This window comes from Pseudomonas sp. ACN5, from assembly GCF_002303975.1.
Lineage (GTDB): Bacteria > Pseudomonadota > Gammaproteobacteria > Pseudomonadales > Pseudomonadaceae > Aquipseudomonas > Aquipseudomonas laurylsulfatiphila.
Genome location: NZ_MRCP01000010.1, coordinates 168577 through 225256, shown reverse-complemented (window position 1 = coordinate 225256; position 56680 = coordinate 168577). Strand labels below are relative to the sequence as shown.

Annotated in this window: 57 protein-coding genes (2 of these 57 running past the window's edge); 16 read left to right on the top strand and 41 right to left on the bottom strand. The window is 57.2% G+C overall.

Features of this window, described 5'->3' with window-relative positions; genetic code table 11:
- The 4 genes from BSF40_RS19890 to BSF40_RS19875 form a co-directional block, all read right to left on the bottom strand.
- On the bottom strand, nt 1-335 hold the 5' portion of the coding sequence (locus tag BSF40_RS19890) for a universal stress protein (protein ID WP_007973551.1). 169 nt of this gene lie to the left of the window's left edge; the window shows 335 of its 504 coding nt (coding positions 1-335); it begins with the start codon at nt 333-335; its stop codon lies off the left edge, out of view.
- Between the two features lie 95 nt (nt 336-430).
- Nucleotides 431-1336, bottom strand: a complete 906-nt coding sequence (locus BSF40_RS19885) for a 5'-nucleotidase (protein WP_095966398.1) — start codon at nt 1334-1336, stop codon at nt 431-433.
- 25 nt (nt 1337-1361) lie between these two features.
- Nucleotides 1362-2315 carry a putative 2-dehydropantoate 2-reductase gene (locus tag BSF40_RS19880; RefSeq protein ID WP_095966397.1) on the bottom strand — a complete coding sequence of 318 codons (954 nt, stop codon included), beginning with the start codon at nt 2313-2315 and terminating at the stop codon, nt 1362-1364.
- Nucleotides 2312-2698, bottom strand: coding sequence for a co-chaperone YbbN (locus BSF40_RS19875; RefSeq protein ID WP_095966396.1), 387 nt, complete (start codon nt 2696-2698; stop codon nt 2312-2314). Before BSF40_RS19875 ends, BSF40_RS19880 begins: the two co-directional genes overlap by 4 nt.
- Between BSF40_RS19875 and BSF40_RS19870 the strand changes: the two genes are divergently transcribed.
- Both BSF40_RS19870 and BSF40_RS19865 read left to right on the top strand, forming a co-directional pair.
- Complete coding sequence (locus tag BSF40_RS19870) at nt 2697-3140, top strand: PilZ domain-containing protein (RefSeq protein WP_007973560.1); 444 nt, start codon at nt 2697-2699, stop codon at nt 3138-3140. The two genes, BSF40_RS19875 and BSF40_RS19870, sit on opposite strands and share 2 nt — an antisense overlap.
- Nucleotides 3141-3327: 187 nt before the next feature.
- Entirely contained in the window at nt 3328-4404 is a 1077-nt protein-coding gene (locus tag BSF40_RS19865) for a 3-deoxy-7-phosphoheptulonate synthase (protein WP_007973561.1), read from the top strand.
- An 85-nt stretch (nt 4405-4489) separates the two neighbouring features.
- Here BSF40_RS19865 and BSF40_RS19860 read toward each other — a convergent pair whose 3' ends face one another.
- Complete coding sequence (locus BSF40_RS19860; protein ID WP_007973562.1) at nt 4490-4777, bottom strand: GNAT family N-acetyltransferase; 288 nt, start codon at nt 4775-4777, stop codon at nt 4490-4492.
- A 641-nt stretch (nt 4778-5418) separates the two neighbouring features.
- Here BSF40_RS19860 and oprI point away from each other — a divergent pair.
- Complete coding sequence (oprI, locus tag BSF40_RS19855) at nt 5419-5670, top strand: outer membrane lipoprotei OprI (protein ID WP_003199355.1); 252 nt, start codon at nt 5419-5421, stop codon at nt 5668-5670.
- 123 nt (nt 5671-5793) lie between these two features.
- Here the strand turns inward: oprI and BSF40_RS19850 are convergent, their stop codons facing one another.
- From BSF40_RS19850 to BSF40_RS19830, 3 genes are all read right to left on the bottom strand, one after another.
- Entirely contained in the window at nt 5794-6768 is a 975-nt protein-coding gene (locus BSF40_RS19850) for a L,D-transpeptidase family protein (RefSeq protein WP_095966395.1), read from the bottom strand.
- 1070 nt (nt 6769-7838) lie between these two features.
- Nucleotides 7839-8132, bottom strand: a complete 294-nt coding sequence (locus tag BSF40_RS19835) for a hypothetical protein (RefSeq protein WP_003226812.1) — start codon at nt 8130-8132, stop codon at nt 7839-7841.
- A 56-nt stretch (nt 8133-8188) separates the two neighbouring features.
- Nucleotides 8189-8794, bottom strand: coding sequence for an arylesterase (locus BSF40_RS19830; protein WP_095966393.1), 606 nt, complete (start codon nt 8792-8794; stop codon nt 8189-8191).
- Between the two features lie 10 nt (nt 8795-8804).
- Between BSF40_RS19830 and BSF40_RS19825 the strand changes: the two genes are divergently transcribed.
- The 3 genes from BSF40_RS19825 to greB are packed head-to-tail and all read left to right on the top strand — an operon-like array spanning nt 8805 to nt 12524.
- On the top strand, nt 8805-9488 hold the full coding sequence (locus BSF40_RS19825) for an ABC transporter ATP-binding protein (RefSeq protein ID WP_095966392.1): 684 nt from the start codon (nt 8805-8807) through the stop codon (nt 9486-9488).
- A complete protein-coding gene (locus tag BSF40_RS19820; RefSeq protein WP_095966391.1) occupies nt 9488-11992 on the top strand; it encodes an ABC transporter permease in 2505 nt (834 codons plus the stop codon). The genes BSF40_RS19825 and BSF40_RS19820 overlap by 1 nt, the downstream gene beginning before the upstream one ends.
- 34 nt (nt 11993-12026) lie before the next feature.
- Entirely contained in the window at nt 12027-12524 is a 498-nt protein-coding gene (gene greB, locus BSF40_RS19815; RefSeq protein ID WP_095966390.1) for a transcription elongation factor GreB, read from the top strand.
- A gap of 3 nt (nt 12525-12527) precedes the next feature.
- Here greB and BSF40_RS19810 read toward each other — a convergent pair whose 3' ends face one another.
- The 3 genes from BSF40_RS19810 to BSF40_RS19800 all read right to left on the bottom strand — a co-directional run bounded on the left by BSF40_RS19810 (nt 12528) and on the right by BSF40_RS19800 (nt 15044).
- Nucleotides 12528-12836 (bottom strand): hypothetical protein, encoded by a 309-nt coding sequence (locus BSF40_RS19810; protein ID WP_007973571.1) that lies wholly within the window; start codon nt 12834-12836, stop codon nt 12528-12530.
- A gap of 248 nt (nt 12837-13084) precedes the next feature.
- Entirely contained in the window at nt 13085-13519 is a 435-nt protein-coding gene (locus BSF40_RS19805; protein WP_095966389.1) for a DoxX family protein, read from the bottom strand.
- 103 nt (nt 13520-13622) lie between these two features.
- A complete protein-coding gene (locus BSF40_RS19800; RefSeq protein ID WP_095966388.1) occupies nt 13623-15044 on the bottom strand; it encodes a transglycosylase SLT domain-containing protein in 1422 nt (473 codons plus the stop codon).
- A gap of 224 nt (nt 15045-15268) precedes the next feature.
- Here BSF40_RS19800 and BSF40_RS19795 point away from each other — a divergent pair, with 224 nt between their 5' ends.
- The 3 genes from BSF40_RS19795 to BSF40_RS19785 all read left to right on the top strand — a co-directional run bounded on the left by BSF40_RS19795 (nt 15269) and on the right by BSF40_RS19785 (nt 18343).
- The gene (locus BSF40_RS19795; protein WP_095966387.1) at nt 15269-16084 is read left to right on the top strand and encodes a TatD family hydrolase; all 816 of its coding nucleotides are present in this window, start codon (nt 15269-15271) and stop codon (nt 16082-16084) included.
- A gap of 190 nt (nt 16085-16274) precedes the next feature.
- Nucleotides 16275-17756: a methyl-accepting chemotaxis protein gene (locus BSF40_RS19790; protein ID WP_095966386.1), complete on the top strand. Its 1482-nt coding sequence runs from the start codon at nt 16275-16277 to the stop codon at nt 17754-17756.
- A 221-nt stretch (nt 17757-17977) separates the two neighbouring features.
- Complete coding sequence (locus BSF40_RS19785; RefSeq protein WP_095966385.1) at nt 17978-18343, top strand: Mpo1-like protein; 366 nt, start codon at nt 17978-17980, stop codon at nt 18341-18343.
- Here BSF40_RS19785 and BSF40_RS19780 read toward each other — a convergent pair whose 3' ends face one another.
- From BSF40_RS19780 to BSF40_RS19770, 3 genes are all read right to left on the bottom strand, one after another.
- Nucleotides 18344-19141, bottom strand: coding sequence for an acyl-CoA thioesterase II (locus BSF40_RS19780; protein ID WP_095966384.1), 798 nt, complete (start codon nt 19139-19141; stop codon nt 18344-18346). It abuts the gene before it with no gap.
- 233 nt (nt 19142-19374) lie between these two features.
- A complete protein-coding gene (locus tag BSF40_RS19775) occupies nt 19375-20133 on the bottom strand; it encodes a CHAD domain-containing protein (protein WP_095966383.1) in 759 nt (252 codons plus the stop codon).
- Nucleotides 20134-20233: 100 nt separating this feature from the next.
- Nucleotides 20234-20512, bottom strand: coding sequence for a hypothetical protein (locus tag BSF40_RS19770; protein WP_095966382.1), 279 nt, complete (start codon nt 20510-20512; stop codon nt 20234-20236).
- A gap of 221 nt (nt 20513-20733) precedes the next feature.
- Between BSF40_RS19770 and BSF40_RS19765 the strand changes: the two genes are divergently transcribed.
- Nucleotides 20734-21771, top strand: coding sequence for a patatin-like phospholipase family protein (locus BSF40_RS19765; protein ID WP_095966381.1), 1038 nt, complete (start codon nt 20734-20736; stop codon nt 21769-21771).
- A gap of 143 nt (nt 21772-21914) precedes the next feature.
- On the opposite strand, the gene BSF40_RS19760 is transcribed toward BSF40_RS19765, so the two are convergent.
- The 6 genes from BSF40_RS19760 to kdpF all read right to left on the bottom strand — a co-directional run bounded on the left by BSF40_RS19760 (nt 21915) and on the right by kdpF (nt 29990).
- Entirely contained in the window at nt 21915-22604 is a 690-nt protein-coding gene (locus tag BSF40_RS19760; RefSeq protein WP_095966380.1) for a response regulator, read from the bottom strand.
- A 48-nt stretch (nt 22605-22652) separates the two neighbouring features.
- A complete protein-coding gene (locus tag BSF40_RS19755; RefSeq protein ID WP_095966379.1) occupies nt 22653-25304 on the bottom strand; it encodes a sensor histidine kinase KdpD in 2652 nt (883 codons plus the stop codon).
- A 131-nt stretch (nt 25305-25435) separates the two neighbouring features.
- The gene (gene kdpC / locus BSF40_RS19750; RefSeq protein ID WP_095966426.1) at nt 25436-25981 is read right to left on the bottom strand and encodes a potassium-transporting ATPase subunit KdpC; all 546 of its coding nucleotides are present in this window, start codon (nt 25979-25981) and stop codon (nt 25436-25438) included.
- Between the two features lie 139 nt (nt 25982-26120).
- On the bottom strand, nt 26121-28187 hold the full coding sequence (kdpB, locus tag BSF40_RS19745) for a potassium-transporting ATPase subunit KdpB (RefSeq protein ID WP_095966378.1): 2067 nt from the start codon (nt 28185-28187) through the stop codon (nt 26121-26123).
- Between the two features lie 10 nt (nt 28188-28197).
- The gene (gene kdpA / locus BSF40_RS19740; RefSeq protein WP_095966377.1) at nt 28198-29892 is read right to left on the bottom strand and encodes a potassium-transporting ATPase subunit KdpA; all 1695 of its coding nucleotides are present in this window, start codon (nt 29890-29892) and stop codon (nt 28198-28200) included.
- Between the two features lie 8 nt (nt 29893-29900).
- Entirely contained in the window at nt 29901-29990 is a 90-nt protein-coding gene (gene kdpF / locus BSF40_RS19735) for a K(+)-transporting ATPase subunit F (protein ID WP_007899818.1), read from the bottom strand.
- Nucleotides 29991-30341: 351 nt separating this feature from the next.
- Between kdpF and rfbB the strand changes: the two genes are divergently transcribed.
- From rfbB to BSF40_RS19705, 6 genes are all read left to right on the top strand, one after another.
- Nucleotides 30342-31424 (top strand): dTDP-glucose 4,6-dehydratase, encoded by a 1083-nt coding sequence (rfbB, locus tag BSF40_RS19730; protein WP_095966376.1) that lies wholly within the window; start codon nt 30342-30344, stop codon nt 31422-31424.
- A complete protein-coding gene (gene rfbA / locus BSF40_RS19725; RefSeq protein ID WP_095966375.1) occupies nt 31421-32293 on the top strand; it encodes a glucose-1-phosphate thymidylyltransferase RfbA in 873 nt (290 codons plus the stop codon). The genes rfbB and rfbA overlap by 4 nt, the downstream gene beginning before the upstream one ends.
- Before the next feature lie 49 nt (nt 32294-32342).
- Nucleotides 32343-33212, top strand: a complete 870-nt coding sequence (gene rfbD / locus BSF40_RS19720) for a dTDP-4-dehydrorhamnose reductase (protein ID WP_095966374.1) — start codon at nt 32343-32345, stop codon at nt 33210-33212.
- 260 nt (nt 33213-33472) lie between these two features.
- Nucleotides 33473-34837, top strand: coding sequence for an ethanolamine permease (gene eat, locus BSF40_RS19715; protein WP_095966373.1), 1365 nt, complete (start codon nt 33473-33475; stop codon nt 34835-34837).
- Between the two features lie 142 nt (nt 34838-34979).
- A complete protein-coding gene (locus BSF40_RS19710; RefSeq protein WP_007973599.1) occupies nt 34980-35147 on the top strand; it encodes a DUF2897 family protein in 168 nt (55 codons plus the stop codon).
- 167 nt (nt 35148-35314) lie between these two features.
- Nucleotides 35315-35872 carry a TetR/AcrR family transcriptional regulator gene (locus BSF40_RS19705; protein ID WP_095966372.1) on the top strand — a complete coding sequence of 186 codons (558 nt, stop codon included), beginning with the start codon at nt 35315-35317 and terminating at the stop codon, nt 35870-35872.
- Here the strand turns inward: BSF40_RS19705 and fabF are convergent.
- The 21 genes from fabF to rpsA all read right to left on the bottom strand — a co-directional run.
- A complete protein-coding gene (fabF, locus tag BSF40_RS19700; RefSeq protein WP_095966371.1) occupies nt 35869-37143 on the bottom strand; it encodes a beta-ketoacyl-ACP synthase II in 1275 nt (424 codons plus the stop codon). The genes BSF40_RS19705 and fabF overlap by 4 nt on opposite strands.
- A gap of 31 nt (nt 37144-37174) precedes the next feature.
- Nucleotides 37175-37969, bottom strand: a complete 795-nt coding sequence (locus tag BSF40_RS19695; protein ID WP_095966370.1) for an SDR family oxidoreductase — start codon at nt 37967-37969, stop codon at nt 37175-37177.
- Nucleotides 37970-38449: 480 nt separating this feature from the next.
- Entirely contained in the window at nt 38450-38785 is a 336-nt protein-coding gene (locus tag BSF40_RS19690; RefSeq protein ID WP_095966369.1) for a helix-hairpin-helix domain-containing protein, read from the bottom strand.
- 112 nt (nt 38786-38897) lie between these two features.
- The gene (locus BSF40_RS19685; RefSeq protein WP_095966368.1) at nt 38898-40892 is read right to left on the bottom strand and encodes a nucleoside-diphosphate sugar epimerase/dehydratase; all 1995 of its coding nucleotides are present in this window, start codon (nt 40890-40892) and stop codon (nt 38898-38900) included.
- Between the two features lie 103 nt (nt 40893-40995).
- Nucleotides 40996-42021: a glycosyltransferase family 4 protein gene (locus BSF40_RS19680; protein WP_095966367.1), complete on the bottom strand. Its 1026-nt coding sequence runs from the start codon at nt 42019-42021 to the stop codon at nt 40996-40998.
- A 64-nt stretch (nt 42022-42085) separates the two neighbouring features.
- On the bottom strand, nt 42086-43048 hold the full coding sequence (locus BSF40_RS19675) for an SDR family oxidoreductase (protein WP_015093997.1): 963 nt from the start codon (nt 43046-43048) through the stop codon (nt 42086-42088).
- 20 nt (nt 43049-43068) lie between these two features.
- Nucleotides 43069-44196: a non-hydrolyzing UDP-N-acetylglucosamine 2-epimerase gene (gene wecB / locus BSF40_RS19670; RefSeq protein WP_095966366.1), complete on the bottom strand. Its 1128-nt coding sequence runs from the start codon at nt 44194-44196 to the stop codon at nt 43069-43071.
- Nucleotides 44189-45199, bottom strand: a complete 1011-nt coding sequence (locus BSF40_RS19665; RefSeq protein ID WP_015093995.1) for a polysaccharide biosynthesis protein — start codon at nt 45197-45199, stop codon at nt 44189-44191. Before BSF40_RS19665 ends, wecB begins: the two co-directional genes overlap by 8 nt.
- A gap of 33 nt (nt 45200-45232) precedes the next feature.
- On the bottom strand, nt 45233-46090 hold the full coding sequence (locus BSF40_RS19660) for an SDR family oxidoreductase (protein ID WP_095966365.1): 858 nt from the start codon (nt 46088-46090) through the stop codon (nt 45233-45235).
- A complete protein-coding gene (locus BSF40_RS19655; protein WP_095966364.1) occupies nt 46087-47331 on the bottom strand; it encodes a glycosyltransferase family 4 protein in 1245 nt (414 codons plus the stop codon). The genes BSF40_RS19660 and BSF40_RS19655 overlap by 4 nt, the downstream gene beginning before the upstream one ends.
- Nucleotides 47332-47553: 222 nt before the next feature.
- Complete coding sequence (locus BSF40_RS19650) at nt 47554-47958, bottom strand: hypothetical protein (RefSeq protein ID WP_095966363.1); 405 nt, start codon at nt 47956-47958, stop codon at nt 47554-47556.
- A 78-nt stretch (nt 47959-48036) separates the two neighbouring features.
- Nucleotides 48037-49248: a glycosyltransferase family 4 protein gene (locus BSF40_RS19645; RefSeq protein WP_141249765.1), complete on the bottom strand. Its 1212-nt coding sequence runs from the start codon at nt 49246-49248 to the stop codon at nt 48037-48039.
- A gap of 15 nt (nt 49249-49263) precedes the next feature.
- Nucleotides 49264-50382 (bottom strand): EpsG family protein, encoded by a 1119-nt coding sequence (locus tag BSF40_RS19640; RefSeq protein ID WP_095966361.1) that lies wholly within the window; start codon nt 50380-50382, stop codon nt 49264-49266.
- Entirely contained in the window at nt 50382-51665 is a 1284-nt protein-coding gene (locus BSF40_RS19635) for an O-antigen translocase (protein ID WP_172435726.1), read from the bottom strand. The genes BSF40_RS19640 and BSF40_RS19635 overlap by 1 nt, the downstream gene beginning before the upstream one ends.
- Nucleotides 51655-52797, bottom strand: a complete 1143-nt coding sequence (gene rffA, locus BSF40_RS19630; RefSeq protein ID WP_095966359.1) for a dTDP-4-amino-4,6-dideoxygalactose transaminase — start codon at nt 52795-52797, stop codon at nt 51655-51657. The genes BSF40_RS19635 and rffA overlap by 11 nt, the downstream gene beginning before the upstream one ends.
- Complete coding sequence (locus BSF40_RS19625; RefSeq protein WP_095966358.1) at nt 52784-53356, bottom strand: acyltransferase; 573 nt, start codon at nt 53354-53356, stop codon at nt 52784-52786. The genes rffA and BSF40_RS19625 overlap by 14 nt, the downstream gene beginning before the upstream one ends.
- Nucleotides 53357-53604: 248 nt before the next feature.
- The gene (locus tag BSF40_RS19620; protein ID WP_095966357.1) at nt 53605-54654 is read right to left on the bottom strand and encodes an LPS O-antigen chain length determinant protein WzzB; all 1050 of its coding nucleotides are present in this window, start codon (nt 54652-54654) and stop codon (nt 53605-53607) included.
- Between the two features lie 61 nt (nt 54655-54715).
- Complete coding sequence (locus BSF40_RS19615; protein ID WP_095966356.1) at nt 54716-54952, bottom strand: lipopolysaccharide assembly protein LapA domain-containing protein; 237 nt, start codon at nt 54950-54952, stop codon at nt 54716-54718.
- 24 nt (nt 54953-54976) lie between these two features.
- Nucleotides 54977-55273, bottom strand: coding sequence for an integration host factor subunit beta (gene ihfB, locus BSF40_RS19610; RefSeq protein WP_095966355.1), 297 nt, complete (start codon nt 55271-55273; stop codon nt 54977-54979).
- Between the two features lie 150 nt (nt 55274-55423).
- Nucleotides 55424-55705, bottom strand: a complete 282-nt coding sequence (locus tag BSF40_RS19605) for a hypothetical protein (protein ID WP_095966354.1) — start codon at nt 55703-55705, stop codon at nt 55424-55426.
- A 209-nt stretch (nt 55706-55914) separates the two neighbouring features.
- Nucleotides 55915-56680, bottom strand: the 3' portion of a protein-coding gene (gene rpsA / locus BSF40_RS19600; RefSeq protein ID WP_007973639.1) for a 30S ribosomal protein S1. Its footprint extends 926 nt past the window's final position; 766 of the gene's 1692 nt are visible here — the last part of the coding sequence; its start codon lies off the right edge, out of view; the stop codon is at nt 55915-55917.

The following is a 56680-nucleotide window of genomic DNA, read 5'->3' as shown; positions in this document are numbered from 1 at the left end:
AGAATCACCTGCGATGGGTCGCCCTGCAGCACCCTGACTGCCTGAATCCGCTCCAGGTCGTGCTCCCCTTCATCCCCCAACTCCTCACGAAAACTGTCGAGCACCCGCTGCTCGATACTGGCAATCACCGTATTCAGACCCTGGCTGTGAAACTCGTTCAGCGCCTGTTCATCGAGATAACTTTGCAGCACCGATTCGGCAAACAACCCCATGGGCTCAACCGCATGCACGACGTACAAATTGGCATTGAAGGTCCGGGCCAGCTCCAGGGCATGCTGCATCACCACGGGCGCGTACAGGCCAAGGTCAGTGGCGTACAGCATCGAACGAATCATATGACCTCCTCGACTGCCGACATGGCGGACATTTGATTCAGCTTAGCAGCGCCTTGGCGACTACGACGTCCGGCGCAACACATTGAACGGCGGGCTTAAACCTTTTGCTCGTTGCTTATGCCGTGGGGCACATGACCGGTGGCGACGACCTCACGGGCCAGCTCGCAGTGGCCGGCCTGATCGTCGAAAAACACATCGGCGGCGAAGGCTTCGAGAAAGGCGGACTTGGTCAGGCCGCCGAGGAACAGCGATTCGTCGAGACGGATGTCCCACTCGCGCAATGTGCGAATCACCCGCTCATGGGCGGGCGCCGATCGCGCCGTGACCAGCGCGGTACGGATCGGACAGGCGTCCTCCGGGAACTCACGCTGCAACAGGTTCAGGGCCGCGAGAAAGCCCTTGAACGGCCCACCGCGCAAAGGCTCGCGAGCGGCCTCACGCTCGCTGGCCTGGAACGCCTCCAGACCACCGGCCTGATAAATGCGCTCCGACTCATCGGAAAACAGCACCGCGTCTCCGTCGAAGGCAATGCGCAGCTCGTCGCTGGCCGCACGGCTGGCACCGCCAGACAGAATGGTCGCCGCGGCGAATCCGGCGTCCAGGGCACTGCGTACGTCTTCGGCGTGGGTCGAGAGAAACAGATCGCAGCCAAAGGCCTTGAGGTAGGGATACGGACTACGTCCGCCGACGAATGCCGCACGGGAAATCGCCAGCCCGTAGTGGTCGATCGAATTGAATACCCGCAGCCCGGTGTCGGCGCTGTTGCGCGACACCAGAATCACTTCGACCCGGGCGCGGCCCAGGCTATTGTTGAGGTTCAGGAGTTTCTGCACCAACGGAAAAGCATCGCCGGGCTCAAGGATTTCGTCTTCGTGTTCGATCTGATACTGCCGGTAGGCTTCGACGCCGCTCGACAGATAGACCTTGTGGCTTTCGCTCAAATCAAACAGCGCCCGCGAAGAAATCGCCAGCACCAGCTTGTCGTCAATTGCCTTTGGCATGCCCTTCCCCCTCAGGTCGGTCGACTCAGGTGTTGCGTCGATCAATGAAACTCAAGCTGCGATACAAGGCCTCGATGCGCGGCATTTCACATCCCGCGGCCCGGGCGGCCGACAGTGGTCGGGCGTAGATCGCCGCCAATTCGAGCGGCCGCTTGTGCAGGAAATCGTGGTACATGCTCGGCCAGTAGTCGGGCATTTTTTCGGTCACCATGAACAGGTGCTCGGCATACCCTGGCGGTACGTCGTGCCCGCAGGCAATTGCGCCTTGCACCACTTCAGCCATCAGCGCCTTGATCAGTTCGCGACTGTCGGCATCGGCCATCAACGGTGTGGTGCTCGCCCCGAGCAAAACCGAGAGACCGTTGTAAGGGATATTCCAGACCAGTTTTTGCCAGCGCGCCTGGTGCAAGTTCGCCATGGCCTGGGAATCGAGGCCGGCGCTGCGGAACAGGCCGACGCCCTCCTCGACTATCGCAGTGCGTGTCGGCCCATCGGCGGGACCGCTGTGATAACCCACGTGCACCGCGCCCAGCGCCTGATGGGTGATGACGCCCGGGGCCTCGCGATGGACGCAGATGTAGCAAAGTCCGCCGAGCACATGCAGCGAATCGGGGAGCAGCTCGCGCAGGCTGTCCTCCACGTCCAGGCCATTTTGCAACAGCAGCACCTTGGCATCCGGTGCCGCCGCCTGCAGGATGGCCGGTGCCAGATCTGCGTTGCTGGTGGTTTTCGCGCCTACCAGCAGCCAGTCGCAGGGCGGCATGTCTTCAGCCTTCGAGTAAGCCTGTACCGGGTTCAGTTTCAGCGCACCGTGGGGTGCGCTATCGACTTGCAACCCGTGCTCGGCCACGGCGAAAAACTCGCTGCGCAGCAGAAAATGCACATCAAAACCGGCACGCGCCAGCATCACCCCGTAGAACCCGCCGATTGCGCCGGTCCCGATAATGCCGATTGTCGGCCTGGCAACTGTCCCCTTCATGGCAACTCCTCTGCTGTTCGACTCAACGCCTGGCGCACGGCTCGATTGAGCTCTGTGTCGGTCAGGCGCGATTTCAGTGCTCCGAAGAACTCGCCGTCGCGCACGACAAACAGCGCCGGCAAATGAAAGACCTGATAACGCTCGACCACCCCGCCGTTATTGCCGGCATCGATCCAGCACAGTCGATCGACGGCCAGATCGAGTGCCGGCAATTGTTCGCGGGCAAAACGGCAGCCGGCGCAGCCGACACTGGTGAAAATGACCAGCGAAACACCGCTCATCGCCAGCAGCCGTTGGTCGGCGTCAAAATCGGTCAGTTCCAATTCGACCACTATACTGGGGAGAACAATGTCAGATGGCCGACACATGGAGTCTGTGTTCATGGGACGATTCATTCCTCACCCTGACGATGTGCCTGTCGAATTAACCTTGCTCAAACCTGAGTGTATTTCGCGACGGCAGCTGCACACTATCAGCCTCGGGGGCATGGCTTGCAATTATCACCGCGCGTGGCGCTACGGCACGGCACTGGAAGTACGCATGCCGACCGTGAACCCGGACATGCGCTACCTGGGCTATGTCGCCTGGTGCCTGCGGCGCAAACGCGGTTATCTGGTGGGCATCGCCTTCGTCGACGAACAAACGCTGTTCAGCGCCCGAATGGGTGAGCAGGTGTGCCAGATCGAACGCTACTGCCGCCTGCATGAGTCCCACGAAGACTTGCAGGATGTTCAGGCCCTGGCGCTCGAATGGGTCCAGGAGCATGCCGACGAGTTCTCGCACGAATCGGTGCGCAAGGCTTTTGCGCAACCTGTGCCGGAATAGGGGCGTACTTGATCGGTTTGGCCCTCACGGCAGGGAAACTGACTGCGAAAGCCCACCAAACCGGCGTCTGCCCATTGTCGAGCCACGGTGTAACGCGCTAAGGTTCAGCTCCCCGACGCGCTTAATTTGCTGTGCTCCGCCGCGCGGGTTCGCTGGCGGCCGGCACCCGTGACCTGACGAGTAAACGATGGCTGATTTACCGATCAACGACCTAAACGTCGCCTCCAACGAGACGCTGATCACTCCCGATCAGCTCAAGCGCGATATTCCCCTGAGCGACGCCGCACTGCGCACCGTCACCAAGGGCCGCGAAGTCATTCGCAACATCCTGGATGGCACCGACCACCGCCTGTTCGTCGTCATCGGGCCTTGCTCGATCCACGACATCAAGGCCGCCCACGAATATGCCGAGCGCCTGAAGGTTCTCGCAGCCGAAGTGTCCGATACCCTGTATCTGGTCATGCGCGTGTATTTCGAGAAGCCACGTACCACCGTCGGCTGGAAAGGCTTGATCAACGACCCGTACCTGGACGACTCGTTCAAGATCCAGGATGGCTTGCACATCGGTCGCCAGTTGCTGCTGGACCTGGCCGAAAAAGGCCTGCCAACCGCCACCGAAGCCCTCGACCCGATCTCCCCGCAGTACCTGCAGGACCTGATCAGCTGGTCGGCCATCGGCGCGCGCACCACCGAATCCCAGACTCACCGTGAAATGGCGTCCGGCCTGTCCTCGGCCGTCGGCTTCAAGAACGGTACCGACGGCGGCCTGACCGTGGCCATCAACGCCCTGCAGTCGGTTTCCAGCCCGCACCGCTTCCTGGGCATCAACCAGGAAGGTGGCGTCTCCATCGTGACGACCAAGGGCAATGCCTACGGTCACGTGGTGCTGCGCGGCGGCAACGGCAAGCCGAACTACGATTCGGTCAGCGTTGCGCTTTGCGAGCAGGCGCTGAACAAGGCGAAGATCAAGCCCAACATCATGGTCGATTGCAGCCACGCCAACTCCAACAAGGATCCGGCCCTGCAACCGCTGGTGATGGAAAACGTCGCCAACCAGATCCTCGAGGGCAACAAGTCGATCATCGGCCTGATGGTTGAAAGCCACCTGAACTGGGGCGCCCAGGCGATCCCGAAAGACCTCGCCGACCTGCAGTACGGCGTGTCGATCACCGACGCCTGCATCGACTGGACCGCGACCGAAAACACCTTGCGCAGCATGCATGCCAAGCTCAAGGATGTGCTGCCTAAACGCGATCGCAGCTGATCGCCTGACGGCCTGTTCAAAAAGCGCACACAAAAAAACGCCGGGTAGAACCCGGCGTTTTTTTATGCATTCGTTTGACTGAAAGTCACTGACTCAGCTTGGCCGCATGCCGCTGGTGACGCTCCATGTAGCGCTCGACGTAGGAGCACGATGGAATGACGGTGTAGCCCATTTCGTCAGCGTACTCCAGCGCCTTCTCGGTCAAGGCTGCCGCAATACCGCGACCACGCAATGCGTTGGGCACGAAGGTGCGATAGATATCCAGGGTCTGTTTCCCCAGATCCATATAGGTCAGATAGGCACGATGACCGTCCACATTGGTCTCGAACTGATGACCAGCCTGGTCATGGTGGATGGACAACGCCTCGCTCATCACTACTCCTCGCGGGTCTGGAATTCCGACCCCTACCTTACCGATGTTTTTCCGGCGAAGGAACATCTACGCCACCCCGTGCCTGAATGGACACCGAGAAGAACTGCACCGATCTCGCGCTACCGAGCACGTACAAATAGTAGGCACCATTGGCAGAAATGCTCAAGGTGCGCTCGTCATCATGCCGGTTGGCGGGTGCTGCTCCGTAATCACGCAGGAATGGCTCGACCGAAGGTCACTCCGGGTCGATAGCCTGAACATTGCCGGATGTTGAGACTTAAGACGAGCGTCCGTTGTTAAAGTCACCTGAACATCGAGAAAGATAGTGAGAGGCGCCACGCAAAAGCCGAACAAAAGTGTAGACGAATCCATATAGGCGGACTTTAGCCAGCCGGGGAAAAAGAGCGCTGTGCCGAAGGAACTTTTTCTCGGCAGTTCGCTCAGCCACGGGCCTTGCAGCTGGATATTTTTTAAACAATTCAGTTAAAAGTTGCTCGAAAAAGAATCAACGCCTACAATTTTTTTTGCTTCTTGCTTCACGTCAGTTTTACTTACTACAAGTAATGGGTAGTATGTACGCCGGCTATTTCCTCAATCGGAGGAGATAGCTACTTAATAGAAAGTCCTTGAAGGGGAACACGATGAACAACGTTCTGAAATTCTCTGCTCTGGCTCTGGCCGCAGTTCTGGCTACCGGTTGCAGCAGCGCATCGAAAGAAACCGAAGCACGTCTGACCGCTACTGAAGACGCAGCTGCTCGCTCCCAGGCTCGTGCAGACGAAGCTTACCGTAAAGCTGATGAAGCTCTGGCTGCTGCTCAAAAAGCACAACAGACTGCTGACGAAGCTAACGAGCGTGCTCTGCGCATGCTGGACAAAGCTAGCCGCAAGTAATAATCCCTCGGGATTGTTATCAAGCCGACCCATTTTTTGGGTCGGCTTTTTTATTGCCCGGCGTTTCTCCAGGCAATAAAAAACCCGTCGACGCGGTCAGCGCCGACGGGCTCTTGACCCGCGTTACTGCAGCGGATCGATCGGCGTGCTCGACACCATCGGCGCGATGCCGTTGCCCGGCACCGCGATCTCTACCGGCAGGCCGTCTTCAGCGGCCACCACGTCCCGCACCACATCCCAGTTCATGCGCAGGTTGTTGGTGATGTCTTCACGTTTGAGCATCGCATTGATGACCGCTGTGTGCTTGTCGACCACCGACGGGTTGCCCTTGTCGTCCAGCGGCGTATGCGCCTCCAGATAGACCTTGCCGCCACTCATGCCGAACTTGTACGGGTCGTTGATGATCCGTACCGAGGTACCGACCGGCACCATGCCTGCCATTTGCAGCACGTTGTTGTTGAACATGCGGAAGCAGCCGTGGCTGGTGCGCATGCCGATACCGAACTTCTTGTTCGAACCGTGGATCAGGTAGCCCGGAGTGCCCAGGGTGAACTTGAACGGGCCCAGCGGGTTGTCAGGGCCTGCCGGCACAACGTTGGGCAGCGGGTCACCGTCTGCCGCGTGCTCGGCCTTGATCGACGCCGGAGGCGTCCAGGTCGGGTTAGGCGTCTTGGCGGTGATGCTGGTGTGGGCAATCGGCGAGCCCCAGCCTTCACGACCGATACCCAGCGGGAACGTGTACACCACGTTCTTGCCTTTCGGGTAGTAGTAGAGACGGTACTCGGCCAGGTTGATCACGATGCCTTCACGCGGGCCTGGTGGCAGGATGAAGCGGGTCGGCAGAATGATTTCCGTGCCGGCGCCCGGCAACCATGCATCGACACCCGGGTTGGCCGCGACCATTTCGGTGTAGCCCAGGTCATAGGCAGTACCAAGGTCGGCGAACGTGTCTTCGTACTTGGCCTTGATCACCTGCACCTGGCCGATGATGTCCTCACCGGGCGGTGGCAGGGGCAACTCCAATGCTGCAACGGGACCGGCCACAAAAAGGGCGGCAAGAGTCAGGCAGCGGGTGACGGCAGGAAAGCGCGGCAACATCCGGAAAATCCTTCGCATGATCAACAGAGGGTATAAGCACGCGATTGTACACTGCCGCCCGTTATTTCGGGGAGATGGCCCGATTGCAGGCAGTGCAAGGCGATTTTGCGATTATCCTCGCTCCCACATTGGGTCCCCGGTTTTACTCGGGACTTGTGGCCACTGAAGATCCCTGTGGGAGCGGGCTTGCTCGCGAAGGCTGCGTGACAGGCGACATGGATTTTTGAGGGTGTACATATCCGTTGCTGCGGTCACGGCCGCTTATGGTTCCGCTCTTACAGCGGGGCACTTTGGAAAAACGGAACGCCGCCCGGCCTGTAGGAGCGAGCTTGCTCGCGATGGAGGTCAACGATGATGCGGGGAGCCTGGCACCCCGCGGTGCTCTCAGGTTTTTCGCGAGCAAGCTCGCTCCTACAGAGCCCACTGCGCAGAACCTGCGCTCGGCCTCACGAGGGGGCGTACACCGCAAAAGCAAAGCGAGGCGGCCTACCGACCGGCCTGTTTGCTGGGTTCGTTCGTCTGTGATGTACCTGCGCCTGTCCGGCCGCCATCTCGAGCAAGCTCGCACAGGGGATTGGGTATACCTGTGAGAGGTTGGTCGGCTGGCAGGTCGCCTTCGCGAGCAAGTCGGATCGCCGCACCGCCGCTCCCACAGAAGAGCAAAAGCAGAACAGCCCACACCGCGCCGCTTCTCACCACTCATCAGGCCGAGCGTTAGCTCGCCTGCAGCTTGTGATCTTGATCCACCCGCCCCCTCGGCAGGCTGAGCGCAGGTGTTCATCCGGGGATGGGCGCGCAGCGCCGTTCGACGCAGTCGAACTCATTGCATGCAGGTCGAAGCGAAGCCGACCGGAGGGCAATGCCCCCGGATGAATACCGGAGCGAAGGAACCCCGAGCCTCAGCGAGGGGCCGTACGTAAGGGGCGAGACTTTTTGGTTCCTTTTGTGTCGTTTGACAAAAGGGACTCGCCGTCAGGGCGAAACCATAAGTGGCCGTTACCGCAGCAATGGATATGTACACGGTCAACAAAACACAGGTCGGCTATCAGGCCGCCTGGATTCCCGACGGATCAAAGCTCAAACCGCAATTCAGGCCAGATCGGCGACGTCCCCCGCTTCTGCGACTCAAGAATGGCCCGGCACAACGAACACAGCCGCTGATCCTGAAACACCCGGCGATCAACACTCGACCAGCGCGGTTGTGCCGGCAACAGGCTGCCGCAAAGGGTCCGGTCAGCCGAGCCGCCCAACTCCAGCTGACGGGTCACCAGATGCACCCGCACTTCCTGGCAGGCGAACAGATCCAGCTGTTCGTCAGGCTCGATCAGTTGATAGGCAAAGAGTGACCAGGCGGGACGCGGCATCGGGGGCTCCAAATCGGGGGCGCCACCTTAGCCGAAAGCCTGCGTCTAGAAAAGTGTCATAACAGCGGTTTTAGAGTAGGCCAGACATTTTCCAGCAACTTGTCCTGGGCCCCGGCGGCCGGGTGTATGCCGTCGGCCTGCATCAACTCCGGATGACCGCCCACGCCGTCGAGGAAAAACGGCACCAGCGGGATCTTTTTCTCATCGGCCAGGTTGCTATAGACCTCGGCGAACGCCTTGGTGTAACGCGCACCGTAATTGGGTGGCAATTGCATGCCGAGCAACAGCACCTTGGCACCGCTGGCCCGGGAGCTGTCGATCATCGAAGCAAGATTTTGTTGCAATTGAGTTGGCAGCAACCCGCGCAGGCCATCATTACCCCCCAACTCGAGGATCACCAGTTCCGGTCTATGCTCTGCAAGCAGCGCGGGCAGGCGCGCCTGACCTCCGGCACTGGTGTCGCCACTGATGGACGCATTGATCACTTTGTCGTCGAAACCTTCGCGCCTGAGCCGTTGTTCAAGCAGAGACACCCACCCCAGCCGGGTATCCAGCCCGAAACCGGCGCTGATACTATCGCCAACGATCAGGACTGTACCCGCCGCTGCGTTTTGGGCCATGCACATCAAGGCCAGGCCAGCACTCAAAAACCAGACACGCATCGGACTCTCCATGGGCGCAAGCATTCTCATCGCGAAGGACCTTAGCAAAGTGGTTCCCAGCGCGGAAGGTGAACTGACCATCCTGCACGAACTCAGCCTGGAACTGAACAAGGGCGACAGCCTGGCCATCGTCGGCGCTTCCGGTTCCGGCAAATCCACCCTGCTGGGCCTGCTCGCCGGTCTCGACCTGCCGAGCAGCGGCGAAGTCACCCTCGCCGGGCAAGGCCTGAGCACCCTCGATGAGGACCAGCGTGCGCGCATCCGCGCCGAGCATGTGGGTTTTGTCTTTCAATCGTTTCAGCTGCTCGACAGCCTCAATGCCCTGGAAAACGTCATGCTGCCGCTGGAGCTCGATGGCCGCAAGGACGCCCGCGAACGCGCCACCGAGTTACTCCAGCGTGTAGGACTCGGCCAGCGCCTGACGCATTCGCCGCGCCAGCTCTCCGGGGGCGAGCAACAACGCGTGGCAATTGCCCGCGCGTTTGCCGCCGAACCCGATGTGCTGTTCGCCGACGAACCGACCGGCAACCTCGACAGCCACACCGGCGAGCGCATCAGCGACTTGCTGTTCGAACTCAACAAGGAACGCGGCACGACCCTGGTGCTGGTGACCCACGATGAACGCCTGGCCCATCGGTGCCGGCGCCTGATCCGTCTTGAAGCCGGCCTGCTGGTCGCCCCTGTGGAGCCTTGATGGCACGCCTGCCGCTGTTGCGCCTGTTCAGTCTCGCCATCCGCCAATTGCTGCGCGACGCCCGCGCCGGTGAATTACGCGTATTGTTTTTTGCCTTGCTGGTGGCCGTGGCCGCGAGCACTGCCATTGGCTATTTCGGCGCCCGCCTGAATGGCGCCATGATGCTGCGCGCCACTGAGTTTCTCGGCGCCGACCTGCTCCTCGAAGGCAGTTCGCCCGCACGCCCCGAACAGATAAGAAGCGGCACAGAGTTGGGACTGCAACATGCGCAGGTGGTGGAGTTTTCCAGCGTTATCGCCACCGACAACGGCATCCAGTTGTCCAGCATCAAGGCGGCCGATGACACCTACCCGCTTCGCGGCGAACTGAAAAGCGCACCCGCCCCATTCGCTACGCAAAGCGCCGGTGGCGGACCGCAACCCGGTGAAGCCTGGGTCGAGGCACGCCTGCTGACCGCCCTGGACCTGAAGATCGGCGACAGCATCGATGTCGGCATGAAAACCTTGAAACTGGCGCGGGTGCTGACCTACGAACCCGACCGCGCCGGCAATTTCTACAGCCTGACGCCGCGGGTGCTGATCAATCTCGACGACCTTGCGGCAACCGGCGTGGTGCAACCCGGCAGCCGGGTCAGCTATCGCGAATTATGGCGAGGCAATGCCCAGGCACTCGAGATGTACCGGCAACTGATCAAACCGGGACTCGCCGCCAACCAGCGCTTGCAGGACGCCCGGGATGGCAACCGGCAGATCGGCGGAGCCTTGGGCAAGGCCGAACGCTACCTGAACATGGCCAGCCTGGTGGCGGTGTTGCTGTCCGGCGTGGCGGTGGCGTTGTCGGCGACCCGCTTCGCCACCCGCCGCTTCGATGCCAGTGCCTTGCTGCGCTGCCTCGGACTGTCGCGCCGGGAAACCCTGGTGTTGTTCAGCCTGCAACTGACTGTGCTCGGGCTGCTGGCCAGCATCAGCGGCGCCCTCCTCGGCTGGCTCGCACAGCTGGGGTTGTTTGCCCTGCTGCACGACTTGCTGCCGACCGACGTACCTGCGGGCGGACTGTTTCCGGCCGTCGCCGGGATCGGCACCGGACTGGTGGCCCTGGCCGGTTTCGCCTTGCCGCCGCTGGCGGCTCTGGGCCGGGTTCCGCCATTACGCGTGCTGCGCCGGGACATGCTGCCGATCCCTTCCAGCACCTGGATGGTCTACGGCGCAGCGCTGGGCGCCCTCGGCCTGATCATGTGGCGCCTGAGCCTGGACCTGGTGCTGACCTTTGCCCTGCTCGGCGGTGGCGTGATTGCAGCGCTGGTGCTGGGCGGTTTGTTGTTGCTGCTGTTGAAGAGCCTGCGGCGCTTGCTTGCGCGTGCGTCCTTGCCCTGGCGCCTGGGACTCGGGCAATTGCTGCGTCATCCGCTCGCTGCCGCAGGCCAGTCCCTGGCGTTCGGCCTGATCCTGCTGTCGATGGCGCTGATTGCGCTGCTGCGCGGCGAATTGCTGGATACCTGGCAGAACCAGTTGCCGAAAAACGCCCCCAATTACTTCGCACTGAACATTCTGCCCGCGGATAAACAGGCCTTCACCGATCACCTGATCGCCGTGTCGGCAAAATCGGCACCCTTGTACCCGGTGGTGCCGGGGCGCTTGATCAGCATCAACGGCGAACCGGTGCAACAGATCGTCACCAAAGAATCGGCCGGGGACCGGGCAATCCAGCGCGACCTGAGCCTGACCTGGGCGGCGGACCTGCCGGAGGGCAACAAGCTCACGGCGGGCAATTGGTGGAACGAACAAACGCCAGACGATGTTCCCGGCGTGTCGGTGGAAGGCAAGGTCGCTGAAAGCCTGAAAATCAAGCTCGGCGATCATCTGGTTTTCAGCGTGGGCGGGGTCAATCGCGAGGCGAAAGTCACTAGCCTGCGGGAGATCAACTGGGATAACTTCCAGCCGAACTTTTTCATGATCTTCCAGCCCGGCACCCTCAAGGATCTGCCAGCGACTTACCTGACCAGCTTCTATCTGGCAGCGGGACATGACCAGCAGATTGTCGACCTGTCCCGCGCCTTCCCGGCGGTGACGATCCTGCAGGTCGAAGCCTTGCTGGAACAATTGCGCAGTATCCTCGCCCAGGTCACCCTGGCGGTGGAGTACGTATTGTTGTTTGTGTTGGCGGCTGGGATGACTGTGCTGTTTTCCGGCCTGCAGGCGACGCTGGACGAACGCATTCGCCAGGGCGCGCTGCTGCGTGCGCTGGGGGCCGAACGGCAATTGCTGGTCAAGGCGCGGCGCATCGAGTTCGGTTTGCTGGGGGCGGTCAGCGGCTTGCTGGCGGCATTGGGGTCGGAACTGGTGAGCCTGGTGCTCTACCGCTATGCCTTTGACCTGCCGTGGCATCCGCATCCCTGGCTGTTGCTGCTGCCACTGCTGGGCGCGGTGCTGATCGGCGGTGCCGGTGTGTTCGGCACCCGTCGGGCATTGAACGCCAGCCCACTGACAGTCCTGCGCGAGGGTTGATAGACTCCAGCCGTCTCCACCACAAGAAGTTGCCATGAGCCGTTACCGCCCTCCCCGCACCGCCGGCACCGCGTTGATCACCCCCGAGGGTGAAGCGCGGATGCGCGCCGAATTCCATGAGTTGTGGCATGTGCGTCGCCCCCAGGTGACCCAGGCTGTCAGCGAAGCCGCGGCACAGGGTGATCGCTCGGAGAACGCCGAGTACACCTACGGCAAAAAGATGCTGCGAGAGATCGACAGCCGCGTGCGTTTTCTCACCAAACGCCTGGAAGCGCTCAAGGTTGTCAGCGAAAGACCCAGCGATCCGAACAAGGTCTATTTCGGCGCCTGGGTCACGATCGAGGACGAGGATGGCAAGGAGTCGCGCTACCGCATTGTCGGGCCGGATGAACTGGACCTCAAACAAGGCCTGATCAGCATTGACTCGCCATTGGCCCGAGCCCTGATCGGCAAGGCACTGGACGCCGAAGTCCGGGTCCAGACACCGACCGGTGAGCAGTGTGTTTATATCGTGGCGATCGACTACCCGTAAAACTCAAGGGCGGGTGATCAGCCCTTGCCGGGCAACGCGAGTCAGTTGCCTGATCACTTCGGGAGCGTCTTCGAGGCTGGGGGATTGAATCACTGCCAGATCAAAACTGTCGTCGGCGAAACGGGCGAGAGACTCACCGTCTTCGACAAACTGGATCAGAAAGGCAGCGGGACCGCCGGTACGACGTGGCCAGCCATCGAGATAACGCAAGAGCGTCGGCTGATGTTTGCCGCCAAGCAGGATTTTTGGATTGCGCTGGGTGAGATGTGCCGTGATCGGCGCGGGACGTACTACCGGGTTTAGTGCATTCATTGTGTCGTGTCTCTGCCTCAAAAGTCTGCATGGCAGGTGAGAGGCAACACCGAACCAGCGCTTTAGCGGTATTTCGAAGCCTGTTCCGGCTTCTATCGGCAACTGAATGAGTCACCTGGCGCCCCGCAAGTAGCTGTTTAAATCGGCGCATGAGCAACATCCTAGAGAAGCTGACTGGACAGTGTCAAGAATGACGCTCAACAAAAAAGACCCGCACGAGGCGGGCCTTTTTCCTTGAACCAGAGCGGTCAGCCGGCGATGACACGGTCCGCCGAGAGTTTGCCCGCACCTTCGATCAACACCGCGATACTGCCACCGAGCAAGGCCAGGGCGAATTCATAACCGTTGTTGGCCATGAAAAGTCCATTGCTGATGTGCACCGAGAAAATCGCGACCAGCGACAGGAAGACCAGGCCCAATGCAGCCGGGCGAACCAGTAAGCCGATGATCAGCGCCAGGCCGGCAAAGAATTCGGTGCCGCCCGCCAGTGCCGCCATCAGGTAACCCGGTGTCAGTCCGAGGCTTTCCATGTACTGTGCGGTTCCGGCCAGACCATATCCACCGAATGCCCCGAAGAGTTTTTGCGCGCCGTGAGCGGCGAAAACAATGCCGACCACGATGCGCAGAACGGTCAGGCCGTAGCCAGCGCGGGTAAACAGTACCTTGTTGATCAGAGTGCTCATGCTGTTTAAATCCTTGTCAGTGTGTGTGGGTTGGGCGCCATATTAATCAATAAATCACATGTTAAAAGCGGAAAAAACCCACTATTACAATCAGATTAGTTGATCATTTGCGAGAGACAACCTTTTGTCCCTGGGGCTCCAACGACTCCCGCTCCCGGTCGAACGCCAAGTAATACTTGTTCACGCTATTAACATAGCTGACAGGCCCCATACCCACCTGCTCCATGGCCACGCGTTCGACCTGGAAGAACCACTGGTTGGGATTCAAGCCTCGCCGCCGGGCTTCGGTGCGCATGCCCTGAACCCGCTCCGGCCCGATGTTGTAGGCCGCCAGCACAAATGCCATGCGTTCTCGCTCGTTGAGTTTCGGGCTGGCAAAGAACTTGCGCCGGATCATCGCCAGGTACTTGGCCCCGGCCTGCACATTGCCGTCTACGTCCTGAATATTGCTGACCCCCACCCGCTGCGCCGCAGAAGGCGTGATCTGCATCAGGCCGGTCGGGCTGCCGCCACTGCGGGCGGTGGGCTGCAACGCTGACTCCTTGAAGGCCAGCGCCGCCAGGTTCAGCCAGTCCATGCCCTGGGCATCGGCGTGTTTCTGCAGCACCGGCCGGAGTTTTTCCAGGCGCTGGCGGTCCGTCTTGGCCAGCGGATAGTGCACTTGATAGAGACGGCGATAGATGCGCAGGAATGCAGCGTCCTGATCCGATGGTTTTTTGTAGACGGTGAGGAAGCGATTAATGCTGGCCCGCAGCATCGACGCATCGCGGCGTACGAACCAGAACTCTTCGCCCGGCTCACGGATGACGACCTGCTTGTCAAAACGCAGCTTGGGCAGGATCTTGCCCCAGCGTTCGGCAATCGGTTGCTCGACGATGGTCAGGTGAAAGATTCCACCCTGGACCATCTCCAGTACGTCCTCGACGGCAAGGCTCGGATCGACCCACTCGACGTTGACCGGCGGCAGTTTGTGCAAGGCGAGCTTTTGATTGATCTGGCTGACGGCATCCCCGGCGGCGCTGCCGGCGGGTAACGCCAGGGTCTTGCCGGAGAGCTGTTCAAGCCGGGTGTAGCGACGTTCGCCCTTGATGCCCACCAGGACCAGCGGGATGTTGCTGGCAATCGGCTCACTGGTGCTGACGGCAAAGCCCGGTTGCAGATCGAGCAACTCGCCTGGCGCCACCAGATCGCCCTCCCCGCGCTGCAAGGCGCCGAGCAGTTGATCCTTGGCCTTGGGAATGATCTTGAGGGTGATTTCCTGACCGTCACGGGCGTGGCCGTTGAGGTATTGCTCGAACGCTCTCAGACGATGGTATTCAACCCCGATCGCCTGCCCCTGGACTTCGCCGGAACTGTTGCGGCTCTGGTTGACCAGCACCCGCAGCACACGACTGCTGCGGATCTGCGCCAGGTCGCGCACCTCGCTGGCCGGTACGGCTTGCAGCGGCCCGGGCAGACGCGCGACCGCCGTCATCGGCAGTAGCAGCGAACAACACAGCAGTAGCAAAACCGAGGGACGAATCATCCACTCTCCGGAAAGAATATGAGGCCGCGTCAATGAAACGCGACGACAAAAACAGGGTGCCCAGGGCGCTGACAACGGGCGAAAGACCGGCACAATGATGGCAAAACTACCAAGCCAGCCTGGTCCGCGGCTCAAGAGACAGCGTTAACCCGTTGTAGTTCTTGGCTTTTCTTATAAATCCACGGCTCTGATATGCTTTCCGGCCTTTGGGCCGAGGTAGCACCATGCAACTCATCGATATCGGCGTCAACCTGACCAACGCCAGTTTTGCCGACAAACACCAGGCCGTACTCGACCGCGCCTACGCGGCCGGCGTGTGCCAACTGGTGCTGACCGGCACCAGTGTCGAGGGCAGCGAACAGGCCCTTGAGCTGTGCCGGCAACTGGACGCAAGCAATCAGCGCCTGTTTGCCACCGCCGGTATTCACCCTCACTGCGCCAGCGACTGGAACGCCGACAGCGCCAGACGTTTGCGCAGCTTGCTTAACGAGCCGAATGTGGTGGCCGTGGGTGAATGCGGGCTGGATTTCAACCGTGATTTCTCGCCACGCCCGCAGCAGGAAAAGGTGCTCGAAGAACATCTGGCCTTGGCCGTCGAATTGCAGTTACCGGTTTTTCTGCACGAACGCGACGCCAGCCAGCGTCTGCTGGAGATCCTGCGCGACTTCCGCGACCAATTGCCGGCCGCGGTGGTGCACTGCTTCACCGGGGAGCAGAAGGCGCTGTTCAGCTACCTCGACCTCGACCTGCACATCGGCATTACCGGCTGGATCTGCGACGAGCGCCGGGGCACGCATTTGCATCCGCTGGTCAGGGAGATCAAGCGCGGACGCCTGATGCTCGAAAGCGATGCACCGTACCTGCTGCCGCGCAGCCTGCGCCCCAAGCCGAAAAACGGGCGAAACGAGCCGGCGTACCTGACCGAAGTATTGCGCGAAGTGGCACTGCATCGCGGGGAAAGCCAGGAGGATCTGGCGGCGCACACCACAGCCTGCGCACGCGCGTTTTATGGCCTGCCATTGATCTCCTGTTCACCATAAATCCCTGTGGGAGCGAGCTTGCTCGCGATGGCGGTAACACATTCGGTACGGATGTGACTGACAAACCGCAATCGCGAGCAAGCTCGCTCCCACAGGTTTGAAATTGATCTGCATCAAGAACCAGCCACCTGAGTAGCGGCACAATAATGGCACCTTGCCAAAACTGTTTCCGCTATCAGAGAAGACCTCCATGGGTGCCTGGCTTAGCAATATCTCGCTGAAATACAAATTCTGGGCGGTCAACGCCGTCGCGTTCGTCACCACCCTGTTGTTGGTGCTGTACGCGGTGCAGCTTGAGCAGCAGGCCCGCAGTCACGCCTCCCAGGCTTCAGCCCAGGCCCAGGCGCGATTGCTCGAAGCCTGGCCCGCCGGGCAACCGCTACCCAAAATCGATAACCTGCTGACGTTCAATCGCGGACAAGCGCCTTCGCTGTTTGAACAACCCATTCCCGAGCTCATCAATGCAAACGGCTGGGTCGAGATCAACCCGATGCCGCTGTTCGGTGACAACCCGTTGATGGGCGCCGAAGTGTTCGCGCGCGCCGACGGGCAGCGGGTCGCCGTGATCGCCCACGGTCCAAGCCTGGGCCAGGTGTTCAGCGAGCGCTTCGCCCACTACGCGGTGGCGGTGTTCATCCTGATGCTGGCCATGCTCGGCGCATCGCAGTTGCTGATCCGCTTCCTGCTCAGCCAGCTCAACACCTTGAAGGACGTCATGTTGCACGTGGAGAAAACCGGCGACCTGTCGACCCGCGTGCCATTGGCTTGCAGCGACGAAGTCGGGCAGATGGCCAACGCCTTCAACGCCATGCAGGCCGGTTATCAACGGGTGGTCAACACCGTCGCCAGCACCGCCCGGCAACTGGATATCGGCGCCGCGCGGCTGGCGGCGAGCATGAATGAAGTGCGCCACGGCATGCTCGGTCAGCAAAGCGAAACCGATCAGGCCGCGACGGCGATCAATGAAATGACCGCCACGGTCTATCACATCGCCCAGCACGCGGGCGCCACCCGTGACCTTTCGCAATCGGCCGATACCCTGGCCGGTAGTGGCCAGGAAGTGGTGACGCGGGTGCAGCGCTCGATTGCCGGGCTATCCACCGGCGTGCAGCAGACCGCCGAGATGATTCAACGCCTGGCCGAGGACAGCCAGAAGATCAACGGCGTGGTCAATGTGATTCACAGCATCGCCGAACAGACCAACCTGCTGGCGCTCAACGCCGCCATCGAAGCGGCCCGGGCCGGCGAGATGGGGCGCGGCTTTGCGGTAGTCGCCGATGAAGTACGTAACCTGGCCAAACGCGTGCAAGCCTCCACGGACGAAATCACGATCATGGTCTCGGCGTTGCAGGCCGGGACGCGGGACGCCGTGGATTTCATGCAAGAGAGCTCGTTCAAGGCCGATGACTGCGTACGACAGGCCCAAGAGGCCGGCGCAGCCCTGGCCGAAATCACCGGCGCAGTGGCACAGATGCGTGAAAGCAACACGCAGATCGCCGTGGCGGCCGAGCAGCAGAGCCAGGTGGCGGAAGAGATGAACCGGGCGGTGGTGAGTATCCGTGACGTGACCGAGAACACGGTGCAGCAGACGGTGTCTTCGGCGACGACCAGCAATGAACTGGCGGCGCTGGCCGGGGAGTTGAGCAAGGCGATAGGTCAGCTCAAACTTTGAGGGCCTCTTCGCGAGCAAGCCCGCTCCCACAGGTGACCGCGTTCTTTCATAGGAATACGCTCAAAATGTGGGAGCGGGCTTGCTCGCGAAGGCGTCAGAACTGGCACCATCAATTCCAGTCATGGCACCTATCAAGCCAATAGCCAGCCTTGATTCGCCGCCGGCGTTGGCCGGGCCTATTCTTCATTACATGTGTTCAACATGGATCGAGGATCAGCAACATGGGCAAACGTCACCCCAACCTTCCCGCCTGGCAATGGCGAGCGTACCCGAACAATCATCAGCACCCGACCAATCTGGTGTTGCACCTGATCGCGGTGCCGCTGTTCATCGTCGCGTTTCTGCTGATCGTCTCCGGGGTCTTCAGCCTGAGCCTGGCCAACATCGCCATTGGCGTGATCGGCGTGATTGCGGCGCTGGCCCTGCAACGCCACGGCCACAGCATGGAGACGCAAGCCGCCGAGCCGTTCAGTGACCGCAAGGATGCAGTATCGCGCCTGTTGGTCGAGCAGTTTCTGACCTTTCCGCGGTTCTTCCTCAGTGGTGGCTGGTGGCGCGCCTGGCGTGAGCGCCACCGTCGTCACTGATCAGGCGAACACCGTCACCGTCTGCCGGCTCATGGCGATCAACCGGCCATCGGCGCTCCACATTTTCGCGGCGGCATGCCCGTAGCCGTCCGCGGCGTGCTCGGTCTCGACGAGGTATTTGCACCAGTCCAGGGTGGTCAATTCCAGCAGCGGTTGCACGAACTCGATGGTCCAGGTCAGCGTGCTGCCCATCGCCGGCTTCTTCAAAAACGGCATCAGGGCCGGCGGCCAGGCGTCCACCAGTGCGAGGATATGCGCCTCGCCGATGACCTCCTCCTTGTCATCGCCGCGCAAGCGCACCCAACCACCCATTTGCCGCGATGTGCTACCGCTGAACGGCAACCCGCCTACACTCCAGCGCATCGCCAGGTGCCGCATGAACTCCGGGATGACGCCTTCGATAAAAGGCAATTCCTGGCACTCGTCCCAGTGCTTCATTTCAGGTGCCGGTTCAGCGGCCACGGCCACTACCGAAGGGCGCGAAGCGCCAAAGCTCCCCTGGATCAACGTCACCACCTGGCCCTTCTGCATCACCCGACCCAATACCTGGCTGACCGCCTTGCCTTCGCGCAATACGTCGACTTCAAAGCTGACTGGAACCTCGGGCTCAACCGGGCCGACAAAGGTGATCGCCAATGAACGTACCGGGCGATCCGCTGGCACCCGGGCACGCATGGCTTCGTACTGCAAAGCCGCCACCACGCCACCGAAACTGGCGCGCCCCTGACCCCAGGAAGCCGGAATGGAGAGCTCCAGCGGCTGGCTACGGACAGCGTCAAGCAGTTCGGAAAAACGCATGAAAACCTCGGGGATCGGAAAAAGATGAGGGGATCTTAACCATCTGGCGAGAGGGATACATCGCCTATTCCGGACAAATTGACTGACAGATAAGTCGCGCTGGTTTCATGTCGAACACAAAACACCTGTGGGAGCGGGCTTGCTCGCGAAGACGGTTTGTCAGTCACCAACAATGTCCGGGCTGATGGCCTCTTCGCGAGCAAGCCCGCTCCCACATTTGTTCGGTGGTGTTCTCAGGATTTGAAGCAATCGCGACTGAGCTTTTCCAGCACCTGGTCCGCACGGCTTTCTGCCTCGGCCATGGTGGCTGTCCAGACCGCGACACAGGGCTGCAAATCCGCTTCCTGTTCAGCCATGGCCAGCCATTGCACGCAATCGTGCCAGTCACCCAGCGCGCCCTGGGCCGATTTCAATCGGGGCATGGCCGCTTTCGGTAAACGGTCCAGCTCGGGGTAAGCGTCGATACCATAGCGCACGCGCTTGATCAGCAGGCGTAGCCGATGACGGTCGTGGGCCGGGTCGTGCAGTGCTTCGTCGAGTTTTTTCCACTGTTTGCCCAGACGCTTTTCGATACGCTTGCGCAGGCCCTTGAGCAATCCCTGGCGCTGGGCTGCGCGCAGAAAACGCGGAAACGCATCGAGCACGATCAGCAATTGCGCGAGCTCGGGACTGGCCGCAACGGCCGGATAGGCTTCGGCCATTTGCGCCATGCGCCACTGTGCAGCGTGAGGTTGACCGTGCTCAAGCAGGTACGCCGCCAGCACTTCGCGATCACGCAACGGCGTGGTCAGATCGCCCACCCGCGAGGCGGCCGCTTCCAGTTGTTCGACACCGGGCAACCCGAGCAAAGGCCGCAAAAGGCTGCGTAACCGACGCATGGTTGTGCGCAGATCGTGTAAAGCTTCAGGATCAGTCCGCTCTTTCAAGCGGGCCTGACAGGCCAGCAGACGAACTTCCAGGCCCAGGACATGAGCCACCAGCCGATCGATCATGGGGGTTTACTCCGTAAACAGCGCCAGGCTGCAAGCTACGAGCTGCAAGCCCGATGAGTCATGCAACTCGTAGCTTAGAGCCTGCAGCTGCTTTTTGCCTTCAACGCCCCGCGCGCGATTCACGAATATAGAAACGAGCCTTCTCGGCTTTCCTGGTGCAGCCTTCGAACCCTTCGAATTGCTGCTGGGTCTTGGCCGCGGTCAACAGCGACAGGGCCTTGGAGTAGCTGACAGTCCCGGCGAAACCTTCGACTTTGGCCAGGTCCAGTTCATGCCATGCCGCATCCAGGTTACTACCGCAACTGTCGCGGTAGGCGGTCTTTCCGGCACAACCGGCGAGTGCCAGGGCAATCAATGGCACACAGATCCAGGCTTTCATCACTTACTCCTCAAAAATAGGTCAACAGTCATGCAGGTAAGACGGTGTAGCACCTGAAAAGTGCCGTTGGTCCGCAGTGCGAACTATAGCGCTGACGAGAACAACCCTGTGCCGCCATGGAGTGTCGAAAATACGACGCTCTTGCCCCCTCGAACGACCATGACCGTTGAAGCATGACCCTCGATGGGTGCATTGTTGAAGCATTCAAACGAGGGCGATTCATGAAAAAGCGTGTCGCACTGGTATTGGGCTCGGGTGGAGCCCGGGGTTACGCACATATTGGGGTCATTGAAGAGATCGAACGGCGCGGCTATGACATTGCCTGTATCGCCGGTTGCTCCATGGGCGCAGTGGTGGGCGGGATCTATGCCGCCGGCAAACTCAACGATTACCGCGACTGGATCGAGAGCCTGGACTATCTCGACGTGTTGCGCCTGGTGGACGTCAGTTTTCGTCTGGGGGCGATTCGTGGCGAGAAGGTGTTCGGGCAGATTCGCAAGATCGTCGGCGAGATCAACATCGAAGACTTGCGCATCCCCTATACCGCCGTTGCCGCCGACCTGACCAACCAGCAGGAAATCTGGTTCCAGGAAGGTTGCCTGCACCAGGCGATGCGCGCCTCGGCAGCGATTCCCAGCCTGTTCACCCCGGTGATGCAGGGCAACCGCATGCTGGTCGATGGCGGCATTCTCAACCCGCTGCCGATCGTGCCCGTGGTGTCGAGCCATTGCGACCTGATCATCGCGGTCAACCTCAACTCCACCAACCAGCGCCACTATCAATTGCCGGTGATCCAGCGCCCTGCCGCGTTCAAGACCCGCTTCGACAACCTGATCAGCTCTGTCGGCTCGAAGTTGCCGTTCCGGCGTAAACAGGCGGAACAATTGTTGATCCTGGAGCAGGAAGCGTTGAAAGCCGAAGGTGCGGATTTCAATCCGTGGATCGAGTCCGCCGAACCCGAAGCCCAGCAACCCGCTGCAGCTCCGGAAGCCAGTGGCGCGCCCCGCTCCGCCGCCGGCTCGTTCATCATCGACAACGTCGGACCGGCGTCCTTGCTCGACTTGATCAACCAGAGCTTCGAGGTGATGCAGACGTCGTTGGCGCAGTACAAGATTGCCGGGTATCCGCCGGACATCCTGATCAACGTGCCCAAGCGCGTGTGCCGGTTTTTCGAGTTCTACAAGGCGCCGGAGCTGATCGCACTGGGACGGGAGATTGCGCGCGATACGCTGGATCGGTATGAGAATGAGCAGAATTGAAAGCCTGAAAGTTCTCGATTGAATGTAATGCCCTCTTCGCGAGCAAGCCCGCTCCCACAGTGAATCTTTGGTGTACACAAAATCCCATGTGGGAGCGGGCTTGCTCGCGAAAGCGCCAGATCAGTCACCACAAAATTTCAAAACTACTCACTCAACAACCGATACCCCACCCCCGCCTCGGTCACGATAAACCTGGGTTGGGTCGGGTCATCCGCCAGTTTCTGGCGCAAGTGCCCGACCACGATGCGCAAGTAGTGAGTGTCTTCGGTGTGTGTCGGCCCCCAGATGTCCTTGAGCAATTGCTGCTGGGTGATCACCCGCCCCGGATGCCGCGCCAGTTGCGCCAGCACGGCGTATTCCTTGCGAGTCAACGCGACTTCGATACCGTCGAGCAATACCCGGCGATACGCCAGGTCGACCGTCAAAGGACCGAAGCTCAGCGCCGCTGGCTGGGTTTCGCCGACGGGCGCCTGGCGCAGCAACGCACGAATCCGCGCCAGGAATTCCTGGATGCCGAACGGCTTGGTCACGTAGTCATTGGCGCCGCCATCCAGGGCCTCGACTTTCTGCCCTTCACCGGCGCGCACGGAGAGCACCAGCACCGGCACCGTCGACCACTCGCGAAAATCGCGCAATACCTGTTGGCCGTCCATATCCGGCAAGCCGAGGTCGAGCACCAGCAAGTCCGGTTTGTTCAATGCAGCCTGGGCCAAGCCTTCACTGCCCGTGCCGGCCTCCAGCACTTTGTAGCCCTGGGAAACGAGGCTGATGCGCAGGAACTTACGGATCTGCGGTTCGTCGTCGATGACCAGGATGGTCGCAGTCTGGCTCATGAATTCACATCAACAAAAAGAAGTGGCAAGAGAGTAGCGCAAGCACGATCAGGCTTCACTCTCGTATCCCGGCTGAGCCTGGAGCGGCAGGTGCAACGTGATGCCGGTGCCGCGCCCCTCGATGCCGTCGGCGACGCTGATACGCCCGCCATGGGCACCGACCATGCCCTGACAGATCGCCAGCCCCAGCCCGGTACCCTGCCCACCACGATCCCCTCGCGCCGCGGTGTAGAACATGTCGAAAATCTTCGCCCGATCTTCCTCCGGAATCCCCGGGCCCTCATCGCTGACCGAAAAGAACAGCTCACCGTCGTCGGCCCCGGCGCACAATTGCAAACGCCCGTGGGGCGGCGAGAACCGCGCGGCGTTTTCCAGCACGTTGACCAATGCCTGTTCGATCAGCGCGGCGTGCACATACAGCAGCGGTAACTCGGCCGGCACGTCGGTACTGACTTGCAGCGGCGCAAGGACTGCACGCAGGCGATTGAGCGCACTGCCGACGATATCGGCCGGTGACACCCAGTCCCTCGCGAGCTTCAGGGCTCCGTGGCCGAGACGGGTCATGTCGAGCAGATTCTGGATATATCGATCAAGGCGCTCGGCTTCATCGCGGGTGCCTTCGAGCAGTTCACGCCGGTCCTCCAGCGGGATCGCTTCACCCAGGGCCAGCAGGCTATCGATACTGCCGCGCATGGACGTCAAGGGTGTGCGCAAATCGTGGGACACCGAAGCCAGCAAGGCACTGCGCAACTGCTCGGTTTCACCGTGCAGCCGCGCCGCTTCCAGATCATCGGCCAGTTGCGCCCGGGCCAGCGCCTGAGCCAGCGGCTGGCTCAGCGCGGTCAACAAGCGACGGCGCTGGCCGGTCAGGGTCTGGCCTTCCTTGGCGCACACGCCAAGCAGCGCGAGCGGGCCGTCCTCGACCGATAACGGCCACCACCACCAGCGGCCGAACGGCAAGGTACCGGTGCCCGCACCTGCCGGTTGATCGTGCTGCCAGGCCCAATCGGCGGCGGCGCGCTCAGCTTCGGTAAACGCCAGCGGGCCACCGGTTTCGACTTTCCAGCCGCTCTGCCCGTCGCGATTGAGCAGACACAGCTGCACGTCGCTCCAACCGTTGAGGTGCTGGGCGGCCGCACTGACCACGGCTTGGCGGTCGGTGGCGGCTGTCAGTTTGCGTGACAGGTCGAGCAATTCAGTGGTCTCTTCCTGGGTATCTCGCAGTGCCTGCAATTGCCTGCGCTGGCGCGCCGCGAGGTTGCCGGTGAGGGCTGCCATCAGCAGGAAAAACAGCAAGGTCAGCACGTCTTCTTCGCGCTGGATGCTGAAAGAGAAATTCGGTGGAATGAACAGGAAGTCATAGGTCAGGAACGACAGCGCCGCACAGGCCAGTGCCGGCCCGAGACTGCTGCGCACCGCCACCAGCAACACGGCGGCGAGGAACACCAGTGAAATGTTGGGCAGTGGCAGAACGCTCGCCACGGCCCAGGCCAGGGCGCTGGCCAGAACCGTCGCGACCACGGCCAGCGCGTAGTCGAACCAGACCAGTGACCCCATCGACCGCTGATGGGGTTGATGCTGTTGGTGATCGCCGTCGAGAACGTTGATTTCCAGTCCGCGCGCATTGCGCAGCAGCCGCGCCGCCAGCCCGCCACCGAACAGGCGTCGGCGCAATCTCGGCCGGGACTGGCCGACCAGCACCAGGCTGGCACGACGCTCGGCGGCATGCTGGATCAGGGTTTTCGCCACTTCACCGGCGCGCAGCAACACCACTTCGCCGCCCAGGCGTTCGGCCAGTTGCTGGGCGCTCTGCAGGCGCAGGCGGGACTGTTCGTCACGCACGCGGCCGTTGTCCACGTGCACCAGGCTCCAGGGCAGGTGCCGCCGCTGGGCCACGCGACTGGCATGCCGTACCAGACGCTCGGCCTGGGCATCGCCGTCCACCCCTACCAGCAAACGCCCGCGCACCGCTGGCGCCGCTTGTCCGAGTTGGCGATAGCCCAGGGCCAGATCGTTATCGACCTGAGCCGCCGCGGTTTGCATCGCCAGTTCGCGCAGGGCTGTCAGATTGGTCTGGGAAAAGAACGCGTCGATGGCCGCCCGCGCCTGCTCCGGCACATAGACCTTGCCATCGCGCAGGCGCTCGAGCAGTTCCCGTGGTGGCAAGTCGATCAGCAGCAGTTCGTAGGCTTCTTGCAGCACCCAGTCCGGCAAGGTCTCACGGACCTGCACGCCGGTGATACCACGCACCTGATCGTTGAGGCTTTCCAGGTGCTGGACGTTGACTGTCGTGTAGACATCAATGCCGGCGGCGAGCAGCTCCTGAATGTCCTGCCAGCGTTTTTCGTGACGGCTGCCGGGTGCGTTGGTGTGCGCCAGTTCGTCGACCAGCACCAGCTTCGGTTTGGCGAGGAGCAGACCGTCCAGGTCCATTTCTTCGAGCAACACACCACGGTATTCCGAGCGCACCAACGGCTGCTGCGGCAAGCCGCTGAGCAGTACTTCGGTTTCCGCTCGGCCGTGGGTTTCGACGACGCCGGCAATGATCTTCACGCCTTGACGCAGTTGGGTGTGGGCCGCCTGGAGCATGGCGTAGGTCTTGCCGACTCCAGGCGCGGCGCCGAGAAATACCTTGAGCCGGCCACGGCCATCGCGGGGCAGGTCTGCTAACAGCGCGTCGGCGCGGCCGGAGTTGCTCATGCTTGGAGTTCTCGTCTTTCAGATGTTGATGTAGTGATTGTCAAACCGTCTTCGCGAGCAAGCCCGCTCCCACAGGAGTACGCATTCCAATTGTGGGAGCGGGCTTGCTCGCGAATGGCAGCACCACGGACCTAAAGCTTTTCCAGCGCCAGATTCAACTCAAGCACATTCACCACCGGCGGGCCTACCAATGGCTGCTCGATGTGCGCGTCCAGCAGCTGTTGCAGTGACGCGACCGGCAGATTGTGCGCCGCCGCGACACGCGCCAGTTGATAGGCAATCGCCGCCGGTGGCAAGTGCGGATCGAGACCGCTGCCCGACGTCGTGACCAGCGCCAACGGCACGGGTCCCTGGCCGGGCACCAGCAGCTTGCCGGCTTCGTCGATCACCCGCGTGGCCAGGGCCGGGTTGCTCGGCGACAGGTTGCTGGCGCTGCTCGATACAGTGGCAAAGGCACCGGCCGAAGGACGCGGGTGGAACCAGGCGTCGCCGACGAAATCCTGGGCGATCAGCGAGGAACCGCGGACCTTGCCCTCGGCATCGCGCACCAGGCTGCCGTTGGCCTGATCCGGGAATACGACCTGGGCGACGCCGGTAACCACCAGTGGATAGGCGACGCCGGTGATCAGCGTCATCAGGACCAGCAGGCTCAGGGCCGGGCGTATCAATGTGGACATTTCAAAATCCTCGAATTCACGGAAAAAACCTGTAGGAGCGAGCTTGCTCGCGATGTAATTGAGAGCGCCGCGTACAGTCAGCAAGCACGCGTCATCGTTAACCACCATCGCGAGCTCGCTCCTACAGGGGCGTGTTCAGTCAAACCAGATGCAACGCCGTCAACAGCATGTCGATCGCCTTGATGCCCACGAACGGCACCAGAATCCCGCCCAGGCCATAGATCAGCAGATTGCGTCGCAACAGCGCCGCCGCACTCGCCGCCTGCACGCGCACACCGCGCAATGCCAGGGGAATCAGCACCACGATGATCAACGCGTTGAAAACGATCGCCGACAGAATCGCGCTCTGCGGACTGCTCAGGTGCATCACGTTGAGCACGCCCAGTTGCGGGTAGATCGCGGCGAACAGCGCCGGCAGGATCGCGAAGTACTTGGCCACGTCGTTGGCGATGGAAAAGGTCGTCAGCGCACCGCGGGTGACCAGCAATTCCTTGCCGATCTGCACCACGTCCAGCAACTTGGTCGGGTCGCTGTCGAGGTCGACCATGTTGGCCGCTTCACGTGCCGCTTGGGTGCCATCGTTCATCGCCATGCCGACATCCGCCTGGGCCAGTGCCGGGGCATCGTTGGCGCCGTCGCCGCACATGGCGACCAGACGACCGTCGTTTTGTTCGTGACGAATGCGCGCCAGTTTTTTCTCCGGCGTGGCTTCCGCCAGCACATCGTCCACACCTGCCTCAGCGGCGATGGCGGCTGCAGTCAACGGGTTGTCACCGGTGACCATGACCGTGCGAATGCCCAGCTTGCGCAACTCGGCGAAACGCTCGCGGATACCGGGCTTGACCACGTCCTTGAGGTGGATCGCGCCGAGCAACTTGCCCTCGGCGCAGACCAGCAAGGGGGTGCCGCCGCTTTGCGCGATCTTGTCGATTTCGCGGGACAGGGCCGGTGCCAGGTCCGCACGTTTCAGGCCGACGAAGGCCAGCAATGAATCCACCGCCCCCTTGCGGTACACGCGCCCTTGATAGTCGACACCGGACAAGCGGGTTTCGGCACTGAACGGCACGGCTGTCAGCAGGTCGGCGGACGGTTCCGGTTGCGGATGAGTGCCACGCAGGTACTCGACGATCGACCTGCCTTCAGCGGTGTCGTCGGCCAGCGACGCCAGCAACGCGCCTTCGGCCAATTCCCTGGCTGTCACGCCTGGCGCGGCATACACCGCCGAGCAACGACGGTTACCGAAGGTGATGGTGCCGGTCTTGTCCAGCAGCAGGACGTGCACGTCCCCCGCCGCCTCCACCGCACGACCGGACTTGGCGATCACGTTCAGGCGCACCAGACGATCCATGCCGGCGATACCGATGGCCGACAACAGGCCGCCGATGGTGGTCGGAATCAAGGTGACCAACAGCGCCACCAGGAACACCAGCGGCAGGCTGCCGTTGGCGAAGTGAGCGAACGGTTGCAGGGTGACGACCACCAGCAGGAAGATCAGGGTCAGGCCGATCAGCAGGATGTCGAGCGCCACTTCGTTCGGGGTTTTCTGGCGTTTGGCGCCTTCGACCAGGGCGATCATGCGGTCCAGGGTCGACTCGCCAGGGTTGGCGGTGATCCTCACCAACAGCCAGTCGGACACCAGCCGTGTATTGCCGGTAACGGCCGAGCGGTCGCCGCCGGACTCACGAATCACCGGTGCCGACTCACCGGTAATCGCCGCTTCGTTGACCGCTGCGATACCTTCGAGCACTTCGCCGTCACCGGGGATCATCTCCCCGGCTTCGACACGCACCACATCACCTTTGCGCAGGCTGGTGGCCGGCACTACCTGAAAGGTGCCATTGCTGGTTTTGCGCCGGGCGCTCAAGCCTTCGCTACCGGCCTTGAGGCTGTCGGCACGGGCCTTGCCACGACCTTCGGCCAAGGCTTCGGCGAAGTTGGCGAACAGCACGGTGAACCACAGCCACACGGCAATTTGCGCGGCGACGAAGGTCGGTACGGCCGTATCGGGAATGAAGCACAGCACGGTGGTCAGGATCGCGGTCAGTTCGACCACCAGCATCACCGGCGCACGTTGCAATTGCCGTGGGTCGAGCTTGACGAAGGCTTGCACCAGCGCCGGGCGCCACAGGGCCGAGATCGCGGTTTTCGGGGCTTCGGCCAACTTGGTCGGTGATGCAGGTTTTGAAGCTGGAACATGCATATTCATGATGGATTCCTTAGAAGCCCATACTCAGGTGTTCAGCAATAGGCCCCAGTGCCAGGGTCGGCAGGAAGGTCAAACCACCCACCAGCAAAATGGTCACGGTCAGCAAGGTCACGAACAGCGGGCCGTGGGTCGGGAAGCTGTTCTGGCCAATCGGTGCGGTTTTCTTCATCGCCAGGCTGCCGGCCAGGGCCAGAACCGGGAGGATGTAACCGAAGCGACCGATCAACATGCCCAGGCCCAGCATCAGGTTGTGAAACGGCGTGTTGGCACCGAAGCCACCGAACGCCGAACCGTTGTTGGCGCTGGCCGAGGTGTAGGCGTAGAGCAACTGACTGAAACCGTGGGCGCCGGGGTTGCTCACGGCAGCCACCGGACCTGGCAGGCTGGCGGCAATCGCGCCGAGCACCAATACGCCAATCGGCATGACCATCAGGGTCACCACCAGCAATTGCACTTCCCTGGCTTGCAGTTTCTTGCCGAGGTACTCCGGCGTACGACCGATCATCAGGCCGGCGAGGAACACCGCGATCAACACGTTGAGCAACATGCCGTAGAGCCCGGCACCGACACCGCCGAAGATCACCTCGCCAACCATCATGTTGACCAGCGCGACCATGCCGCTCAGCGGGCTGAGGCTGTCATGCATGCCGTTGACCGAGCCGTTGGACGCCGCCGTGGTGGTTACCGACCAAAGCACCGTGGCGGTAGTGCCGAAACGCGCTTCCTTGCCTTCCAGCGGCGCCGTCTGCTCGACGGCTACGTTGTTCAGGGGCGGGTTCGGCTGGTATTCAGCCCATAGCGAGGTCGCGCCGCCGATCAGGAACAGCGCCAGCATGCAGGCGATGATCGCGCGACTCTGACGCAGGTCCTTCACGTAGTGGCCGAAGGTGAACACCAGCGCCACCGGGATCAGGATGATCGAGGCCACTTCGAACAGGTTGCTCCAGGCCGTCGGGTTCTCGAACGGATGCGCCGAGTTGACGCCGAAGAAGCCGCCACCGTTGGTACCCAATTGCTTGATCGCAATCTGGCTGGCAGCCGGGCCCAGGGGAATGACCTGGTCGACGCCTTGCACCGTCACCGCATTCACGTACTGCGCGAAGGTTTGCGGCACGCCCTGCCAGACCAGATACAGCGCCAGCAACAGGCACAGCGGCAGCAGGCCGTAGAGGGTGGCGCGGGTCATGTCGACCCAGAAGTTGCCCAGCGATGCCGTGGATTTGCGCCCGATGCCGCGGCACAGCGCAACCAGTACGGCCAGGCCCGTGGCGGCGCTGACGAAGTTCTGCACGGTAAGGCCGGCCATCTGGCTCAAGTAGCTCAAGGACGCTTCGCCGCTGTAAGACTGCCAGTTGGTGTTGGTCATGAAACTGACGGCGGTGTTGAACGCCTGCGTCCACTCCTGACCCGGCAGGTGTTGCGGGTTCAGCGGCAAATGGCCCTGGAACAGCAGGATCGCGAACAGCAGCAGGAAACCCGCAAGGTTGAAGGCGAGCAAGGCCAGGGTGTATCTCTGCCAACTCTGTTCGGCGTGCGGATCGACGCCGGCCAGCCGATAGCAACCACGTTCGACCGGGCCCAGGACCGGCGACAGCCACGTGCGCTGCCCCTCCATTACCTTGTAGTAGAAGCGTCCGAGAAACGGCGCCGGGACCCATACCAGGGCGAAAAACCCGAGGATCAGCCAATAGTCATAACTGTGCATAGCCGCTCCTAGTTCCGGTCCGCGCGCAACAGCGCAACCAACAGATAAATGAACAGCCCCACTGCCAACAGCAGTGACACTCCGTCCAGAACGCTCATGGAAGTTCTCCGTGTTACGGCGTATTGCCGCGTGTGGAGTCATTGTCGGAAAGAAGGCTGTAAAGGAACGAGACCGAGGGTGTGGGCCGGGCATAAAGAAAGCGTAAAAAGTGGTTTTACGCTGGGGTTATGGGGTGCGCGAAGGGGCTCCGGTACGGAGAAAACCGTGAGTTTCGCAGGTAAAGCTCTAAATTTTGCGCAAGATTTAGTGAGTGAAGGCGGCAAGTCATGGATAATCCAGCCCGATTGGCACGACGTAACCGAATACGAATGGGGTCAGGAATTCTTGCGCCTCCTCGCTCGTGCCTGCAAGCTACCGATATTCGCATTACTGAAAAAGGCTGGCCCAACATGCGTATCCTTATTACCGGCGGAGCCGGTTTCATAGGCTCGGCCCTTGTTCGCGAGCTGATCCAACACACTGAGCATGATGTGCTCAACCTGGACAAACTGACGTATGCCGGCAATCTCGAGTCGCTGACCAGTATTGCCAACAACACTCGTTACGAGTTCGTTCAGGCCGATATTGTTGACCAGGCCACCGTCAGTGCAGTGCTGGCGCGTTTCCAGCCTGACGCGATCATGCACCTGGCAGCCGAGTCCCACGTCGATCGTTCCATCGATGGTCCATCAGAGTTCATCCAGACCAACATCGTCGGCACCTACAGCCTGCTCGAAGCCACCCGTGCCTATTGGCAAGCCCTCCCGGAGCCTGAGAAAAGCGCCTTCCGCTTTCATCACATTTCCACCGACGAGGTTTACGGTGACCTGCACGGCGTCGATGACCTGTTTACGGAAACGACGCCCTACGCACCCAGCTCGCCCTACTCCGCCAGCAAGGCCGCGTCCGACCACCTGGTCCGCGCCTGGCAGCGAACCTATGGCCTGCCGGTGCTGCTGACCAATTGTTCGAACAATTACGGGCCTTTCCACTTTCCCGAGAAATTGATTCCGCTGGTTATCCTCAACGCCCTGGCCGGCAAGCCACTGCCGGTTTATGGCAACGGCCTGCAAGTGCGCGACTGGCTGTTCGTCGAAGATCACGCCCGGGCACTGCTCACAGTGGTGACCACCGGCCAGGTCGGCGAGACCTACAACATCGGCGGGCACAACGAACAAAAGAACATCGACGTGGTGCGCGGCATCTGTGCCCTGCTTGAAGAACTGGCACCGCAAAAGCCGGAGGGCGTTGCGCATTACGCCGACCTGATCACCTTCGTCCAGGATCGTCCTGGACATGACTTACGCTACGCAATCGACGCCGGCAAGATTGAACGCGAACTGGGCTGGGTGCCCGAAGAGACGTTCGAAACCGGCTTGCGCAAAACCGTTCAATGGTACCTGAACAACATGGACTGGTGCCGCCGTGTTCAAGATGGCAGCTATCAGGGCGAACGCCTTGGCGCCATCAATTCCAAGGAGTTGCTCCCATGATGAAAGGTATCGTTTTGGCAGGTGGCTCGGGCACACGCCTGCACCCGATTACGCTCGGTGTGTCGAAACAGCTGTTGCCGGTCTACGACAAGCCCATGATCTACTACCCGATCTCGGTGCTGATGCTGGCCGGCATCAAGGATATCCTGCTGATCTCCACCCCGCAGGATCTGCCGCAATATCGTAATCTGCTGGGTGACGGCAGCCAGTTCGGGGTGAACTTCAGCTTTGCCGAGCAGCCCTCACCGGACGGTCTGGCCCAGGCTTTCCTGATTGGCGAGGAGTTCATTGGCGATGACCCTGTGTGCCTGATCCTGGGCGACAACATCTTCCACGGTCAGCACTTTGGCGAACAATTGCAGAATGCTGCAAAACGCACTTCCGGCGCCACCGTGTTCGGTTATTGGGTCAAGGACCCCGAACGCTTCGGCGTCATCGATTTCGACAGCGAGGGCCGTGCGCTTTCGATCGAAGAAAAACCGAAAAAGCCAAAATCAAGCTATGCCGTAACCGGCCTGTATTTCTACGACAACGACGTGATCGAGATCGCCAAGGCGGTGAAACCTTCGCCTCGCGGCGAGCTGGAAATCACTGACGTCAACAATGCCTATCTTCAACGCGGAGACCTGCAGGTCGAGCGTTTTGGTCGAGGTTTCGCCTGGCTCGACACCGGCACCCACGACAGCTTGCTCGAAGCCTCTCAATACGTGCAGACCATCGAACACCGCCAAGGCCTCAAAGTCGCCTGTCTCGAAGAAATAGCCTATGAAAATGGCTGGATCAACCGCGAACAACTGCTGGAACGCGCCCAGTACTTCGGCAAGACGGGCTATGGTCAGTACTTGGCCAAATTGGCAGGGGGAGAGTAATGAGCCTGTGTGAGCCCGATTTGCCCCATGGCGAGACTGAACCGTTCTCATGAAAGTACTCATCAATGGCAGACATGGTCAGGTCTCACACGAGCTGCAACGCCGACTGGGTGTGCTCGGCGAATTGATCGTATTGGGTCGCGAACAGCTCGATCTCGCGCAACCCGATCAGATTCGTCGCCAGGTGCAAAACCTCAGGCCCGACCTGATCATCAACGCGGCGGCCCATACAGCGGTTGACCTGGCAGAAAGCGAGCCGCAAGCAGCCTTTGCCATCAACGCGATCGCTCCCGGCATTCTCGCCGAAGAGGCGCTGGCTCTCGACATCCCGTTGATACATTACTCCACGGACTATGTTTTCGACGGATTGAAAGCCGGACCTTACAACGAGGACGACACGCCCAATCCGCTCGGCGTATATGGTAAGAGCAAGTTGGCCGGTGAGCAGGCTATCAAGGACGTGCAAGGCAAACACCTGATCCTTCGTACCAGTTGGGTCTATTCAAACCATGGCCGTAACTTTCTGCTGACGATGCAGCGATTGCTGCAAGAGAAACCAGAGTTACGTGTAGTTGCCGATCAAATCGGAGCCCCTACCTGGGCCGGCACACTCGCCAACAGCACCCTTGCCCTGATTGAACACTGGCAGGCGCGCGAGGTGGCCAACTGGGGCATTTATCACTTGACCGCTCAAGGTGAGACCTCCTGGTTTGGTTTCGCTCAGGCAATCGGCGAAGCATTGCGACAACAGGGCAAACCCTGCGCCGCCCTGTTACCGATCCCGTCCAGCGACTACCCGACGCCTGCCGCCCGGCCGCTCAACTCGCGCCTGGATTGCAGTCGCTTGCAACGCGATTGGGGCGTCAGTCAACCTGACTGGCAGACGGCGTTGCGCGAGTGCCTTACCGAACAAACCTGAACATCAAAGGCGGCCCGCGCTTGCTTTGAAACACGACGTATCCGCATCGCAGCGGCGTCGTGTAGCAGACAGGCGGGCTTGCTCGCGAAAGCGGCATTAGTAGCAACGACGCCCCCGACTGACGCACAAAGTTCGCACATTCGGTTGCGAACATCTCCGATACGACGCCTTTCAGCCCATTACGACGCCCCCTCGAAAAATGGCACGCCCACTGCACTGGCCTCCCCCCGAGCGTTCCAAACCACTCAGGGAGCAAGCGCATGAACACACAACTCAAACCCACGCTGGGCACGTTGCATCTGTGGGGCATTGCCGTCGGGCTGGTGATTTCCGGGGAGTATTTCGGCTGGAGTTATGGCTGGGGCGTGGCCGGGACCTTGGGTTTTCTGGTGACCTCTTTCATGGTCGCCACCCTGTACACTTGCTTCATCTTCAGCTTCACCGAGCTGACCACCGCCATTCCTCACGCTGGAGGCCCCTTTGCCTACAGCCGTCGTGCGTTTGGGGAAAAAGGCGGATTGATCGCCGGCCTGGCGACATTGATCGAATTCGTCTTCGCCCCACCGGCGATTGCCCTGGCCATCGGCGCCTATCTCAATGTCCAGTTTCCAGCCCTGGACCCGAAACACGCGGCAGTCGGTGCCTATATCCTGTTCATGGGTCTCAACATCCTCGGCGTGAAACTGGCGGCGACCTTCGAACTGGTGGTCTGCGTGTTGGCGGTCGCTGAATTGCTGGTGTTCATGGGCGTGGTCGCGCCGGCGTTCAGCTTTAGCAACTTCGCCCTCAATGGCTGGGCCGGCACCGACGTGTTCGGCGCTCCGGCGATCGCCGGAATGTTCGCGGCCATCCCCTTTGCCATCTGGTTCTTCCTGGCCATCGAAGGCGCCGCCATGGCCGCCGAAGAAGCCAAGGACCCGAAACGCACCATTCCCAAGGCCTATATCAGCGGTATTTTGACCCTGGTGCTGCTGGCGATGGGCGTGATGTTCTTCGCCGGTGGCGTCGGCGACTGGCGCACCCTGTCGAACATCAACGACCCGCTGCCCCAGGCGATGAAAACCGTGGTTGGCGAAAGCTCCGGGTGGCTGCACATGCTGGTGTGGATCGGCCTGTTCGGCCTGGTGGCGAGTTTCCACGGGATCATCCTTGGCTATTCGCGCCAGTTCTTCGCCCTCGCCCGCGCCGGCTACTTGCCGGCGTCCCTGGCCAGATTGTCGCGTTTCCAGACTCCCCACCGGGCGATCATCGCCGGCGGCGTGATCGGTATCGCGGCGATCTACAGCGACGGTTTGATCAACCTCGGCGGCATGACGCTGACGGCGGCGATGATCACCATGGCAGTGTTCGGCGCCATCGTCATGTACATCATGAGCATGCTCAGCCTGTTCAAACTGCGCAAAACCGAGCCAAACCTGGAGCGCAGCTTCCGCGCGCCGTGCTACCCGCTGGTGCCGTTCATTGCGCTGATGCTGGCGGTGGTATGCCTGGTGGCGATGGCCTGGTTCAACACCTTCATCGGCCTGATCTTCCTGGGCTTCATGGCCGCAGGTTTCGTGTACTTCACGCTCACCGCGCAATTGCGCGCCGACGCACCGGCGGACGCGATGCTGACCGGACATTGAATGCGTTCGGGTGAACCTTGAACAACAGGCATAGAATGGGGGTGATAGTGATGGAACTGCGACGAAACCCCGTCACTCAAAGTGCTATACGCGATCGGTTGGCGAACCCTCGTCGACCCGCCTGCTTTTCAAGGAGAGTCCTATGCCCTGGTATGCCTGGTTGATTCTGGTCGTTGCCATTGGCTCGATCGTTGGTGGTCTGATGATGCTGCGCGACACCGCCCACAAAGTCGAACTGACCGAAGAGCAACGTAAGCGCGTCGCCGAACGCAATGCGGAAATGGACGCCAAGGAAGCGCAGGACCGCTGAATGAAAACCCCGCCTTGAACAGCGGGGTTTGTTTTTACGTGGTTTGCCCTGAAATCATGCCGCTTTGTACCCATATCGAAGCATCTGCATGCTTTTTAGAAATAGAAGTACAGTCACCATGCAATTTTCATTGGTTAATATGGGCCGCATTGATGCGGAGATATCAGATGCGTTACTCGCAGGACCATAAAGCCCAGACCCACCAACGCATAATCAAGGAAGCTTCAGCGCGATTTCGACGCGACGGTATCGGCGCGACCGGGCTGCAACCTCTGATGAAAGCGCTGGGCCTGACCCACGGTGGCTTTTACTCGCACTTCAAGTCCAAGGACGAACTGGTGGAAAAAGCCTTGCAAGAGGCTGGCGCACAAGTCGACGAATTGTGCGCGCAAATCTTCGCCGAGGAGCATCCTCTCGAAGCCTTCATCGACGCTTACCTGTCCGAATGGCATCAAACCTCACCTCACGAGGGTTGCCCACTGCCGACCATTTCTTCGGAACTGGGGCTGCGTGGTCAACCGAGCCCCACCAGCGACGTCGTGCTCCAGGCGCGACTCGACCAGATCCGGCGCACCCTTGACGGAGAGCGCACCGCCGACCGCAGCATCGTCATCATGTCTACGCTGGTCGGCGCCTTGCTGTTATCGCGCAGCGTGGCCGACGCCGGGTTTGCCCAACGGATTCTCGACGTCGCACGCGAACACCTCAAACACCCGCAGGATTAACCCTGCCAACGCTTGAACAGCACACTGGCGTTGACCCCGCCAAATCCGAAGCCGTTGGACAACGCATATTCGATGGCCATCGGCCGTGCGCTGCCATGAACAATGTCCACGCCTTCAGTGGCAGGGTCCGGGTTTTCGAAATTGAGGGTCGCCGGCACGACCTGGTCGCGGATCGCCAGTAGCGTAAAGATCGCTTCGAGTCCACCCGCGGCACCGAGCAAATGTCCGGTCGCCGACTTGGTCGATGTCACGGCGATGCCGTTTTGCGCACCGAACAACGCCTTGATCGCCGCCAGCTCACCCAGATCCCCCACCGGAGTCGAGGTTGCATGAGCATTCAGATGCTGGACCTGAGCCGGTGAAACACCGGCCTGTGCCAATGCCAACGACATCGCTCGCCGCGCACCGCTGCCGTCCTCGGGACCGGCGGTCAAGTGATAGGCATCGGCGCTGGTGCCGTAGCCGACCAGCTCCGCCAGGGGCTTGGCGCCCCGGGCCAGCGCATGGTCCAGAGACTCGATGACCAGTAGCCCGGCCCCCTCCCCCATGACAAAGCCATCGCGACCACTGTCGAAAGGTCGTGAAGCGCGTTCAGGCGTATCGTTGTAAGCACTGGACAAGGCGCGAGCAGCGGCGAACCCGGCAAGGCTGACCCGATCGATCGCCGCTTCCGCACCGCCGCACACCGCGATATCCGCCTCACCCGCACGAATCATTCGCGCCGCGTCGCCAATTGCCTGAACCCCGGCGGCGCATGCCGTGACCGGCGCGCCCAGTGGCCCCTTGAAGCCATGCTGGATCGACACATGACCGGCCGCGAGGTTGACCAGAAATGAAGGAATGGTGAATGGAGACAAACGCCTCGGACCACGGCTATCGGTAGTCCGTACTGCGTCGGCAATCGCACCGAAACCACCCACGCCTGAACCGATGATGGTGGCCGTGCGCTCCTGGGCATTGGCATCCAGCGCTTGCCAGCCGGCTTGCTCCAATGCCTGACGCGCGGCTTCCATGGCGAACAGAATGAAGCGATCCATCTTCTTCTGTTCCTTGGGTGGAGTCGCCAGGTCCGGATCGAAACCCGCCTGCGGGTCATCCGCCAAGGTCGGCACCGCACCGCCGACCTTGGCCGGCAGATCGGCAACCACCTCATCCGGCAGATTACGCAGCCCGGAACGCCCGGCCAACAGCCGCTCCCAGACCACTTCGACACCGCTCCCCAGCGGCGACACCAGGCCCATGCCTGTTACAACCACACGACGATCATTCATACCGCTCACACCTCAATCTGATTGATGGCACTTACCGATAGCGGGCAGCAGCCTTGCTTTTGGACAGGTTAGGCGCCATCACAAGACGCGCCGCCACGAACGCATTCCAATCCGCCGCATCGGGCAATGAAGGAATAGTGATCAATTCACCCTGATCCAGACCCGACAATGCAGCATCGACCATCTCACCCGCCTCCATCACCATGTCCGCAGGAATTTGTGACGCATCGATGCCGGAGCGCTCCCAGATCTCGGTTCGGGTTACACCGGGCAGCACCGCCTGGATCTTCACCCCAGTGCCGTCCAGTTCGGCGTTCAACGATTGAGTCAGGCTCAATACATAGGCCTTGCTGGCGCTGTAGGTCGCGTTGAAACGCTCGGGAAACAAGGCCACCACCGACGCAATATTGATGATTGTGCCGCGCCCGGCCTTGGTAAAACCGGCTGCAGCCGCCGCGGCCAATCGCGTGACAGCGGTGATATTCAACTGAATCATTCGCTCCAGCTGGTCGATATCGGCATTGGCCAAAAGCCCGTCCGCCGCCACGCCGGCGTTATTGAGCAACAGACTGATACTCGAATCGCTGCGTAACCGCTGTTCGAGCTGCAGCACGTCTGCTTTTTGAGTCAGGTCCGCCTTCAGCACTTCAACCTTGATCCCATGCTCCGAACGCAGTTTGCTCGCGGCCGCCTCCAATCGCTGTTCGTCGCGAGCCACGAGCAACAAATCAAAACCACGGGCCGCCAACCGCTCGGCGTAAACCGCCCCTATACCGGAAGAAGCGCCAGTGACGAGGGCCGTACCTCGGGACTGAACTGAATTCATGACGGTGCTCCTGAAGGATGCTGAAGGACGCCTGACGCCAAGGCACTTCGACGCAAGCGGTATTTATTATACGCATAATTCAAACGAAATATGATAGCCGTAATTTTCCATATCCACGAAGCGGTCGGCTCTCGTCGGTGCCCAGGCCTGCATGAGAGAGTAGACCCTGTATGAACGCAAAACCGCGCCGAACCTCTACAATGGTATGAACGGTATTGCGGGCCGATCGATAAATGGTGGGGCGGATGAACAGTGCGTATTCAGCGGTGACTGAGCGACAGGACTTTCATGCGTCGAAGCAGCCCGATAGTCGATCAAAGCGATGTCTGATTGGCGACCCTGCTGAACAACGCGGGCCTGTACTTTGTCTGATTTCAGGTAACCGAAAAACCATTCAAGTACTGCGACTGGTCCGCCGGGCATAACTCTCGCTATAGACAAAGGCCGATCAATGACCGGCCCTTGTCGTCAGTCCCGCCCCTAGTTCACCTCGATCCTGTCGCGGTTCCTGTCCAGAAGCGCTTTGCCGATACCCTTCACTTCCAGCAACTCGTCAACTGACGCAAACGCACCATTACTTTCACGATAAGCAACAATTGCTTTCGCTTTGGCCTCGCCCACTCCCGTCAGCTCACGTTGCAACGTAGATACATCAGCACTATTGAGATCGACTTTACCGGATGGCGCCTGGACGGCAACATCCTGCACCAGAGGCGCATTCATCGCCTCAGGCGCCTTGACAGGCGCGGCGATTGCCGTAAGAGAAGCACTGGTGAGGAGGGCGAATACCAGAGAGTAGAAACTGCTTGTACGCATAAGTGAAGCTCCATGCCGTCGTTTGAGAAAGCAGCTTTTCCGAAGCTGCTCTCCAAACCTAGGCTATGCCATGGGACTGTCAAAAATGTGTACGTTACAGCATATGAAACAATCAGGGCTCAAGGCGGCGCTGCTGGTAGATCCAGTCGACAATCTCACCGTCGGGGGTGTAGCCGCTGACAGTGTCGCGCAACAACTGGCGGACGCGCGTGTAGTCGTCCTGATCCACCGCTGCGAGCAACTCGGTCAACTTGCCCTTCAGCAAATCCCAGGACAGGTGATCCTCGTTGGCCGTCATGATCATCGGATGCTGTGTGGCTGCTACGTTGTCACCGATCAGTAGCTCTTCGTAAAGCTTTTCGCCCGGACGCAGCCCGGTGAACTCGATAGCGATGTCACCATGCAGGTTTTTTTCCGAACGAACACTCAGGCCGGATAAATGGATCATCTTCTCGGCCAGTTCAACGATTTTCACGGGCTCGCCCATGTCCAGGACAAAAACATCCCCCCCCTGCCCCATGGAACCCGCTTGAATCACCAACTGCGCCGCTTCCGGGATGGTCATGAAGTATCGAGTGATCTTCGGATGCGTGACCGTCAGAGGACCACCCGACTTGATCTGCTTGTGAAACAGCGGAATGACCGAACCCGATGACCCCAGGACGTTACCAAACCGCACCATCGTGAAGCGCGTTTTGTTCACACGGGAGACATTGCTCGTATCTCCGAACAAAACCGGAGCCAACTCACGACTCAGCGCTTGCAACGTCAACTCGGCAAGACGTTTGGTGCTACCCATGACATTGGTGGGACGCACGGCCTTGTCCGTCGAAATCAGGACGAAGTTGGCCACTCCTGCCTGAAGTGCGGCCTGGGCCGTATTAAGCGTGCCTATTACATTATTGAGCACACCCTCGGCAATGTTGTGTTCGACCATAGGCACATGCTTGTAGGCGGCTGCGTGATAAACCGTGTCCACTCGCCAGGTTTTCATGACGTCCAGCAACTTGTCCGGGTTGCGAACCGATCCGAGAATCGGCAGGAGACGGATGGACAGCGACTCTCGAGCGACCCGCTGCTCCAGCTCGGACAAAATGGAGTAAAGGTTGAACTCGCTGTGTTCAAACAGAAGAAGCGTTGTCGGGCGCAGCGCCAGAATCTGCCGGCAAAGCTCTGAGCCAATGGACCCTCCGGCGCCCGTGACCAACACGGACTGCCCCGTGATGCAATGTTCGAGTAAATCAGCCTGGGCCGGGACGGCGTCACGCCCGAGCAGGTCGGCAATGTCTACTTCCTGGATATCGTCGACCTTTACCCGGCCACTGGCCAGATCCATGAAACCCGGGACGCTACGAACGTGCAGCGGAAAGCCTTCGAGAAACCCGAGAATCTCGCGACGGCGGCCACGGTTTGACGAAGGAATGGCGAGGAGAATTTCCTGGGCACCGGTGTTATCGATCATCTGCTGGATGTGCTTGGGCTTGTACACCTGCAATCCGGAAATCACCCGGTCGGCGATCCCGCTATCGTCATCGATAAAGGCAACAGGCCGCATGACGCGCCCCATCCGCAAGGCTGCAACAAGTTGATTACCCGCCGACCCTGCGCCGTAGATAGCCACTTTCGGCAGACCGTCATCCCGGCTGGTAAACGGGACGTGCTGGGCGGCGCTGAACCAGTCGCCCATAAAGTACTGACGCATGGCCAGGCGCAGACCGCCGATCATGATCAGGCTCAACCACCAGTAGTTGAAAATGATCGAGCGCGGAACGACGTTTTGATGATTACTGTACCAGTACACCACGACGCCAAGTATCAGGGACGATAGTGTCACCGCCTTGATAATGGCAATGAGCGCGTCATTTCCAAAGTACCGCATGACCGCACGGTACATGCCAAAGCGAATGAAAAGAGGAATGGCGATGACAGGTGCACTGACAAAAAGCCAGACATGCTGAGTGAACGGGTTGACCAATTCGTCCACCCCAAGTCGCACGACAAACGCCATCCACAGGGCACACCAGACCAGCGAAATATCAGTCAGGACCTGCAGAATGCGTTTATGTCGTCTTGGCAGACTTAACAACTTTGCCCGAATCTTATCCATAACCCCTCTAAACACCTGTCGAAGCTCCTAGCATTGATACAGCAACTGCAGCTTTCGGTAACTCACTTACCGACAAAGCAATACTCAAAAACCAATGCGTTCATCACGCCTTGCCAGCGATTTCCAACTCGCCCGCGTGAAACTTGAAAGCCAGCAACACCAGAGGCACGTAGGCCAGGGCCACGCCTGCCACGCCATCGATATATTGCATGACGACCAATATAGCCACTGGCACTAACCACAACAAATTGATCGCAGCAATTGTCAGCGTGACCGCCCGATGGCTGCCATATTGTCGTGAAGCATACTGGTATCCATGACTGCGATGGGCCTCATAAACCTTATCCCCACGCAACAGCCGACGAATGAGGGTAAAGGTGGCATCAACAATAAAAACGCCCAACAATATGAGCCAGGCCCAGAGGAACAGTGGATTCGTCCATGCTGCATAGAGCGACATCACCGCCAGCACTATGCCCAGAAAACCACTGCCGGCATCGCCCATAAAAATCTTCGCTGGCGGGAAATTCCAGGCGAGGAAACCCGATACGGCCATCGCCAGCACCAGCGGAGCAATCGCGAGGTTGGTGTGGCCTGCGATCCAGTAGACCAGGCAAGCACCGACACAGGCACAAATCGCCTCGACGCTGGCCAGGCCATCAATACCATCCATGAAGTTATAGAGATTGAGCATCCAGACCAAGTAGAAGGCGCCGATGACATATCCGAACCAACCGAGACTGAACTCGAAGCCGAACAGGTTGATCGACGCCATCCCGCCAATCCAGATCAATGCCCAGATGGCACCCGCGAAATGCGCAAGCAGGCGCCAGCGCGCGGCAATATGCCCATGATCGTCGAGAAACCCGATGATCGCGATCCAGCCGCCGGCCCCCAGCAGAGCCAGCGCTATCGGCCAGGCGACGGCATCTGTCCAGGCCAGGACTGGCAACGCGATCAGAAAGCTCAGGACGATAGCCACACCACCACCCCGGGGGGTCGGGACCGAGTGTGAACTACGCGCATTAGGAACATCTATCAAGCTGCGTGCCAGCGCGTATTTGCGCAATGCACCGGTGCCCAAAAATGAAACACCCACCACCAACGCCAACAACCATATTGTGTTCAAAGGTCAACTTCCTGAAACAGCCACAATCAATTCTGCAATTGAACCGGCATTGCCATAAGCCAGCTTAGCGCTGCCTTTCCTTGTAGTAGTTGGCAGCCGAGACAAGCGCCTCATCGACGCTGACCGGCGGAATCCAGCCCAGCAACTCCCGAGTTTTGCTGATATCGACTTGCAACGAACCGCACAGACGTTGCGACAAAGCCTTCTTGCCGAGCAACTGCGCCCCTCGTTCAAGCAACACGCTTGGCACAGGCAACAGGCGGGCAGGTTTACCCAATGCCTTTGCCATCCGCGTCAACAATTGTGTCGTGGACAAATCCTCCCCGTCGCTGACGAGGAAAGTCTGATTGGCGGCGGCCGGATGACGGATGCAGGTCACGATCAAATCCGCAAGATTTTCCAGAGCGACCAGGCTGCGTCGATTATGGATAGCGCCGAACGGCAAGGGTATTCCCTTGTCCAGCCAACGCATCATGTTCAGAAAGTTGGCTCTCACGCCCGGACCGTAAACCAGTACCGGACGGATGATCACCACTTCCATCCCGCAAGTGCTCGCAATTTCACGCAGCCCTTGCTCGGCCTCCATTTTCGAAACGCCGTACGGATCACCTGGTGCGGGCGTCGCGTCGGCGAAGTAAGGCTGATTGAGCGGCGTACCTTCGCCATTCACCTTGATCGAACTGATGAACACAAAGCGGCGAACACCCGACGAGGCTGCCTGCCGAGCGAGGCTTAGCGTGCCCTCGACATTCACCTTGCGAAACGCCTCCAGCGGATCGGATTCGGTGTCATTCATGACGTGAACGCGAGCCGCGCCATGAATGACAACCTCCACTTGATCCAGCGCCTGAGACCAATCGGTATCAGCACTGAGCCCGGCGGTTCGAACGGTAATAACGCGCGACGGACAGTCAGGCAGGGCGTGCCCGCGAATGGCAGCCACCGGTTCCAGATCGTCAGAGGCCGCCAAGCGACCCAATACTGCGCGACCGACGAAACCCGTAGCACCTGTCAATAAAACACGCATTTTTCAAACCTCGACGACGCTCAGGATTTCGACCAGACAGTACGATTGATGTAGTCGGTGTAACTCAGTACGACCCGAACGACCTGCTTCGACACAGGACCTGCCTGGTAATCCCTGACAACCGGGATAACACGCTGGCTACGATCATGTTGGCTGGTAACTACACGTACGGCATCCAGAACACCCTCAACTTTCAGGCCGCTCATGATGAGAGTGCCTTCATCCATCCCTTCCGGACGCTCGTGCGCATTACGAATGGTAATGGCGGGCAGATTCAGAAGAGAGGCTTCCTCTGTGATGGTGCCGCTATCGGACAGCACGCAGAACGCCGACATCTGCAACTTGATGTAGTCGAGCAGACCGAATGGCTTCGAGAAGCGAATCAAGGGGTGGTCCAGCGATTCGCCTATCGCTTCCAGACGTTTGCGCGTACGAGGATGCGTGGAAACAATGATCGGGTACTGGTACTTGTCGGCCAGGGCTCGCAGCGTTTTGAGCAAGTCGCGAAGGTTTTCCGTCGTATCGACGTTTTCCTCACGGTGAGCGCTGATGATGAAGAACTTGTCCTGCTCCAGGCCTTCTCGCGCCAGCACGTCGGAAGTGAGAATTTTCGGCATGTAGTAGTCGAGCACCTCCTCCATATGCGAGCCGGTCTTGATGATGGTTTCAGGACGAATGCCTTCAGCGATCAGGTAACGCCGGGCATGTTCGGTCAAGACCATATTGATATCGCTGAGGTGATCGAGCACCTTGCGGTTCAACTCTTCAGGGACGCGCTGGTCAAAACAGCGGTTGCCGGCTTCCATATGGAACACCGGAATCTTGCGGCGCTTGGCGGCAATGACGGCCAGACAGGTATTGGTATCGCCGTAGAGCAGAAGTGCATCAGGCTTTTCGGCCTCGAATACTTCGTCCGCCTTCGAAATGACTTCGGCAATGGTCTTGGCTGCGGTATCACCGGCAGCCCCCAGAAAGTAATCAGGCTTGCGGATTTCGAGATCATCGAAAAAGACCTGATTCAATTCGAAGTCGTAATTCTGACCCGAGTGAACCAACACATGATTAACCTGCTTATCAAGCTCGGCAATAACGCGGCTCATCTTGATAAGTTCTGGTCGCGTCCCGACCAGCGTCATGACCTTAAGCATCAAGTTGCTCCTGAATGTATTCCAGATTCAACAGAACTTTCTTCACGCCTTCTACATCGAGACGCTCGGTGTTGTGGGAGGTGTAGTCGTCGAGATCGGAAATTTCCTGCTCGCCCTCGACAAAAAACTTCTTGTAGTTAAGGTCGCGATTGTCCGAAGGGATGCGGTAGTAGCGCCCCATGTCTTCGGCCTTGGCCATTTCTTCTCGGGAGATCAGCGACTCGTAGAGTTTTTCGCCGTGGCGAGTACCAATGACCTTGACGGCATTGTCGCGAACAAACAGTTCCTTGAGTGCCTGGGCCAGGTCCGCCACTGTCGAGGCTGGTGCTTTCTGGACGAAAATATCACCTTGCTCGGCATGCTCGAACGCGTGCAGGACCAGGTCAACGGAATCCTCGAGCGACATCAGGAAACGTGTCATGTTCGGGTCGGTGACGGTCAGCGGCTCGCCACTCTGCAACTGATTGATGAACAACGGGATCACAGAACCGCGGGATGCCATGACGTTACCGTAGCGGGTTGCGCAAATCACCGGGCCTGTCGCCGGAATCATCCGCGATTTGGCAACCATCAGCTTTTCAGCCATGGCCTTGGAAATGCCCATGGCATTGATTGGGTATACTGCTTTGTCGGTACTGAGTACGACAACGCGTTGCACGCCCGAAGCAATAGCCGCATTCAAAACGTTCTCGGTACCCATGACGTTGGTACGCACGGCTTCCATCGGGTAAAACTCGCAGGAAGGCACCTGTTTCAGGGCTGCGGCGTGGAAGATGTAATCCACCCCCACCATCGCCTGATCCAGGCTGTCGCGATCACGCACGTCACCGATGTAGAACTTCACCTTGTCATTCGACAAGGCAATGCGCATATCTTCCTGCTTCTTCTCGTCACGGCTGAATACACGAATCTCTTTTACATCAGTATCCAGAAAACGCTTCAACACCGTATGGCCAAACGAGCCCGTACCGCCCGTGATCATCAAAACCTTATTATCGAACATAACTACCTTCCCAAACCTGATTGAATTTAATGATCAACGCAACGCGCGCATCGATTTAACCAATTCCAACCACGACGGTGGAACGTAACCGGTTGCCGCCTGAAACTTCGAGGAGTTTAGTGAGCGATCTATGGAAACTTGACTATCCGCGATGATATCGATTTCTTTTTCGTAAACTTTCGCCACCATCTTCAGAAGAGACAGTTTGTCAATTGGCGCCACGGAAACATGATAAAGGCCATGGAGACCTGGATTCGGGATCACGTAATCGCGAATGACACGCGCCAATTCTGCGGTTGGAAGCCCCGAAAAAATGGCCTTCTCATAACCCTTGACCGGTGCGTTCTGGGACAGGAACCAGTCCACCAGCGAATACTGGCTCCCCAGTTCGTGACCAATGATCGAAGTCCGCAGGGTGATAGCATTCAGTTCATCGTGAAGCTCACCGATGTACTTGGACTTACCGTAGAGATCCTCTGCATCGGAGATGTCCTCTTCGGTGTACATGCCTTTGCGGCCAGAAAACACGCAATCGGTGCTGATATGAATCAGCCGGGAACCTGACAGCGTGCACAACTTGGCAATGCGATGCGGCAACATGGCATTGATAGGGAGTGCGGAAAGGGGGTCCTTGGCATCGGCCAATTGTTTGATCAGTCCGACGCAGTTGATGACGACGTCCGGCTTGACCCGTGCCAGCACCGAAACCAGCGAATCCTGGTCTAGCACGTCGACATTACTGATCAACGAACTGTGCATGTCCTCAGAAAAGTATCTTGCGCCACCCGGATTGCGCAAAGTGCCCCACACCTCGTAGTGCGGGTTTCCATGGAATTGCCTGAACACTGTACTGCCCAGCATTCCGGTGACCCCTAACACGAGAACTTTCATTTTGAGCTACCTTTTAATTCATTGATCCTGCTACTGAGAATTTCGACCAGACGCTGACTTTGCCGCTCCATTTCGAAATGCTCGAGGTAATACGCTCGACCTGCCTGTCCCATCGATTCCCGCTCATCCGAAGTCATGCGAAAAAGCTGCTCAATGCAATAGGCCATACCTTCGGCGTCTTGCGCCGCGGTGGTCAGACCGGCTCCCGCCTCTTGAATGACGCGCGCGCCCTCCCCGTCCAGCGCGGCGATAATCGGCCTCCCCGCTGCCAGGTAAGCCTGAACTTTACTAGGGATGGTATAGGAGAACGCCTCATCTTGCTTCAACGTCACCAACAATCCCTCAGCGCGACTGAAAAAATGCGGCATTTCAGTGGCTGCAAAGCGTCCGGCGAGTATAAGGTTGTCCAAACCTCGGGATTCCTTCTGGGTTTCGATCCAGCTCGACATACTGCCGCTTCCGACCAAAACAATCCTGACTTCCGACAAATGGCGAAGCTTGTCAGCTACCTCAATGAGGGTTTCGACCGACTGGGCAGTCCCCAGGTTTCCAGCAAAAACCAGACAGAAATGATTGTCTAGCTCCGCGAGCAAGGGGGCGGGAATCCGGGTCTCCTCGATACTCCGCGGTACGTCCTGATATGAGTTGGGGTAATACACAACCTTGCCAGGATTGGCGTAACGGGCGACCGGTTCTCGAAATGCCCTCGACTGAACAAGAAGCGTATCGACGAAGGCATAAATACCTTTCACCATCCAGCCCACAACGCGCAATATTGCTTTGTTCTTGATGAACCCGGTCGCACTCAAGCTCTCCGGCCAGAGATCCTGAACCCATACAGCCAGATGGTTCTTGAGTTTCCACTTCAAGTAAATCGCAGGAATTACTGAAGTAATAGGTGAAGGTGCAAACACAAAAATCGCGTCAAAATCTTCACCTTTTACTGCTGCCGGGTAAAACTTAAGTCCATTTAAAATAAACGAAAAATAGTTCAGCATCAGATTTTTTGCGCCGGAAGCACCACGTGGTCTGAGTGGTGCACGACAAACACTAACGGAAGAGTCGAATTTTTCTTCCTGATATCCAGAAGCACTGTAACCACCAAAGACAATGCCATCAGGGTAATTTGGCTTACCAGTAAGAACCTTGATGTCATGCCCTTGAGCCGCCAAAGTCTTGACCAAATCATTAATAATGAACGACTCAGGCCAGAAATATTGCGTTACCACCAGGATTTTCATCTAGCAAGCACCTTCTTTTGAGCGTTTGGCCAACGCGAGTAACTCGGACCAAGTATTTTTCGAGGTGCTTTCCCAATCAAATCTGCCAATCTGCAAACGGCTGCAGTCGACAACTTAGTCAATAGCTCGGGAACTGATAGGGCCTCTGTCAGCACACCACCTATATTTTTCGAGTAAAACGGTATGGTTTTACGAAAACGAAAATCGAAAGAAATAATATTCCTAAACATCGTAATGATCGCGCAGCCGGCCGATGCACGAGCCCCCAATATTCAAATCGCGCAGAGCATTATCAATAGTCTCTGCCGCTTCGGTGACATTAATGCCTTGGGTCTTATGAGCCCCTGCCTTGATAGGGCTGCCATATAACAAATCGACCAGACCAGCGGTTTTCCGAGTGAATCCAGAGGTGACTTTTTTAATATTTTTTATTCGATGAAATTCAGACCTTAATACACTGCCAGGTACTTCACACGTAAAACCATGATAAGTTTTCAGCGCATCAACCCCAGTTTTTCCAAAATAAAACCGGACCTCGTTCACTTTCTTGCCAAACTCTACAGCCAGCGACAGGCCCACATAACCAAGACCCGCAACAGCCAAATTTACACCTTCGAGTTTAAGCATTTAATTTCCTTGCGACTAACTGCTGGACCAACCGTAAATGAGTCAGATATATGCAGGCCCAGAAACTCACGCAACATTTTACACGCTATCAAATCTTGACTTGAGAGCCTTTGGCCCAAGCTTCACAATAGAGTACACAAAAGAAAGTACAGCTCGGCATCTACTGAATCTAATCTTAAAGTCCGGATAACATGTCGACAAATCGATAAATTTTGAAGTTGTATCCTCAATATTAAACTGCCCAGCTTTATCTCTATGAGCATCAGACAGTGAATTATATTGGGTAACTTCCATTCGATATAGCATTTCTATGCATTCAAGAATAGGAATTCGACGCGTTGTTGCTGAAGCTTCGTTGTATGAGTAGCCGTCAATTTCTGAAAAAAACCCACACGTATCGGGAGTCGATATTGATTCTATCCCAACAATCGATGGCACACCCGCTGCAGAAGCTTCGATCAGAGTGGTACCAGAACCTATAAAGCAAAAAGCGTCATTAAAAATCTCAGGAAGATCCGAATACTTTACTTCACCCATAAAGTGCACAAACTGCGCAACACCACACTGGTTCGAGTAAGCCTCTAGCGCTTCTCTTTCGGGCCCGTCACCATATATAAAATAATGAAAATCACCAACAAGTCGCAAGCTGGACAATATAGATATTACATGCCTATTATAAACCTTGAAGTCCACCAAACGACCAACAGACAACAGCTTTAATGACAGTTTGTCAGGATAACATTTACTATAATGCTCAAGTGATATACCCAATGGCAACAATGCCACATCACCAACATCTAAAGCCTTGTAAGTAGCTGCAATCTCCGCAGTACTCTCATTCGGAAACAGAGTAAGCTTTACATTTTGATCGTACAATTCAAGCATCTTTTCTCTAAAATATACATTTCGACCGCGCCACCAAACAATTTCTCGAGAATGATAGATACCGATAGATAATGCGTCGAAAGAATATTTTTTCCGCTGGAAATACACATATGACAAAGTTAATAAATCAACAACATGGACCACGTCAAAATGAGTATGAGAACACGCACTCGCAGGCACCAAAGCGTTTAGCCAACTGGACGCCCCAAAAAAAGGAAAATACTCAACAACACAAACTGTTGCTACAGACGATAGCTTTTGGAAGAGTAAGTCATCATGCTTATTGGAGAGCAAAATCACAGTGACGGAGTGGCCCTGCTTCTGTAATTCGGTGGCCAAACGGACCACGTAGGTTTCTACGCCCCCCATGGATAGGCCACCCATCACAAAAAGTATATTTTTCAATTTACTCTCTACTTACTAATTATTGAAATTAAAAAACTGAACTGCTTCACCTGTCCAACCTGCATTATCTGTCAGATTCAAGTATAAAGTCAGCCCTGCATACAACACTATTAGAGCGTAGCCCACCCACTTGCCAAACAGCGAAAAAAAGACAAACGGTAACAAGACGTACTCAAACATCGAAATAGCCGCATAACTCCTTCCCGCGACAATTGCAAAATCGCCCAATGCAATCCGTATAAACGTTGCGCAAAAAAAGAAGCAAAAAACCAACTCAAAATACTCATATCTACTTGAGATTGTGCGCCAGAAAGCCAAGGCTAACCCCACAAAAAACAAATTCTTTAAATTTACAGCACTAAACAAGGGTAACGGATAGTTATAAATTTCCGCATTGAGATACAGATTTATTTTCTCACCTATAAACCCAAAATTGATCAAATATGAAAAAAATGTTTGTATATCAAAAAGCGCCGTAAAAGTCAGAAGAAAAAGCGCGACGGCCGCGTACATAGTGCGACCTGGTCGAAGCTGATAAATAGCGAACGGTAGTAGAATCAACAATGATGACACATGCACAAATGCGGCACAGATCACCAGAAGCATGAACATACCGACCTTCCGCACAGGAATAAACGTCACGGCCCAAAATAGAAGCGCGGAAGCCAAACCAAGACGAATAGCATTTAGTTCTTTATTAAGATAAAAATGACAAAAATATACAAGGATCGCTGCGCCGGCATGGGGAGAAAAAAATTTTATCGCCCTGACATTCAGCGCTACAGAGGCTAATGCAACCACACTGAAAAGCACAAGAGGCTCGCTACCAAAACCGCGCAACATAGATAGTAGAGTAAAAAAACCGAGTTCCACATTGAACTGGGAGTAGTTATAACCGCATAAAAATTCATCACATCCAAAAAAAAACGGAATATCCGTGAACATTTGCGCGTAGGCAACGTCATCGCTACCTACGCCCAAACTCCGCAATGCCGCTAATATGACGAGAGCTATAGCCGACGAAAAAACCGCAAGCTGCTTGACCCACCCTTGTTTAATCAGCATTTCCGCACCGCCGGAAATGGTCAAAAATATGAATACCGCGTAAATAGGCCAAACAAACTCAAAAGACATCAGTTACGCACCCAAAACTTCAACGCAAGAACACTTACAAGAAAACACATGACATAGGACATCATATACGCAACCGTGACACCTTCTGCGCCAACAATAAACCGCCCAATCAACAAGCTTAGAGATACAAATAAACCAGCCTGAAAAAGCTCTGAAATAATGTAAATACGGGTTGCCGCCCTCGCAACCGCAACAAAACCAATGACATAGTTAGACGCTTTAAAAAAATCACCAACTAACTGGTATAGCAAAAACTCATTTAACCCCTCAAACTCTTTAGAGAGCAGCAAGGGGACAAAAAAATCCCGCCAAAAATAAAGCGTTCCACCTCCGACTGCGAAAACGACCATGACAAAAACTACAAATTTATGGGTAAGTCGCTCTACTTCCCTTTTATTATTAATCCTAGAAATCATCGGCATGAAATAGGATGCCAAAAAAACACTAAAAAAACCTAAGTATGCACTAGAGAGCCTAATCAGACCTTGCCAAATTCCCGCCTGGGTATAGCCAGCATTACTAATTAGATTTTGTCGTATATAAATTTCGACAACGGGAAATGCGACCGCACTAACGCACAACATTAAACTGAACCAGCTTAATTTTTTAAGTAAAAACGGATCTATTTTCCCACATCTAAACCTGAAACGTAGTGAAGACCTCAGATACAAATAAATACTTGGAAATACCGCCATTGCCAAGATCGATATAATCGCGATCGCCGCACCCGGCAACCCAAACTTCAATATCAGCAACCAAGCAAAAGGTAATGAGATTAAATTACCAACTATCTGAGCAACTGCGAACGATTTAACATCAGCAAGTCCATTTGCGACAGAGGAAAACAGCATATTAAAGGCAAGCAAAAACTGAAAAACCGATAACAGTGATATAACCCAGGCGAGACTACCATCCCCAAGTATGAACACTGATATCGGATGAGCAAAAAGCAAAAACAACAAAGCAAAAACGACAGAAACGACAAATGCAAAAGCCGAGGCCGTACTCAAAAGCCTATAGAGATTAAATTTATTATTCCTGTACTCTGCGGAATATTTTATGACGCCATGAGCGATACCTCCGCCAGCCAGCAGAGCGAGTATCGAAGTCAGACTCATAAAGTGGCCAAGCTTCCCCAATCCGTCTGGCCCTAAATATAGAGCGATCAGTTTAAGAACGAGAAAGCCGACAACTATTTTTGAAGCCTGGGCGAGAGTGGTCAATACGGCGCTGGAAACAGCTTTCCGATATTGAAGCTTGTCGCTACACTCGTTACGCGCCACAGGACATAATCGCTGCAGTTACTTGGCTCTTGACCTCATTTTCCTCATCGGCATTCATACCTAACCAGAGAGGCAAACGAATAAGGCGCTCACTTTCACGGGTGGTAAACTTATCATCACCTGAAAACACACCAAGTTTTTTTCCAGCCGGCGCCGAATGCAACGGAATATAATGAAACACTGCACCAACACCAGCTTCCTTTAGTTTGCTCAGTACCGCTGTACGTACATTAATATCTTTCACTTTCATATAATACATATGGGCATTCGCAACACAGCCATCTGGTATCACAGGGAGATCAACAACCCCCTTTTTTTCATAAGACTTAAAATGCTGATGATACTTTTCCCAGAGGGCAAGACGCGCAGAATTTATATATTCACAACGCTCTAACTGACCATACAAATAAGCTGCCTGCAACTCACCAGGAAGATAACTACTTCCCACATCTACCCATGTATATTTATCAATCATCCCTCTAAAAAACTGACTGCGGTTTGTCCCTTTTTCCCGAATTATTTCTGCTCGAGCAACGAAGCGAGCATCATTAATAATCAACAACCCCCCTTCACCACCACTTGTAAAATTTTTTGTTTCATGAAAACTAAACGCAGCCATGTGGCCAATAGAGCCCAGTTGACGCCCTTTGTAAGTGGACATCATTCCCTGAGCAGCGTCCTCTATTACAAACAAACCATTGCGCTGGGCAATATCCATTATTGTATCCATCTCGCAAGCGACGCCTGCATAATGCACAGGCACGATCGCCTTGGTTCGAGATGTAATAGCACCCTCAATAAGAGTTTCATCAATATTCATTGTGTCTGGACGAATGTCGACAAACACGATTTTTGCCCCTCGCAGCACAAAGGCGTTTGCCGTACTAACAAAGGTATAGCTTGGCATGATGACTTCATCACCAGGCTGAATATCGATGAGAATTGCGGCCATTTCCAATGCCTGAGTACAGGAAGGCGTCAATAGCGCCTTGGCGCAGCCCAACGTTTTCTCAAACCACTGATGGCACAAAGCAGTGAACTCACCATCTCCCGACATTTTGCCACTGCGCATGGCACGGAGAACGTACTGATCTTCATTGCCAGTATATGGCGGTTTGTTAAATGGGATCATTTTTTTGCTCACTTAAAAATTCGACTTCGAGTTTCAGCAGATCTTTTTTACGTTGTTTTATAAGCTTCGCTGGCACGCCGGCATATATACCCCATGCCTCAGTCGACCTAGTGACTAATGCCATTGAGCCTATAGAACAACCTTCTGATATTTCAACACCCGGAAAAACAACCGCCCCTGCTCCTACAATGACATGTCTACCGAGTCGAACAGCGGAAAATTTCTCGTTTTTGAATTTTTTCGGAACGAGAGAGTTGGTCAATGTCTCGCCGCTATAATCGTCCGATTGCGAAAAGACTTTTACTCCATATGCCAATGTACAAAAATCTTCCATGACAATGCCAGGAATACCTCCGGCGACGAGGCACATTGGTGTGATGTGATTGTACCGACCAATTTTTACGCATCCCGAGATCACGCAAAAATCGTCAATCCTGGAAAAATCGCCTATCTCAATTTTGTCCGCATTGTAAATACACGCCTTGTCGCTGATCTTTACCTGCTTGCCAAGACTCTTGAAACCCAATTTTTGAAGTTCTTCGTCGGTTAGATAGGCCATTCTTGATGTACCAATTGAATTTGTAGTGCTAAATATTATTTTTCTACCATTACCAGTTACAAGCTTGCTTTAAGGCACATCAGCTAAGCCCTGCGTTTTCTGCTCACAACCAAGAGTAGTGATTGTAATGGTAACCGGTAACTATCAGTCGAAAACCATTGACTGTACATCCACGAACCTGATCTCGCACAATGCTATCGAAGAGTCAATGCAAGCACCCAATATCCAGCACTTGCCTTAGAGAAATCTCAAGAAAGCACTTTACGCCGCCCCCACAAGTAACGAACCAAACCAATCAGTAAACCCAGGAGCCCGCCTCCAATCAAAGCCAACCCTATGGACAGCATCTTCTTAGGCTTGATGGGTTCATCAGGTAACTCAATAGATCCATCCTGCCGGTAAACAGAAACGCTGGAGGGATCAATCTGCAAGTCTTCATAGAAGAACTTCTTGATTTGAAGCATACGAAGATTTTTTATGAAGGGATCGTTACTTTTTCTGTCCTGCAAATTTTTTATTTCTGCACTTAACGCTTTGGTGCCTCGCATGTACGTCAACTGGCCATCCATGGTCGCAGTCACTTCGGCGGCAACATTACCAGCAATTATAGGAGGCTCTTCAAGACCAATCGACTGCGCAACCCTCAACGCTTCTTGTAGTCGGCTAATCGAATCATTCCGTATCCCACTCTCAGTCTGCCGCAAAATACTTATTTGCTGACCAATATTACGTGCGCGAACTTCTGCTTCCCGCGTAACGTTGGTAATCACCTCATTTTTAGAGGCTTTACCTGCATTTGCTGTGAAGGTTTTCACCCACTCGGTTGCGCGCGCAGGATCTTTATCCTGGACTGAAACTGAATATCGATCTGGTTGTTCTTTGGAGGGCAACCCTATAGTCAGCTTCTTTAAAAACCTTGAATACAATTCATCTTGTGAGTCTTTTCGATCTGCATCAGATAGCGATGGCAAATACACTTCTAGAAAGAATGCGCGACGCAAAGCCTCACTTTGCAAGTTGCGAGTAAAAACATCATACACATCCTTTACTGTATAAGGTGTAAGCTCCAACTCTTTGGTTCGACCATAGTTAAAATCGGCTATTCCATTTAAAGTTGGGGGAAGCAAATATACACGCGCCTCATAGACTGGCTTACTGATAAACGCATAAGCTGCCGCACACAAAACAACAACCAAGGTAGTGCACAGTATCATTACTTTTTGAGCCCAAATGGATCTCATCAACTCAAATAAATCTATCTCATCCGACCCGGGCTTGGTCGATGGGGCATTCGTCATTCTGGCCAGCCTTTTCTAGTATGCATTTATGATGTTGCGCTTCGTATTCCAAACTCGTATTTTAACTAATTCTAGGATGCCTTTTCTTCTTTTGCGCAAAAATAAAAGCTAGAAGCGGCCCTATTGCCATACCGCTCAGTAACACCAAAATTAGCGATATGGATAACGGAAGCTTCGGCGATGACCAGCCAAGGAACACCAGCGAAACGTCTTGCCTATTTTCAAGCACAAAAATGACTATCACAAATACAATCAGTAGTGCAGCTACAAAAAAAACTATGCGTTTGGCATTAGTCATCGGAAAACCACCCGTCGTTCCTGATTACAGCTCAACGTCTTCATCTTCATTCACCCGATCCCTCAGCTCCTTGCCTGGCTTGAAATGCGGAACGAATTTTCCGTCGAGACTGACAGACTGACCGGTTTTCGGATTACGGCCAACCCGTGGAGCACGGTAGTGCAGAGAGAAGCTGCCAAACCCCCGGATCTCGATACGGTCTCCGGTAGCCAGACACTGGGACATTTGCTCAAGCATGGTCTTGATGGCCAGCTCCACATCCTTGGATGAAAGCAGCCCTTGATGGGTGACAATTCGTTCGATCAACTCCGACTTCGTCATATTTTTCCCTTCTTTTTCAAGCAGCTAGATCAGCGCTCCAAAGGTTTTAGCACGCCGGCATGATTTTGAACAGCCCGAGTTTTGCCATACATCCCACCACCCCGGAATGCCTGATTCCTGGAGCGAGGAGACCTCCGAGCCATCACTGTCTCATCGGCAAATCACCAGCATAGTGCGCGTCAGGAAACCTGCGGGATTGAAGCCGAAGGGGAAGCCATCTTCCTCCTCCTTCACATCGTCAGACCTCGCCACCACTTTATAGCCCGCCCCCCTGCACTCCTTGGCCGCGCGCTTGTAACACTTATCCCAATTCGAACCGAGCCCCGAACAATCAACCTCAATGCCGCTCACCCCGCGCACTGCGTGAGTTTTGGCATTGGTGGCACAACCCGCTAGCGCCAGCACTGCTACTGCGACAATTAGCTTGTTCATTCACGTCCTTTTGCCAGAAAGCCCAATGGGCGATCATTAGTCTCAAGCTAAAGACTAGCCGCAAACAAGCACTTGATCCGACTAAACAATCAGACATTTTCTCAGCAGCTTTGGTTCACGACTCGAGCAACCAAAGCCGGGCGCGCCTCACCAAATTCCAGGCACAAAAAAGGGCGACCGAAGTCGCCCCTTTTACAGAAAATCAGAACTTAGTTCTGTTTTTCCATTTGTGCACGCAGCAGGTCACCCAGAGTGGTGGCCACAGGAGCATCAGTAGCTACTGGCTTGTCGCGCAGGCTCTGGATTGCTTCTTTCTCGTCTTCAACGTCTTTCGACTTGATCGAGAGCTGGATTACACGGCTCTTGCGGTCAACGCTGATGATCTTGGCTTCTACTTCTTCGCCTTCTTTCAGAACGTTGCGCGCGTCTTCAACGCGGTCACGGCTGATTTCGGAGGCTTTCAGAGTCGCTTCGATATCGTCGGCCAGAGTGATGATGGCGCCTTTAGCGTCAACTTCCTTCACGATGCCTTTAACGATGGCGCCTTTGTCGTTCTCTTGAACGTACTCGGAGAACGGATCGCTTTCCAGTTGCTTGATACCCAGGGAGATGCGCTCGCGCTCTGGGTCAACCGACAGGATAACGGTGTCCAGCTCGTCGCCCTTCTTGAAGCGGCGTACGGCTTCTTCGCCCACTTCGTTCCAGGAGATGTCGGACAGGTGAACCAGACCGTCGATGCCGCCGTCCAGACCAATGAAGATACCGAAATCGGTGATCGACTTGATGGTGCCGGAGATTTTATCGCCCTTGTTGAACTGGCCAGAGAAATCTTCCCATGGGTTAGATTTGCACTGCTTGATGCCCAGGGAGATACGACGACGCTCTTCGTCGATGTCCAGAACCATGACTTCCACTTCGTCGCCGACTTGTACGACTTTCGAAGGGTGGATGTTCTTGTTGGTCCAGTCCATTTCG

Excerpts from the sequence above, each read along its gene's own strand:
- BSF40_RS19775 (WP_095966383.1), bottom strand. The coding sequence starts at position 20,133 with ATGATCGATCGGCTGGTGGCTCATGTCCTGGGCCTGGAAGTTCGTCTG.
- eat (WP_095966373.1), top strand. The coding sequence starts at position 33,473 with ATGAACACACAACTCAAACCCACGCTGGGCACGTTGCATCTGTGGGGC.
- kdpA (WP_095966377.1), bottom strand. The coding sequence starts at position 29,892 with ATGCACAGTTATGACTATTGGCTGATCCTCGGGTTTTTCGCCCTGGTA.
- BSF40_RS19780 (WP_095966384.1), bottom strand. The coding sequence starts at position 19,141 with ATGCGTTTTTCCGAACTGCTTGACGCTGTCCGTAGCCAGCCGCTGGAG.
- BSF40_RS19810 (WP_007973571.1), bottom strand. The coding sequence starts at position 12,836 with ATGAATGCACTAAACCCGGTAGTACGTCCCGCGCCGATCACGGCACAT.
- BSF40_RS19880 (WP_095966397.1), bottom strand. The coding sequence starts at position 2,315 with ATGAAGGGGACAGTTGCCAGGCCGACAATCGGCATTATCGGGACCGGC.
- BSF40_RS19830 (WP_095966393.1), bottom strand. The coding sequence starts at position 8,794 with ATGCGTGTCTGGTTTTTGAGTGCTGGCCTGGCCTTGATGTGCATGGCC.
- BSF40_RS19625 (WP_095966358.1), bottom strand. The coding sequence starts at position 53,356 with ATGGCCTATCTAACCGACGAAGAACTTCAAAAATTGGGTTTCAAGAGT.
- BSF40_RS19640 (WP_095966361.1), bottom strand. The coding sequence starts at position 50,382 with ATGTCTTTTGAGTTTGTTTGGCCTATTTACGCGGTATTCATATTTTTG.
- fabF (WP_095966371.1), bottom strand. The coding sequence starts at position 37,143 with ATGAATGATCGTCGTGTGGTTGTAACAGGCATGGGCCTGGTGTCGCCG.
- kdpF (WP_007899818.1), bottom strand. The coding sequence starts at position 29,990 with ATGAGCGTTCTGGACGGAGTGTCACTGCTGTTGGCAGTGGGGCTGTTC.
- BSF40_RS19755 (WP_095966379.1), bottom strand. The coding sequence starts at position 25,304 with ATGAGCAACTCCGGCCGCGCCGACGCGCTGTTAGCAGACCTGCCCCGC.
- BSF40_RS19615 (WP_095966356.1), bottom strand. The coding sequence starts at position 54,952 with ATGACTAATGCCAAACGCATAGTTTTTTTTGTAGCTGCACTACTGATT.
- BSF40_RS19885 (WP_095966398.1), bottom strand. The coding sequence starts at position 1,336 with ATGCCAAAGGCAATTGACGACAAGCTGGTGCTGGCGATTTCTTCGCGG.
- BSF40_RS19790 (WP_095966386.1), top strand. The coding sequence starts at position 16,275 with ATGGGTGCCTGGCTTAGCAATATCTCGCTGAAATACAAATTCTGGGCG.
- BSF40_RS19805 (WP_095966389.1), bottom strand. The coding sequence starts at position 13,519 with ATGAGCACTCTGATCAACAAGGTACTGTTTACCCGCGCTGGCTACGGC.
- BSF40_RS19875 (WP_095966396.1), bottom strand. The coding sequence starts at position 2,698 with ATGAACACAGACTCCATGTGTCGGCCATCTGACATTGTTCTCCCCAGT.
- BSF40_RS19675 (WP_015093997.1), bottom strand. The coding sequence starts at position 43,048 with ATGCGTGTTTTATTGACAGGTGCTACGGGTTTCGTCGGTCGCGCAGTA.
- kdpB (WP_095966378.1), bottom strand. The coding sequence starts at position 28,187 with ATGAATATGCATGTTCCAGCTTCAAAACCTGCATCACCGACCAAGTTG.
- BSF40_RS19665 (WP_015093995.1), bottom strand. The coding sequence starts at position 45,199 with ATGTTCGATAATAAGGTTTTGATGATCACGGGCGGTACGGGCTCGTTT.
- BSF40_RS19825 (WP_095966392.1), top strand. The coding sequence starts at position 8,805 with ATGGGCGCAAGCATTCTCATCGCGAAGGACCTTAGCAAAGTGGTTCCC.
- BSF40_RS19850 (WP_095966395.1), bottom strand. The coding sequence starts at position 6,768 with ATGTTGCCGCGCTTTCCTGCCGTCACCCGCTGCCTGACTCTTGCCGCC.
- rfbA (WP_095966375.1), top strand. The coding sequence starts at position 31,421 with ATGATGAAAGGTATCGTTTTGGCAGGTGGCTCGGGCACACGCCTGCAC.
- BSF40_RS19870 (WP_007973560.1), top strand. The coding sequence starts at position 2,697 with ATGGGACGATTCATTCCTCACCCTGACGATGTGCCTGTCGAATTAACC.
- oprI (WP_003199355.1), top strand. The coding sequence starts at position 5,419 with ATGAACAACGTTCTGAAATTCTCTGCTCTGGCTCTGGCCGCAGTTCTG.
- BSF40_RS19660 (WP_095966365.1), bottom strand. The coding sequence starts at position 46,090 with ATGAAAGTTCTCGTGTTAGGGGTCACCGGAATGCTGGGCAGTACAGTG.
- BSF40_RS19765 (WP_095966381.1), top strand. The coding sequence starts at position 20,734 with ATGAAAAAGCGTGTCGCACTGGTATTGGGCTCGGGTGGAGCCCGGGGT.
- rffA (WP_095966359.1), bottom strand. The coding sequence starts at position 52,797 with ATGATCCCATTTAACAAACCGCCATATACTGGCAATGAAGATCAGTAC.
- BSF40_RS19710 (WP_007973599.1), top strand. The coding sequence starts at position 34,980 with ATGCCCTGGTATGCCTGGTTGATTCTGGTCGTTGCCATTGGCTCGATC.
- BSF40_RS19695 (WP_095966370.1), bottom strand. The coding sequence starts at position 37,969 with ATGAATTCAGTTCAGTCCCGAGGTACGGCCCTCGTCACTGGCGCTTCT.
- rfbD (WP_095966374.1), top strand. The coding sequence starts at position 32,343 with ATGAAAGTACTCATCAATGGCAGACATGGTCAGGTCTCACACGAGCTG.
- greB (WP_095966390.1), top strand. The coding sequence starts at position 12,027 with ATGAGCCGTTACCGCCCTCCCCGCACCGCCGGCACCGCGTTGATCACC.
- BSF40_RS19860 (WP_007973562.1), bottom strand. The coding sequence starts at position 4,777 with ATGAGCGAGGCGTTGTCCATCCACCATGACCAGGCTGGTCATCAGTTC.
- BSF40_RS19655 (WP_095966364.1), bottom strand. The coding sequence starts at position 47,331 with ATGAAAATCCTGGTGGTAACGCAATATTTCTGGCCTGAGTCGTTCATT.
- BSF40_RS19620 (WP_095966357.1), bottom strand. The coding sequence starts at position 54,654 with ATGACGAATGCCCCATCGACCAAGCCCGGGTCGGATGAGATAGATTTA.
- BSF40_RS19690 (WP_095966369.1), bottom strand. The coding sequence starts at position 38,785 with ATGCGTACAAGCAGTTTCTACTCTCTGGTATTCGCCCTCCTCACCAGT.
- BSF40_RS19650 (WP_095966363.1), bottom strand. The coding sequence starts at position 47,958 with ATGCTTAAACTCGAAGGTGTAAATTTGGCTGTTGCGGGTCTTGGTTAT.
- kdpC (WP_095966426.1), bottom strand. The coding sequence starts at position 25,981 with ATGTCCACATTGATACGCCCGGCCCTGAGCCTGCTGGTCCTGATGACG.
- BSF40_RS19835 (WP_003226812.1), bottom strand. The coding sequence starts at position 8,132 with ATGCCGCGTCCCGCCTGGTCACTCTTTGCCTATCAACTGATCGAGCCT.
- BSF40_RS19770 (WP_095966382.1), bottom strand. The coding sequence starts at position 20,512 with ATGAAAGCCTGGATCTGTGTGCCATTGATTGCCCTGGCACTCGCCGGT.
- BSF40_RS19820 (WP_095966391.1), top strand. The coding sequence starts at position 9,488 with ATGGCACGCCTGCCGCTGTTGCGCCTGTTCAGTCTCGCCATCCGCCAA.
- BSF40_RS19800 (WP_095966388.1), bottom strand. The coding sequence starts at position 15,044 with ATGATTCGTCCCTCGGTTTTGCTACTGCTGTGTTGTTCGCTGCTACTG.
- BSF40_RS19605 (WP_095966354.1), bottom strand. The coding sequence starts at position 55,705 with ATGAACAAGCTAATTGTCGCAGTAGCAGTGCTGGCGCTAGCGGGTTGT.
- BSF40_RS19865 (WP_007973561.1), top strand. The coding sequence starts at position 3,328 with ATGGCTGATTTACCGATCAACGACCTAAACGTCGCCTCCAACGAGACG.
- BSF40_RS19785 (WP_095966385.1), top strand. The coding sequence starts at position 17,978 with ATGGGCAAACGTCACCCCAACCTTCCCGCCTGGCAATGGCGAGCGTAC.
- wecB (WP_095966366.1), bottom strand. The coding sequence starts at position 44,196 with ATGCTTAAGGTCATGACGCTGGTCGGGACGCGACCAGAACTTATCAAG.
- BSF40_RS19760 (WP_095966380.1), bottom strand. The coding sequence starts at position 22,604 with ATGAGCCAGACTGCGACCATCCTGGTCATCGACGACGAACCGCAGATC.
- ihfB (WP_095966355.1), bottom strand. The coding sequence starts at position 55,273 with ATGACGAAGTCGGAGTTGATCGAACGAATTGTCACCCATCAAGGGCTG.
- BSF40_RS19685 (WP_095966368.1), bottom strand. The coding sequence starts at position 40,892 with ATGGATAAGATTCGGGCAAAGTTGTTAAGTCTGCCAAGACGACATAAA.
- rfbB (WP_095966376.1), top strand. The coding sequence starts at position 30,342 with ATGCGTATCCTTATTACCGGCGGAGCCGGTTTCATAGGCTCGGCCCTT.
- BSF40_RS19705 (WP_095966372.1), top strand. The coding sequence starts at position 35,315 with ATGCGTTACTCGCAGGACCATAAAGCCCAGACCCACCAACGCATAATC.
- BSF40_RS19795 (WP_095966387.1), top strand. The coding sequence starts at position 15,269 with ATGCAACTCATCGATATCGGCGTCAACCTGACCAACGCCAGTTTTGCC.